Here is a 42,365-nt window from a genome sequence, read left to right on the forward strand (position 1 = left end):
TTATGATGACCCCTACACAACTACTAAAAAGGATATCAAAGGCTATACTTTCAAAGAAGTTAAGGGAAAGGAAAACGGCACGTTCTCTGATGCTACGCAAACTGTCACCTACGTTTATACCGCTAATACTACCAACAATGTCCCTACCCCACAAAAGCGACCAGATGACTCCCAGCAATCTAACGGGGAAAAACCAAAACAACCTATTGATTCATCAGTTGGATCGGAGAAAAATCAAGAAAAAAAGGATCCTGAACCACAGAAATCCAAACCAGAGCCACAATCCAAAAATCAGCCAGCTGGATCAAGTTCGAATGGATCTTCAACTAATTCGGATAAAAATAATAATAAAAAGCAATCCGATGCTAATATTGCTAAAAAAATAATCACCGCTGGCAAACAGCAAATTGATCGTCTACTGCCAAAAACCGGTAGTCAACAAACGGCCGGATTAACCATGATTGGTACGCTGCTAATCTTCATTAGTTCCATCATTTATTTTAGGAAACATAAGTAACGACTAGTTTCCAATTGAGGTACTTTTCGTAACGAATTTAATAAAACGACTGAATTCTCCCTGAACTCAGTCGTTTTATTATTACTGGCAGATCTTCTAACCAACCTCCAACAAAATAGCTATCTTTTATATTCTTGAAAATGCTATAATAAATCATTATAAATTCGGAGGTGTCTTCATGGCTGATAAAACCATGCAACCACATATTGGACCATTCACCGCCCTGGCAATCGTCATGGGAACTGTCATCGGAGGCGGTGTCTTCTTTAAAACAGCAGCCGTCGTGGCGGCCACCAATTCAGCTGGCCTCACAATCCTAGCTTGGGTGCTCGGTGGTCTACTAACTATTTGCGGTGGTTTAACTGTTTCCGAACTGAGCGCCGCTTTTCCAGAAACCGGTGGCTCCATTAAATATTTAGAACACACCTACGGCAAACTAACGGGATTTTTGCTCGGCTGGTCGGAAATGTTAATTTATTTTCCTGCCAACATTGCCGCCCTCGCCATTATTTTTGCAACTCAGGTTATTAACCTTTTTCATTTAAACCCCGGATTGCTAGTCCCAATTGCCTTACTCACAGCGGCTAGTATTACCATTATCAATCTTTTTGGAGCGCGGGCAGGTGGTATGGTACAATCCCTGACTTTTCTAGGAAAACTCATCCCCCTTGCCATTATCATTGTGGGGGGGCTCTGGATGCCCGGTCACGTGGAAACAAGCCTCTTCCCGCTAAACCCTGCTGGTCATACCAACTTCATTACCGCCTTTTCTGGTGGATTAATTGCCACCATGTTTGCTTATGAAGGCTGGATTAACGTGGGAACCATTGCTGGTGAAATCAAAAATCCTCAAAAGAATCTCCCTAGAGTCATTGGTCTAGGATTAGCTCTTATTATGGTAATTTATTTACTAGTAAACTGGGTTTTCTTGAAACAACTGCCACTAAATCAAATCGCAGGCAATGAAAACACTGCCTTTGAAGCTGCCCAACGGCTCTTTGGTGAATTTGGTGGCAAACTTGTTACCATTGGTATCTTGGTTTCAGTGTATGGAACCATCAATGGCTATACCTTAACTGGTCCCCGAGTTACCTATGCCATGGCTAAAAATGATGATTTACCCGGTAGTCACTGGCTCAAAAAACTATCGAAAAAGTATGCTGCCCCCTACTGGGCCACAATTTTAACTTTCAGCATTGCAACTATTATGGTTTTTTTAGGTTCGTTTGATGTTTTGACTGATATGCTCGTATTTGTCATGTGGATTTTTAATTGTCTGCTCTTTTTTGCGGTGCTTCTGTTACGCAAACGAGAGCCAGGATTGCCCCGTCCTTACCGTGTACCATGGTTCCCGCTCATTCCAATTGTCGCACTAGTTGGAGGACTCTTTATTCTTATTACCACTATCATCAATCAGCCCCTCTTGGCCTTGACGGGGATTGGAGTAACATTTGCTGGAATTCCATTCTTTTACATCCATAAATTGCGCCATCGAGCCGCTTAATCAACATGGTTTGCCACCATGGTGTCAAGCTAATATCATCACGGTTAACATTAATAATTTACAAAAATCAAAGTGATTAATGATTCATTTAAAAAAACTTTATCAGATCTTTCGTAATCGATAACAAACATTAAAGATGTAATCAGTTTATGGGATGGATTAGTAGCTTTTAGTCCGTGGACCTTTCCCAAACATATCAATTACTTAACTTTCCATCTCTGTAATTATATGAAACTCTAACTGATCCGCTAACTAAGGTTAGCGTTATCAAAACAAACTAAAAACAGCTTTGCGACCGATAATTTATCGGCAACAAAGCTGTTTTTTTGATTACTTTACGCTGAAGTTTGCATTTCACGCCGTTGCTCAATCTGGCGCTGTTTAACCTGCTGAAGTCCTGCGTTAATAAACACAAACACCAACACCCAGGTACAAACTGCAAGAATCACATACCGAACAAGCCCTAGTCCGTTCAATAGGTTCCAGTCCCACAACATATGCAAGATCACGACCATAAAAAAGAAACGCAGAAAGCGTCGATCAAAGAACGTTGAAAATTCCAATGAGCCGTAGCCCTTAGCAACGACTAATCCGGCAGTCGCAATTGCACACCACTCACCGTGCGTAGAAATCGAAGTTATCGAGCGAAAGAGCGCATAGGAGATGGGAGCAAACTGCCCGTGACTACCAAACATGTAGGTAATGTTTTCAAATGCTGCAAAACCACTTCCAACCGCTGCCCCAATCAGCATCCCGTTAAAAATGTTATTGGCATTGAGTTTTTTGACAAAGTACGCTGCTACAATCACCTTGCCCAACTCCTCAGCAAAACCAGTTAGCATTGCACCAACAAAGTCAATGCTACCACTATTTCCAATCAAAAGGTCAATGATGACGGCCGCTATGATCGACAAAATCCCACCAATGGAAAAAATCTGAACAACCTGATACATACTAATATTTTTGTAAATATTCATCTCAAAAAAGAGCATCAGCGCCGCTACGGGCACCGAAATCGCCATAATGGCATCCATCGAATACACGGTTCCAAAATTAGCATTTAGAAGCGCCAGGAATTGTAGTAAAAAACCTGAGAAAACAATCAAAACCAAGACCCGAGAAAAAAGCCAGGGTTGAATCTTGTCGTCCACTACATCTGCCAACGGTGGCGTGGTTTCTCTTGTTCCTACAATGAAGATTTCTTCGGCTTCTTCTTGCGTATGATTTCTAAACACCTCGCTAAGAAAGGTGCTCAATTTCAAGTGCACCGAGCCGTCGCCTCCGGCCCAATTATTTAACTCGTGAGTCGCTTCATCAATCATCCCTGAATGATGTTGTGGAGTTACTGATGATACTGGATCAACATTTTCTTGAGCTTCTGTTGTAACTTGTTGACTCGTGACAGTCGCTGGTTGTGATGCCGTGGTTGCGGTTGGTTCATTTGTCATGGTTGTCTTGTTTGTGGTAGCTGATTCACTCTGTGTCTGCAGAGCACTGCCACAGTTTATACAAAACTGTGCCATTTGTTCATTTTTAGTTCCGCATTGTTGACAATACTGAAATTCATTTTTTTCCATGGCTGCCTCCTTTTAGTTTTAGCCAAATTCACTAATAATGACATTATACATTTTTTTAGTTAATTGTGGGCTGCTAACTGGTAATGAATTAAAACGAAGCATGTAGCCTCCTCCAAAGATTTAACTGGATGAGCTAAACAGAAGGACGTATTAATCTGCTAATCTGGGCAATATCTGCCGGTGTTGTTCGACAACAACCACCGATAATATTGGCTCCAGCAGCTAACCAGTGAGGAACTTCCTTTGTAAAAGAATCAACATGGGGCACGGTCGTCCAAGTCTTCGTCAGCGGATCATACAAATCTCCCGGATTCGGATATACAATTATCGGCAACTTGGTTTGCTCACGAATTAATTTAACCAACGGCGTAATATTTTCCATTTTAGTACAATTGATTCCAATCCCACCGACACTTGGCTGCTGTCGTAACCAAGCAACCACCTGATTCAGGTCGGTTCCATCACTTAACTGACGCTGATTTCGCACACTGAGACTAATCCAGTACGGAATCCGTTGATCAAGCGTTGCCAAGATACCGACTACCGCTTGGATTTCTTGAAAATTAGGCATCGTATCAATCGACAACAAATCTGCTCCGGCATCTATCAGAGTCAAGATTTTTTCCCGATGAAATTGTTCATACTCAGCTACTGTCTTAGTATAGTTTCCTGTATATTCAGAACCGTCAGCTAGATAAGCTCCATACGGTCCAATGCAACCAGCCACTAAACCGGTCGGACGATAGCGATCTCTAGCAGCTTGAGCCAAATGAACCCCGGTCGCAAGTAAGTCCAGGGCCTGCTGATGTCCAATCCCTCGCTTAGCAAAAGCGGCTACATTAGCTTGGTAAGTATCAGTAATCGCAAGGTCTGCTCCCGCTCGAAAATAACTGGCATGTACCTGATAAATTTTTTCTTGCTGATCAATTAAAGCATTCGCTGACCAGAGCTCGTCATTAGTCGCCACTCCCAATTTTTCAAGTTCGGTACCCATAGCACCATCAAGCACCAAGGGCTGGTCTAGACTTGTCGATAAAATCTGTCGCTTCATTTTGTTGTCCTCCGTCTCTTTTGATAATGTTCCTTCATGGCATAACCGGTGTAGCAAACGATCACAAAGGGAACGGTACATTCTAAAGCAATCCGCTGCTGCGGATCAAACCAGATCAGCAAACAGGATAGCAAGCACAGACCACAAGCTAACAGCGGAACTACTGGGTATCCAGGCGTTGGACACTGTAAATCAGTATCCCGATGTCCCGTTTGTCGCCATTGTTTGCGAAACTGAAATTCTGATAACGCAATCGCCATCCACACAAAGACTACCGCCAATCCTGAAATCGAAACTAGCACTAAGTAGACGGAACTTGCAGCATAGATTGCCGACAAGAGGGCCAGGATGCCACCACCCATGCTGGCGACAAGCGCATAAATTGGAATCTGCTTTTTCGTCGTTCGCTGAAAAATAGGAGCAACCATTCCCTCGTTAGCTAATGACCATAACATCCTAGTTGCGGCATAAAGCCCCGAGTTTGCTGCCGAAATAATCGCCGTCAGCACTACAAAATTCATCAAATCCCCTGCCAAGGGGATCCCCAATCCGGAGAAAATCGTTACAAATGGACTTTGCGTTACCCCCGCCTGTTGGTAGGGCAACAAAGCGCTCATAACAACCATGCTACCCACAAAAAAGATAATGAGTCGCCATAAGGTAGCATGAATTGCCTTGGGAATCGTCTTTGCCGGATCTTTGGTTTCACCAGCGGTTACTCCAATTAATTCAGTGCCGGAAAAAGCAAAATTAACGGTGAGCATCGTGGTAAAGACTCCCGAAAAGCCATTGGGGAACCAGCCAGATCGGTAAAAATTACGTAAGCCGATGAATTGGCGTGTCCCATGATAGGGAAGCAATCCCACCATTGCACCTACTCCTAACACAATAAAGCTCACGATGGCGACCACCTTGATGCCGGCAAACAACCCCTCAGTTGTCGCAAACCATTTAACCGAAACTGCATTTAAACTAAAAATCAAAATAATTAGTAGAGCACTCCACATCCAAACGGGCGTTTGTGGAAACCAATGGCGCATAATTAATCCAGCGGCAGTGAATTCCGATCCCAATGCAATCGTCCAGGTCAACCAGTATAAAATAGCCACGACAAACCCCGCACTTTTTCCTAAGTAGCGTTGCGCGTAAACATGAAACGAACCGGTTTCTGGAAAAGCTACTGCTAACTCTCCCAAACACAGCATTACTAGATAAACAATCAACGCCCCTACTAAATATGCCAGGACAGTTCCTAATGGTCCTGCCTCATGAATCGTGTACCCGGAACTCAGAAACAAGCCGGTTCCAATCACTCCGCCTAATGAAATCATGAGAACCTGCCGGGCTGAGATGGCACGGGCTAAATGTGCTTTAGTCATTCGCTTTCTCCTCGAAAAAATAAAAAACACCCGCCCTATAAAAAGGACGAGTGTACTCGTGATACCACCTTAATTAATTCATTTCTCACAAAATGAACCTCCGCCAGTTACAACCATAACTGCGTCTTGATAACGGTGACGAATCCGGTGCTAGCTAACGATTCACTAACAAAGTTATTCAGAACTGTCCATCTTCTAAACGTTCCCCTACTTCCTTTTCACCAGCCAGGAGTTCTCTGAAAGGGTTGCGCCTATACTCAACAATTCTTCTTGGAAATAATTTTTTTAATTTTATGCCGGACAATTAAGGTTGTCAAGGTCTTTTTGGTTGAAATTACGAATTAATAATTTTACTTACAAAAAACAATTGACGCCAGCGCCACAATCCTGTTTAATATCCATAATCTAATAGAAAGGATCGTTAACGATGTCATCACTAATGCCTAGTCAAACACACCTATATTTAGCCTTTATTTGGTACAAACCTGTATCTAATTAAGGCTTTTAGTGCTTAAATCCTGGTTAGATCGGTCTTTATCGCTAACCAGGTCTGTTCATTAGTTATTGTCGTTACTTTCCTAATAACTATTAGAGTCTGGTTAGCTCCCCCTGCTAACCAGGCTTTTTATTTTAGAAAGGACTTGCTCATGAAAACACATCTCCGACAACATTTATTGAACATTTTGAATGGAATGGCGATTGGGATTATCGTCACCCTCATTCCGGGTGCAATCTTAAATTCCATCATAAAGCCACTGCTACCCACTTTTCCGGCGCTTACAGTCGTTCTGGGGTTCACAGCCATGGCAGCCATGATTCTACCCGCAGCCAGTGCTACCTGTGTTGGCATGCTGTCGCACTTTACCCCAATGCAATCGGCAGCGCTAGCATTAGCTGCTACCGTCGGCGCTGGAAATGCAAAATTCAGTAATGGAAATCTATTAATCAATGGCAGCGGGAACGTATTAAACATTGGGATTACAATTGGGATTGCCTATTGCTTAATTTTACTAATTGGAACTCGACTCAAAGACTTAAGCATCCTGTTGCTACCGACGATTGTCCTGTTAGTCGGTGGTGGAATCGGTCGACTAACCCTTGGCCCGGTCGACTTCTTTACTAAAGAAATCGGGATTGGCATTGTCCAACTAACTAGCTTACAACCGGTACTGATGGGTTGTCTGATCGCAATTTGTTTTGCCCTCATCATTGTTTCACCGATTAGTTCTGTAGGCATCGCCACCGCAATCGGCATTAGTGGTATTGCTGCTGGAGCTGCTAACCTAGGTATCGTAGCAACTGCTTTTACCTTGGCAGTTGCTGGATCCCAAGTTAACTCAATGGGAACGATCATTTCCCACATTATCGGAACTCCCAAGATTCAGATGGCAAATATCCTTGCCAAACCTAAACTAGTCGTACCAGCAGTGATTAACGCCGGTATCTTAGGTGGATTAGGAGCTATTTTTGACGTCAAAGGAACCCCTGTGAGTGCTGGATTTGGCTTGGCCGGTTTAGTGGGCCCGTTAGCTGACCTAGATGCCCATCCTCATATCTCTCTGACTCACACAATTGTCATCGTGTCCCTATTTCTAATTGTTCCTCTACTACTGGCATTTATTAGTCGCTATCTTTTTATTAATAAACTACATTTCCATGAACCTGAAGATCTCAAACTTGATTATCATTAGCTAATAAAAAAGGGACGATCATAAATGATCGCCCTTTTTTATTAGGATTAATTCAGCATTGAGGATCGGCAGGAATAATTGATAGCCGATTATAATTTGTCTTATCCGAAGAACAATGTAGATACACGTAATTTCATAAACTTTACTTTTACTCTTCAATCTGTTTTAAAGTGATTTGGTTTTTACTTCAAACCATTTAAATTCAGATAGTTGCAATAATTATAAAAAGGAAATACAATAATTGTAATACTATGGTAAACAAAAAGGAGACGGATTAAATGAGTAATACTATTATTAAAAATAAGACGATTTCAACCCGTGTAACGCCTGATATCAGTGAACGGGCTAAAAATAATTTAGCAAAACAAGGGTTAACCATTTCTGAATATATTCGCTTATCTTTGGTTAAAGCAGCTAACAATGAGGTTCGCTTAGTTAGCTTTTTAGATTCTCCAGAAGCCTTAGCAGCTAAAAAAGAAGCAGAAACCGGGCAAGTAAAAAATATTGGATCCTTGACCGACTTTGATAATTGGATTGATAAGTTAGATGCAAATTAAACAGACCAAGTCTTTTGAACGAGAGTTAAAAAAATTGGCGAAAAAGCATTTTCCAATAACCATCTTGAAACCTTGTTTGAAAGCAATTGTTGAACAAGACGTAATTGTTTTGAAACGAATTAAAGATCATGCACTACGAGGACAATGGCATGGATATCGTGAATTTCACCCTGCTAGATATGGAAACTATGGTAAAAATTATGACAGCTGGATTGTTATTTATCAGCTAGATCATACAGAATTAGTTTTGTTATTGGTTGCAACTGGCTCTCATGACATTTTGAATCAATAGCTAAATTAAGTTAACATTTCATTTAAAATCAAAATAGATAATTCTCATTAATAAATAATGAGAATTTTTTTATTTAAGAAATTAAGATTGTATAATAAACTATGCATTAGTAGTATTATTGTGTAGAGGGGTAATATAAATGAAATACATTAAACAAGAAAATTATAGTTATAAAGCAAATGATTCCAGTGCTACAAAAGAGGATACATTAAGTTTATTAGACCAAGTCACTGAGCAAAAAGAATTGCTCCAAAATATAAAAGAAGAATTCCCATTAAATGAAAATCTGAATATTGATGGAACTGAGCCTGCAATAAATTTATTCAACGAAATCGACAACAAAAAGTACGACTATGATCTATCGTTAAATGATTTAGAAAGTCTAGATTTTAAAAGGGTTGACTCTGGGAGCAATAATTTTGAGCTTCGTTTTTCAGTGGTTTCAGAGAAAGATCATAAACTTTTAATTCGGGATGTTGAAACTATCTATGATGCGAAGAAAAAATTATTGGATCTTCTTTTAGAGATAAATAAATTTTCAAATTTCATGTTAAGAAATGATAAGCGGAACGAATTGGTCGCTGAATTAGAAAAATTATCGAAAGACGAAGATATAAATAATAAAATTTTTAACTTCAGATTCATAAGTTCAGAAGGCAAAGAATTTCTGAGATCTGTAGTTACTAAAAATCGCTATAAAACATACGATAACCCAATTATATTTTATATCTCACTTATAATAATTCATAATCTTTCCAAAGACACAAATCAGAAGTTTTACTTAGACAGAATGCAAATTAGTGATTCTAAACTTAATGCCTCGTTTCTGGAAAAATCAGGAAGTGAAATTGGTGATGGTATAAAGGTTAAAACCGGTTTGCTTATTTCTAATAGTGAGCTAGGTGACGGTGCTGCTAAATTTAATGCTGAATATGAAGTGGAGAATACAGAAGGTAAAAAAGTTACGGTAATCAAAGATACGCTTGCAACTATTAATCATGGCAACAATCCTAATACAATTAAAGACAATTTGAAGAAATCAAAAAAACTTAAAGAAAATCAAAAAGAAACTATATCAGCTGTCAAAAAAATTAAATGGAACAACGATATAAAACAAAAAGATGTTTTAAAGCTAATGGCATCAATTAGCCATGTGAAGAACGCTCCCCAAAATTTAAAAGAAGCAATGAAAAAAAGTATATATCAAATTGATTTAACAAAACAAGCATATAATGTTCTTGAAATTTTTGATAAATTGGATGGTTTTTTGAAGGATGAAGATCCTGATATCGCCTTAATACTAGAATCAAAGTTTGACCAGTGGCTAACTAAATTAGAATTATAACCAGTCTAGTGGATTTAGTTAATTAAAAATTAATAATAGCACCCAACGTCTATATTGTAGATGTTGGGTGCTATTATTAATAAGATTTTCAAAGTGTTCTTTGGTGCATGATAAGACGTATTTATGATGAAACAATTTCTGACTAACTTCCGTCTTTTCATAGCGAAATGATGGATTCAAGCTCATTTGCTAAATCACTTAATTGACGTATTATCCAGTTGCTTTCATATTCTATAATAACTCTCTTTAATTTAAGTAATTATTTTTCTGAACAATCCTGTTTTATAGAAATACATTAGCAATAGACTTTTGCATTAAAATTTAAAAATAGTTTTCCTATATTCATTTATAATGTGATCATTCAATTCAATTGCATTCGAATCAATAGATTTTTTCATAACTACCCCAAATAACGCTGAAACAATTCTTTATAAATCTCAATATAGTCAAACCACATCGCCAAATCAGCTGATTCATTGCTCTGGTGCATCTTGATCGGATTTCCTGGACCAAATACGGCATAGGGGAAACCTTGCAAATGCTCTTGTAAGAGCTCCGAGCCATCTGTGCCCCCAGAGGCTCCCATCACCACGATTTCATCGGGATCAAAAGGATTAAAGCCCTGCTTCTCCTGCATGTGCTGACCCAACTTCAGCTCAGCTTCGTTATATTGACTATTTTTGAGATATGGGGTAGCAATTTGCAAAATATCTTCAATTAAGGGAGACGTTGCCTCTCCTATCACTGGCGGAATGTTCATTAAAACTTCCAATTGAAGTTCGCCGGCATGTTCAGCGTTAAATTTACTCAACAACTGTTTGAAATCAGCTAAAACAGCTTGGTTTGCATAGGCTGGTACCACTCGGAGATTTAATTCGGCTTCTGCTTGCGCCGGAATGGAGTTAATCTGAATTCCACCTCGAAAAATATCGACGGTGCTAGTCGTCTGTCCTAATACGGCATCTGGATGTGCTTTCGCCTGGGACTCTATCCGTTGCTTAGTCAGTTCCAAGAAATCCATCAGATTTTGAATTGCATTAATCCCAAAATTAGGTCGAGAACTATGAGCAGCCCGTCCCTGCGCCGTAATCCGTAAATCAACCTCGCCCTTGTTAGCATACACGACCCGATAGCCAGTTGGTTCGGCAATCAATAGCGCATCCGCTTGCTTCATTACTTGTTCACTTTGTAAATACCGCGAACCACTCATCTGACCTTCTTCATCGGCTGTCAAAACCAGACGCAACGTTCCCGCCAGAGGCACCTGAGCATCATGAAGCTCAATCATCGCGATCAGCAAAGCCGCAACGCCACCCTTCATGTCAGTAACGCCACTGCCATACACTTGCCCGTGTTTGCTAGTCAGTACAAACGGATCAGTTTCCCATTCTTCTTGAGCAATCGCAACAGTATCCAAATGTCCACTAGCAACCAGTACCGGTGCTTGACCCGTGCCAAGCTCTGCTACTAAGTTAGCATGGTCATCAGCCATCGGAATAATCTGGCTGGCAATCCCATGGGTTTGCAGTAAGGTTTGGACATAAAGAGCAGCTGGCCGTTCATGTCCGTGACTGGTATCAAATGCAACTAATTTTTCATATATTTTTAATTTTTCCGCACGCTGCATGATCATTCCTCAATCTCTGATAGTGATTTAGTCAAGATTAAATCCGTCTGTGCTTCTGCTCCCAGTTGAAAGGTGTGCTTGCCAACCGGACGAAAACCAACACGTTCATAAAACTGCTGGGCACTGGTGTTTCCTTCCCAAACACCTAACCATAAAATTTTAGCTCCCTGTTTTTTAGCAATTGTCTCAGCCGCAGCCAATGCAAATCGGCCAACTCCTTGTCGTTTATACTCAGGAAGCACGTAAAGTTTTTCCACTTCCACACTGTTTTCTGGCAAAGTCTCGGTTTGCTGCTCTCCAAAATTCAATTTTACATAGCCTGACACTGCATGATTCTGTTTTAGGAAATAAAAATGACAATCGGGATTGACCACCTGAGACCGCAACTTTGGCAAACTGTATTCTGTGTCAAGGTATTTTTCAATTTCTCGATTATCCGTTGTATCCCAATACGTATCGCGAAACGTATCCCTAATTAAGTCCTGCAACTTACCTAAGTCTGCAGTAGTGGTGACACGCTCTAACACAGGTTTCATAAAAACTACCTTTCCGACAATCGCTGGTCTTCTAATGGTTTCAAGCATTCTACCAATCAAGCTTCAACAGATTTAATTAATTACTATTCTTTAATTTTACCAGTTACTGCGTCACTTGTGCACCAAATTAATTAATCAGCGTAGCAATAATCTACTAATAAAGCCTCTACAAAAACTGATGATCATCTCGAATTCCCAGGTTCTTGACCAGATTCTGATTCAGGTAGGATTGATCACCATACCAGCTAGGTTCAACCACGTCGATCGCTGTAAATCAAAGTTGTAAGCGATAAGTTGTTTCTTGAAGAATGCCCGCACCTTGCTTTTGAAAGCATTTTCATATCGCTCCATAGATGGTTTTCAGAAAAAAACTAACTTATTACTACTTTGAGTTAGTCTAGTAATTGTTGTTTTTGATGGATTAAGCACACCAAAATCTAAAGAGCCCGCAGTAATTACTTGGCTAGATCCTAATCCGCAAAGTCAACCCTCTCGGAACACTTAGATCCCCGGGGGTTATATTTTGCTCAGCTAAATTAGCTTCTCGTTTTAAAAATTATCGCTGAAGCTCATATTCCAACCAACCATACCGCGAGGCTCCCGTTGCAACCAATGGCGCTCCTGAATTCAATTGCCAAAGATGACAAGTCGTCTTTAAATCATGTTGCTGCGTGAACTGCGCTAACTTAGTCAGTCCACGGGTGATACCAGCCAGATTATTTTCGACCATGATGGTCGCATACTGCCCAGCTGGTTTCGTAATTTGAGATATCGGTGGTTGCACCCGAGTTGTTTTTGTCTGTTTGATGACCCGAAAGGCTGCCGTCTTGTAACCCGTTGGATTGGTCACCGGCAAATCAGTTAAAAATCCGGATTGCCCGGTTTCCATAATTGCTAGTTCGTCTAGCTGATTATAAAAATCAGAAAATAGCTCAGCCACCTCAGCTTCAGAACACCCCGCCGACTGGTTAGAACACCAAAAACTGGTGTCGGTCTCCGTGGTTAGCTGTGGCTGATAAAGTTGAAAATCATGTCCAGTTGGTTGTTGTTGGAGGTGTTCATCTAAAATGTGCTGGATTTTCTCCAGTGCTTTGATCTTAGCCGCTACCCTAGTTTGCACCTGCAGCAGTTGGTCAACCGGCATCACGCTGTCCTGATTTTGCAACTGCTGAATCTCTGCCAGCGACAGCCCTAGATTACGCAATCCGAGAATCAACAATAGATCGTATAGCTGGCGATAATCGTAATAGCGGTATCCCGCATCACTTTTAGTTTGAGGGCGAAAAATCCCTTGCTGATCGTAAAAAATCAGCGTACGCCGCGTCGTATGTGCCAGCTTGGCCATCTCACTAATTTTTAACATTCTGACCACCTCCAATTGACTGTCACGTTACGTTATAGTCTAGCATTAATGGTAGGATTTGAGTTAGAAAGTCAGGTGATTTATCTATGAAACAAGCATCGTTGTTCACCAATCAACCGTCCAGGACACCACTTGCTAATCGGGTAAGGCCCCAAACCCTTAACCAATTTGTCGGACAGCAACACTTATTAGAGCCAGGGAAGATTCTCCGCGAAATCATCGAAAGCGATCAGGTTTCTTCCATGATTTTTTGGGGTCCTCCCGGCGTTGGTAAAACCACCCTGGCTGAAATCATTGCTCGCCAGACCCAAGCCAATTTTCTGAGCTTTAGTGCTGTTGACAGTAGCATTAGTAAAATCAAAAAAATCATGCATCAAGCTGAGCGGGATCGGGAAGTCGGACAACGCACGATGGTATTTATTGATGAAATTCACCGATTTAACAAAGCCCAACAAGATGCTTTTTTACCCTATGTTGAACGTGGCAGCATTACCCTCGTGGGTGCCACCACGGAAAATCCTTCGTTTGAGGTCAACTCCGCCCTGTTGTCCCGTTGCCAGGTCTTCGTCCTCAAACCACTAACCCCAGCAGACATCGTAACCCTACTCCAACATGCCCTGCACAACCCAGCAGGCTTTGGAGAGCAAGTCATCACGATTACAGATCAGGAACTACAAGCAATCGCTGATTTTGCCGATGGCGATGCGCGCACGGCGCTCAACACGCTTGAAATGGCTATTCTCAACGGAGAAAAAGTCGGCAATCACGTTACGGTAACCAACCAAACCCTAGAACAGTTGCTTTCCAACAAACAGGTTCTGTATGACAAAAATGGCGAAGAGCATTACAATCTGATCTCCGCTTTGCATAAATCCATGCGCAACAGCGACGTCGATGCCGCCATCTACTGGTTATCACGGATGTTGGCAGGTGGGGAAGATCCGCTCTACATCGCTCGCCGGCTCGTTCGCTTTGCCAGTGAAGATGTCGGACTGGCCGACACTAATGCCCTCAACGTCACCATCAATGTATTTCAAGCTTGCCAATTCATCGGCATGCCGGAGTGCGACGTCCACCTAGTCGAAGCCGTAACCTACCTGGCGCTGGCGCCTAAATCAAATGCTTTGTATCAAGCCCGACTAGCCGCGGCTAAAGATGTCAAACAGACCGCTAACGATCCGGTTCCCATGCAGATTCGCAACGCTCCCACCAAACTAATGAAAGACCTCGGTTATGGGAGCAATTACCAATTAGCTCACAATACCAAGGATAAACTAACAACTATGACCACGATGCCTCCGTCCGTCGCCGGTCATGAATATTATCTCCCAACCACACAGGGGCATGAACAGCGCTTCAAAGTACGGCTTGCCCAAATCAAAAAGTGGCATCAACAACATCAATAAAATTTCACAAGGAGTTTTAAAATGGAAAATAACCAACCAGCGGTCAAGCAAATCGAAGTCCGCGGTGCACGAGTCCATAATCTTAAAAACATTGATGTGAACATCCCGCTCAATCAATTCGTCGCAATTTCCGGTTTGTCTGGTTCTGGAAAGAGTTCACTCGCAATGGGAATCCTGTATGCCGAAGGTTCGCGTCGCTATTTAGAAGCCCTCTCGACCTATACAAGACGCCGGATCAGTCAGGATCAACAGGCGCAAGTTCAAACAGTCCGTCATATTCCGTCTGCCATCGCGCTTAAGCAACGGCCCACGGTTCCTTCCGAGCGATCGACGGTCGGCTCAATGAGCGAGCTCTTTAACGTCATTCGATTAATTTTTTCCCGGTTAGGTTCCACCGTTTGTCCGAACGGGCACCGGTTACCACCCAGCCTCAAAATTGCACAAGCCATGGATCTCCCAGCTGGGGAGCACAGCCAGATGGGCATGATTACCTGCCCTGTTTGTCACGTTGCCTTTATGGCAAAATCTGCTGAAGACTTCGCGTTTAACGGTGGCGGTGCTTGTCCAAAGTGCCACGGCAGTGGGCAAATTCGTGAACTAGACGAACGTAAACTAATTGGTGATGAAAATCTTAGTCTCGATCAGGGGGCGGTTGCTGCCTGGCATCTGCCCGGTCGTAACTTTATGCCAAATGTTGCTGCGACTCTGGGCGTACGAACCGATATTCCCTACCGTGACCTGACAAAACAAGAAAAGGACATCGTACTCCACGGTCCAAGAAAAAGTACCCCGTCGACTTTCGAACTTCCACTGGTCGGGTCTTTCACACTGATAATACCTTGTACGAAAACGCCTACGCAGCTGTCTATGATTCTTTGCAGACGGTCAAAAGTAGTCGGTCAATGGCCAAAATTAACCAGTTTTTCCATTTTTCAACTTGTCCTGTCTGCCACGGAACGAGATTAGATCCCGCATTATTAACCCAACTGGTGGGGAGCCGTAACATTGCGGAAGTTTCCAAACTAACCCTCGGAAAACTAGGTGACTGGCAACAACAAACCCTCGCTAGTTTGCCGGATGAAATGCAGCAGTTGGCTAAGACCTTATTTAAAAATCTCACTGAAACCCTGCAACCACTGCTTGAACTCGGCCTTGACTATCTTACCTTAGCCCGGGATGGTAATACCCTCTCGACCGGAGAATTACAACGGATTCAGTTAGCTAAAACCATCCGTACGGAGACTACCGGGGTGCTCTATGTGCTCGATGAACCCTCGATTGGGTTACACCCGGACAATCTCAAGGGATTGGTCAACGTGTTTCGAAAACTCATCGCGCAGGGAAATTCACTGGTGGTAGTCGACCACGATGTTGATATGATTGCAGCCGCCGACTGGGTGATCGAGATTGGCCCTGGATCGGGGGCAGCTGGAGGTCAGATAATTGCGACCGGCACACCCCGAGCACTCACAAACAACCCCAATTCTCTGATCGGGCCATTTCTAGCTGGTCGGGCCACGATTATGCATCCTAAGGTTCCCACTGCTAAAAATGGCTCTAGTCTGGATACCGAAATGAAAATTCAGGATTATTTTAATCTCAAGCAACTTAAAATCACGATCCCTGGCAATCAAATCACCGCCGTGACTGGCTTTTCGGGAGCTGGCAAGACCAGTCTCATCCTCGATAGTTTGGTTCCAGCCATTCAAGCACACGCCTCCCGTGAACGACTTCCCCAGCAGGTTACTCAACTTAAAACAAAGTTTACCAACGTCGTCAGTGTGGATGCCAAACCAGTTGGTAAAAATACCCGTTCGACCTTGGCAACTTATACAACCATCATGGATCAGCTCCGCACCCTCTTCGCTGCCCAACCTGCTGCTAAACAGCAGCAGCTAGGTCGCGCTGCTTTCTCTTATAACAATAAGCAGGGCGCCTGTCCTAATTGCGGTGGGGTCGGAACCATTACGCTCGATGTTCAATACCTACCGGATGTCGTCGAAACCTGTCCCGTTTGTCATGGCACGCAGTACAAAGACGTTGTCCAACAAATTCGCTGGCACGGTTATAGCATCGTCGATATCCTAAACATGTCCGTTAAAACGGCACTCCCAGTCTTTGCGGAACTGCCTAAGATTGAACAACAACTCCAGTTGCTAACTGATATCGGGCTAGATTATCTGCACCTGGGTGAAAGTACTCCCAGCCTGTCTGGTGGTGAAGCGCAACGTCTCAAGTTGGTAAGTCATCTAAAAAAACGCCAGACCAAAACGCTGTTTGTCTTTGACGAACCCTCGGTCGGGCTTCATCCCAAGGACGTCCAGACTCTCCTTGGGGTTTTGAATCAATTAAAGAAACGTGGTGCGACGATCATTATCATTACTCATGACCTTGACTTGATGGCCAACGTCGATTACATGATTGACCTCGGACCACGAGGAGGCGACCAAGGCGGTCAGCTAATGGCCGCCGGAAACCCACGAGAATTGGTCAAAGAGCCCACGAGCATCACTTTGCAATATTTGCGCCAGCATTTTAAGAAATTTGGGTTGCTACATGAAAATGCTGATAAAGCTTAAAAAAAATTAAGTTTTGATGTTAATTAAAAATGTTCCGTCCTCAAATTGAGAACGGAACATTTTTACTAATAACAAGCGTAAAAAGCTTATCTGATTGTGTAAAAAATTTGATTACTCAAGTCTGCAATTTCAGCAACTTTAGTAACAAAAGCTTTAATATGGTTAGCCGAAAGATTTCGTTCCAGTTCGTCACCATTAACTAACTTTTTGGGTTTCCTAAGATTAGTGAAAAATTGGCGTTTTAGAGCTACATCATTCCTTGCTATCTGATATTTAGATGGTTTATTGGTTACCAAATAATTCATAAAAGTAAACAAAAATTCTTGCCAAGAACTAATGCGATAATTCTTACCTTGAATCATAATATTTACTGGCTTTTTCCCAGTCACATTGATAGCAGTATCAATCCGATAGGTACCGGACTGCACACCATTATTTTTCACCGCAAAGGTTGGAAACGGAAAAATCTCCAATAGTTCCTGTGTCAGTTGTGCTGTCCGTTTCGCAATAGAAGTTGCATTCCAAATATCGTAGTCACTGGGAATGTTTCTCGTAATCATAATATTAGATTTTTGATATACTGCTCGCTTTTTATCGAATGGAGCATTACTCATTTCTTGATTGTATTTGGTCAAAGTAAGATTTCCTAACGTATTAACATATCTGTCATGAAATGAATCAACATTCACAACTGCTAGCCGCCAATCATTGCTCAACGTTTGCGGCATAACATGTTCAATTTGAGCATCAGTAAAATCAATGGTTTCTTTTGATCGATGTTGCTCTAATAATTCCAAGGTTAATTTAGCTAAATCTGACTCTCGATAGATATCTGTTGTTTTCAATGTTTCCGTAAAATCACGATCAGAAACAAACCGGTTGCGAAGAAGCGTTAATTCCCGTTGGTAAAACCCCGTAGTAGCTGCTGGTAAAACACATAAATTACTAATAATACTATTTAATCCTGCTGTACTTAACTGGCAAATCTTCAGTCGGAACAAATAGTTAGTTAAAGTTTGAACAATTTTAATCCAATCTGCTTTTGAGAGTCGATTTTTCACCACTTGGTCTTGCAACATTAGTAGGTAGGGATATACAACTTTACTTTTCATTCGATTAATAATTTCCAAAGAATGGTTGATTTCCGGGTTATCCGTTTGAGACTGTTGAAAATGCACATAATAATAAGCAAATCGTAGTAAATCAGTTAAGGCTTGTTGAGGATTCCAATGTTGCGCTATGAAAAATTGCTGATACCCATGATAAACATCAGATTTCTTGATTGGGTGGCTAGCATGCATGCTCATAATTAAATAACGCCAAATGAACTCAGTGAAATCAGCGCCCGCAAACAGCTGTTCTAATTTCACCCAATAATTCTGATAAAGATTGCGTTGTTCATCTGGCCCCACCTGCATTAGTAAATAATTTCTAATTAAATCAGTCGCCGATAATGATAATCCAGTAGAATTCAAACTTTCAAAAACTACCTCAGGGTTTTCTGAGTCTGGTCCTAATGTGAGCTCAATGTTAACAATGATTAATTGTCGCAAAGCATCTAACAATGTACGCGCTGAAAAAGTTGATTGACTCACCCTGTGACAAAATAATCGATAATTTGCAACTAGCTTCGAGTTCGATTCAGATTGAATTTCGGCGGAGCGCTCCTGAACAATACTCATAAAAGCCATGCGATCTCGTTCGACCGACTTCAATTTTACACGTTCATTATCTGACAATCTCGAATTAAGCAAATATTGATCACATTGATCTGACAACTGTTTATCCGAATTTCTAAGGGCACAAATCAATAGCATTAGGGTAGTTAAACGTTGCTGCCCATCAATCATCTGCTTGGTTTCTTTAACATTTATTTCTCGGTACGAAACGTACACAATCGTCCCAAAAAAATGCTCTTTTTGGCTGTCAACAATCTGCTCTAAATCTGCAAACAATGTCTCGCATTGATCCGTACTCCATTCGTAATGGCGCTGAAAAACTGGGATTTCAAGAATCACGTTGTCATTCTTTAAAAAATCAAGGACATTGATACTGCCAGCGTCAATAGGTTTACTTTTTGATTGCAATCTCCTGCTCCATCTCTTGCTTTAAAATTAAGCTTAACTATGTAAATCAGAATAATACTAAAATTAATTAACTAGTTTAATTCTATCAAGATTATGAGATTAAGATAACCCCCAAAAAACAACTAATTAATAATTCAAGCTGTTGAAAACTAGGTTAATTCGATATAATTAATTTAATTATTAATCGGAAAGATTGAGGATTCTCATGCAAACCCGTCTAAAACGAAACCAAGGAAAAAAACACCATAAAGTAACCTTCATTATGCTAATAATTAGTTTAATCTTCTTAGTCATACTAGGACTGTATTTATACCGTCAAACTCAGCAAAAAGCTACTATAAATCACCCAAAAACAAGCCAAACACGAAAACCTGATAAGAAAATAAAGACAAAACCAAAAAATAATCACGATGCTACTAACAAAAATATCCCGACTAACAGGAGTACCAGTAACCAAGCAATTCCCGAAGCAATGCAAGGTACCTGGTATCCGGCCGATGATGAAAACATTTCTGGTTTAAACGGATATCTCCAAATCAATAATGAGACGTTAACCTGGACAATCGCTGCACCACAGCAAGAACAAGGAACCTATGTTTTTAAAATCGATCGAGACGGAACTGGTTATAATCTAACTCCGCAAGGAAGTGCACCCTTTGAAAACTCAAGTTATCTCATTGAGCGGCAGGATGCTGATACGATTACTTTAGCCTTTCATGGTGGTACGGCTAGATTTTCAAAGAATCCCAATCCGGACACAGTGAATAACAATCAGGAATCAGAGCAATCTCAAGTTCCTGACGATTACTTAGTTTCGAAAAATAACCCAGGTCCATACGAGGTTGTTAGTGGAAAAGATGATAATACAGTAATTGTCAGAAACACTGAAACTGGAGAAGAAATCGAAAAACCAGTAGTACATAATCCAGATTGGGATTATGTACACGATAGGCCAATTGAATATAATTAGTATTGCACTCACTTAACATAGTAAAAGTTCAAGATCACTCAACAACTGTCTTTTTTGATAGCATGCTTCTAATGGTACGTACTATTATATGCTTGATAAAAATTTGGAAAACAATCCCCAAGCCGTTTTAAATGAAGATAAAAAACAAATTTACGCTTATTAAAAGCTACTGAGTATAAGCCTGTAACTAAATTTAAGGGAGCTAAAGCGGTTACTAACTTGCTCAATAATCCAGATGAGGAATAATGACTTAATTAATCTATACGTTATTTTCATAGAAACTAGCGGCGGCAAGTCGCGACCAGTATTAATTCGGAAAATAGCATCACAGACAATGTAAAAATTTAAAATAAATATCAAATCTCAAAAAACAATATTATCAGATAATTAGCGAATAGCTAGATTAAAAAGACTTCGTTGGTTAATCTTGGAAATGTTTTCAGTTTCCCAGCCACTGGATTAAATTTTAAAGAAATTGGTAATTTAAGTAAGTCAGACCAGATTAACCCTCATAATTTTGCCGTTACCTTAAAATCCAATAGAAAAAGTAAAAAAACAATCATCCTAATAACTATGATGATTGTTTTTTAAGTTGGCAAATTTAATAATTATTTCAAAATTTTTTAACATAAGTATTAGTATCGGAACCGTTAAATTTAATGATCGATTATTGATAAACTGCCTGTAATTTCATGTTTTGATTTCAAAAATAATAGATAAATAAACTCAACATTTTACTAATTACTAACTAATTAAATGTAAATGATATCAATATAAAAACTAAAAATTATATAAAAAATTAATTTTATTTTTATAATTTAACTTTACAAATCTTCATTATTATAATAGTCAATAAAATCATTTGGATATTTTGCTATATCGTTTTCAATAAGTCTCTTTGCACCACCAGCATCCTTCTTAGCTTTATCTATAATTTGCTTTTTTTTCGGCTTTTTGCCTGTTTTTTGTAATCTATCATTAATTATTCGTGGTGCAATAACGTTTCTAATATAATCATCTGGATTTTTTTTAAACTTTTTTTCTTCAACCATACAATTAGGTACAAGTAGTGTGAATTTACCATTGGCGTAGAAATTTTTTTCTACATTTTCTTTCTTCCATTCACAATCCTTATCAGCCCAATAGTATAAAGTTTCCGTTCTTTTATGCAAAGAATTATCACGTCCCAATCTTTTTACAGTTTCTATAGTAAAATTGTATAATTCTTTTTCAATTAATCTAGTAGTTAAATCTGAAACACTATCATATGAAAAACCAGGAACGAACATCGTTAAAGCTGATAGCCTGCACGCATTTCCATTCAGTTTAGCAAGACCAGAATATTTCTCAGTATTAAGATTCAAACTATTTAACATTTCATGAAAAAGGTCTTTGTTCGGACCATGTCCAACTGATTTATTTTTACTATATCCTAACCCAGTAGCATTTTCTTCAGGGACTGAATCTATTTTTGAAAGGTTTTCTGCCTTGTTTCCCATAACAAATTCAAAGAATGAATCAATTCTTTTCTCAGCATTTTCACTATCCTCGCCACTAAATTTTTTTTTATTTTTACATACAAGTATTGGATTTATAAATGCTTCACTATCAGTGTCTAAATATCTATCGTAATAGGTTGGGGATTCATTTTTTTTAAAATGTCAGACATTTTTGCGTTTTTTTTCAAAATCATCACCCCATATATATTAATAAAAATATTATTATAGTAACCTGTTAAAAGAGAGCTATGCTTAGTTTACAGAAACGATTAAGGGTAGTAAAGTTTACCAAATAATAAATAATCTTTATACTTCGTAGTCAATTTTACCACACTCTACCATAAAAATTTATAAAATTATTTCAATAATAAAATTTAATTTAATACTTTCTCGTACCTTTAAGTAAATTTGCTAAGTAGATAATTACTTGCAACTGTTTTTAAATTATTCTGATGTAGAGAGAGCTGCAAGGTTTATTTATTTATTTAAATAAGTCAGGATTTAATGGTCTATGGAGAGTCAATTCCAACGGACAAAACAACGTTCCCTATGGTAAACACAAAAAATTAAACTTATTTCCATCATCTTTAAGAAATGATGCATACTATTTAGAAAATAACGATGTTAAAATTATTAATTATGATTTTAGAGATGCAGTTTCAACTGCTCAAAAAAATGATTTTGTATATTTTGATCCGCCTTATATACCTCTTACACCGACTTCTTCGTTCACAAATTATACTAAAAATGGGTTTGGTATGGTTCAACAAAAAGAGCTAAGAGATCTAGCAATTTCATTGACCCATAAAAATGTAAAAGTTATGATTTCAAATTCTTCAAGTGAGATTACAAAAGAACTATATAAATCAAAAACATTTAAAATACGAACCGTTAGAGCTGGCAGAGCAATAAATTCTAACGGTAAAAAAAGAGGTAAGGTCGATGAATTTATCATAACTAATTATTAAAATTATAGACCAAACTACCAATAATCGTATTTATCAAAAAATATTTTAATTCCATCTTTACGTAAATTATCAAAGTAATCCTCATATTTTTCCTGAGCATTTACTTGCTGCGTCTTTGCATCGTTTTTGTCCTTACCTTTACCATAAATAAACCAACTACTGTTAAATAAAGCTGAAAATTGAACAGTTGGTTTTGGTTCAAATTGTAATTCGTTAAAAATCTTTTGATACAATTTTCTTTTATTAACAAATCCAAACATTTTTTCATCGACAGAACCAGAGGTTTGCTGCCATTTCTTTTCAACTATAAAAATAGTGTTTGTATCAAAATTAAAGAAAGCCTCATCTGGTTTCCATAATTTTTTGTTTACATTATTTAATTCAGTTGTTTCATGCAATGCATTGTAAAAAGCTGCTTGCTTTGTAATCAAACCAACATAATGATTATCAGATTTTTTGTAGATTTCATATGAAACAGTTTTAGATTTAATAATTTCATCTTGTTATCTAAACGTATGCTCTTTTAAATAATATTCGTTATAAAGATCCGTGTGGACTTTTGTCATTAGATCAGTAGTCTTTTCAAATTTCAAACCACTATCATTAGTTCTATATCCACTACTTCCATGCTGTTTCAAAAAATCACCCCAAAAACATATATTATTTTCCTAATCCCGTTCAAACACCGTTACACTCTCCACGTGGGGAGTCTGGGGGAACTGATCCACTGGTTGCACCGGCTGTTTAATGTTATACCCACCATCGTGCAACAAACGGGCATCCCGCACCAGCGTTGCCGGATTACACGAGACATATACTAACCGCTCCGGTTTCATCGCCAGCACGCTGTTAATCAGGCTAGCATCTAACCCTCGACGTGGTGGATCCACTACGACTACGTTGGGATGTAACCCATCTGCCTCCCACTTGGCGAGCTGGTCTTCGGCTTTATTCGTCACAAAAGTTACGTTATCAATGCCATTCAATTTTGCATTAGCCTTGGCATCCGTAATCGCTGCCGCCACCACGTCAACTCCATACACGTGTTTGACCTTCGGAGCAAGCACCAGTGAAATCGAACCAATCCCGCAGTAGGCGTCGATCACCAAATCATCCGGTTGCAACGCAGCTTTATCAAGCACCTGCTGGTATAGCCGTTCGGTTTGAACTGGATTGACTTGATAAAAAGATAGTGGAGAAATCATAAACTTAGTTCCCAAGATCTCGTCGGTGATCGTTTCCTGTCCCGCTAACAAATAAGTTTTATCACCCAGCAATCGATTGCCATGACTATGATTAACATTTACCAACAAACTGGTCAGCTGCGGTAATTTCTTTAAGATAGCCTGAGTAATGGCCTCCGCATCAACCAGCTCCTCATTAATTACTAACACCACCATCAATTCGTGACTATGATGTCCATAACGCACCATAATATTACGAATCACGCCCCGGTGGGTCTCTTCATTGTAGGCTGGTACCTGAAAATCACGCAAGACGTCTCGCACAACGAGCAATGCCTGGTCAATTGCTGGTTCTTGGATGTAGAAATCCTCAATCGGAATTAGATCGTGGCTATGGCGGCGATAAAATCCGGTTTCCAGCTGACCGTTAATCGAACGCACTGGGATCTGAGCCTTGTTACGATATTGAAACGGTTGCTCCATTCCAATCGTTGGCGCCACTGTCACGTTCAACTGCGCTTTTTGAAAAAGTAGGTCTAGCTGGTGCTGTTTAAACTCCAGTTGCTTTTCGTATTTAAGGTGTTGTAGGGGCGCGATCCCAGCTTGAGTATAGCGGGGATCCACCGACTCCACCCGATCAGCGCTGGGCGTTATAATCTTCAGTAATTTGGCAAAGGCAAAGTGTTGTTTAACTTTAACCACCTGAACCTGCACGGTTTCCGTTGGGAGTGCCTCCTCAATAAACAGCGGGAACTGGTCAACTTTTGCCACCCCGAGTCCTTCATAGGTTAGATCGGTAATGTGTACTGTCAGCATTTCATTTTTCTGAACCGGGGCCATAAATTTTTGCTTCATTAAATTCTCCTTAAAGAAACAGGTTTGTCGGACAACCGACAAACCTGTTTATGCTTGGGTAGCTGGATCTGCGACAGCTTTTAAATTCGAAAAAATCTCAATATGTTCTTTCAAGTTTTGGAAATCCATCGGTGCGTCGCCACCGTACTCACCATCCAGGTTAATTGGCATTTTATCCTGGTTATCCTTCACCGAAAAGTGAGTTGTTTCCTGATAAATAATCCGTGAATCGTGGACATGCCGCCCTCCATTCATCACTTTCATAATCAGCTGCATGATTTCGACCATGTTCCCGGTCTTCACGATGATCATCGTGAATTTACCATCACTCAAAGAGGCATTGGGAACTGCTTGTTCAAGCCCACCAACTGAATTCGTCATTGCCAAAAAAAACATCGACGCCTTGCCGGCATAGGAGCCCCCATCGTATTGAACCTTAATATCCATTGGTCGTGCCTGTGGCAGCATCTCAACTGCTTTCATCAGATAGGCCATGTACCCAAAGACGGTCTTTAAATCAGAGGGAACATCATAGGTTAGTTCGGTTAACCGCCCACCCGCCGCAATATTAATAAAGTAGTGGGTCAGTTTCTGATTAGAAGCCTTCCCGACATCCATTGCGGTCGTCTGACCGTTAGCAATCACGCGAGCCGCCTCGACAAAATCATCACGAGGAATTCCTAAAGCTCTCGCAAAATCATTGGTGGTCCCAGCTGGAATGATTCCCAGACGAGGACGCTTTTCCAACGGTGCAATGCCGTTAATGACCGCATTGATAGTCCCATCACCACCCGCTGCAACCACAAGGTCAAACCCAGCTTGCGCCACTCGCCGTGCTTCGTTTTGTGCTGAATTTTCAGCAGGAGTTGTCGCATAGATGCTGGTTTCATAACCACCTTGTTCTAACACGTTAAGAATATCAACCAGCTTATTTTTCAGAGTTTCGCGTCCTGATGTGGGATTAAAAATAATTCGTGCCCGTTTTTGCAAATCAGTCACCGCCTCCTACTTGTTTAGCGCCTGCATCAACAGTTTATTCACAATCTGCGGATTAGCCTTGCCATGGGTTTGCTTCATAATTTGACCCACCAAAAAGCCGACGGCTCGGTCTTTTCCATTATGAAAGTCAACGATTGATTGCGGATTATCAGCTAACACTTGGTCAATGATCGGCTGTAATTGGTCGGGATCAGACAGCTGAACCAGCCCATGTTCTTTGACATAAACAGCGGGATCCTCACCGTTAGTAATCGCTTTAAAGACTTTTTTCGCCATCTTTGTTGAAATTGTTTGATCGCTAATCATCTTAATCATGCTGGCCAGCGCCTCCGGTGTAATCTTGGTACGTTCCAACACCGTCTGTTGGTCATTCAGATATGCATTGACATCCCCTTGCAGGTAGTTAGAAGCCATCTTAGGATCGGCCTGCAGTTCCATCATTCGATCAAAGAAGTCAGACATTTCCTTGGTCTGCGTCAGAACCATTGCATCATAATCAGTTAGACCAAAGTCTTTGACGTAACGTGCTCGTCGGCTTTCTGGCATCTCTGGCAATTGTTCTTGTAATTCAGAAATCCACTCGTCGCTAATTGATAAGCTAGGTAGATCAGGTTCTGGGAAGTAACGGTAATCATCCTTCCCCTCTTTAACCCGCATCAAGTACGTTTTGCCCGTAAGCTCATCAAACCGACGCGTTTCTGCGCCAATCGTGCCCCCGGAACGAATTACCTGAGCTTGCCGCTCTTCCTCGTAAGCCAGAGCTTTGCGGACATAGTTAAATGAGTTTAGGTTTTTTAACTCGATTTTCTGACCAAGTGTGCTACTCCCAATCGGATGAATTGAGATATTACAATCAACTCGCATTGAACCCTCTTCCATCCGCACGTCTGAAATCCCGGTAAACTGGATCCGTTCCCGCAATCCCTCTAGATAATCATAGGCTTCTTGCGGAGAATTCATCTCTGCTTTTGACACAATTTCGATTAACGGGGTTCCTTGCCGGTTCAGGTCCACGTAAGAATACCGTTTCCCGTGGGTGTTTTTCCCGGCATCCTCTTCGACATGCAATTCTGCAATCCCGATTTTTTTCGGACCCTGATCAGTTTGTACTTCAATCCAACCGTTCGTGGCGGCTGGTCGATCGTTTTCAGTAACCTGATAGCCCTTGGGGTTATCGGGGTAAAAGTAGTTTTTACGATCAAAGTGCGGATGTTTTTCAATTTCCGCATGTAAGGCCAGTGCGGCGGTAATCCCGTTCGCAATTACCTGACGATTAATGGTTGGCAGTGTTCCCGGATACCCCCAATCAATGACATTTGTATTTTCATTTGGTTCAGCACCGTATTGCACCGGTGAGGGGCTGAAAATTTTGGATTTGGTTTTTAATTCCACGTGGACTTCTAGACCAATCGTCGTTTCAAAATTCATTACTCTTGCCCTCCCAACTGTGGCGTTGCTTGTTGAAAATCAGTGTTTTGTTCAAAGGCATAAGCTGCTTGGTAGAGCGTAGCTTCGTCAAATGGTTTTCCAACCAGCTGCATCCCGATTGGTAAGCCTTCGCTAAAACCAGCGGGAATTGACATCGCTGGTAAGCCCGCCAAATTAACCGGAATCGTAAAACTATCATTCAAGTACATCTGAGTGGGATCTTGAGATTCATGATTTAATGGGAAAGCTGTGGTTGGAGCCGTAGCTCCCATCAGTACATCATATTTTTCAAAGACCCGCTGAAAGTCATCGGTAATCATGGTACGAATCTGGGCTGCTTTTTTATAGTATTTGTCAAACGAACCTGATGAAAGCGAAAAAGTTCCCAACATAATCCGGCGCTTGACCTCATCGCCAAAACCTTCGGAACGAGTCTTAACATAAACATCGTCCAAATCTTGAGCATTTTCAGCCCGAAATCCATACCGAATCCCGTCAAATCGCTCTAAGTTAGAGGAAGCTTCGGCAGATGCTAACACATAGTAAGCCATGATACCGTATTTTGCATTTGGCAAATCAACTTCATCAACCGTTGCTCCAAGTTTCTGATACGTTGCGATGGCGTTTTGGACCGCTTGCTTAACCTCGGGCTGCACACCGGATCGTAGGTATTCTTTAGAAACGGCAATCCGCATCCCTGAAACCCCTTGCTCCAGCTGAGCCGTATAGTCTGGTACCTCAGTTTGTGAGGAGGTTGCATCGTGTTCGTCAGCTCCCGCAATTACATTTAAGAGGTAAGCATTATCTTTAACACTTCTAGTCAACGGACCAACCTGGTCAAAACTAGAACCAAAGGCAATCAATCCCCAGCGAGAAACCCGACCATACGTTGGTTTCAGACCGACTACTCCCGTAAAGGCTGCTGGTTGCCGAATCGAACCACCCGTGTCAGAACCAAGGCTCGCTAATACATCCCCAGCCGCAACCGTGGCAGCAGAGCCCCCTGAAGAACCACCAGGAGCCGTCGTCAACTTCCACGGATTATGCGTGGTTTGAAATGCTGATTTTTCAGTCGAACTCCCCATTGCGAATTCATCTAAATTGGTTTTCCCGATGATAATCGCGCCCGCTTGTTTCAACTTCTCGACCACCGTTGCTTCATAGACCGAGGTAAAGTTAGTAAGCATTTTAGAAGCGGCCGTCGTTGGTAGTTCGGTGGTTACTAAGTTATCTTTAATGGCAATCGGAATCCCAGACCAAATTGAATCTGGATCGATTCCGGTCTGATCGAGCTCTTTAGCAGTCGCCAGTGCCTCTTCATTTAGCGCCAAATACGCCTGAACCTGCTGATCATCCTGCTTGATTTTATCCAGCGTCTGCCGGGTCAATGCTTCCGCCGTCAAGCGTCCACTGACTAATTCTTGATGCAGACTCTCTAAATCGTGCTCAAAGTAGTTCATGACTAATCCTCGCTTTCATCAATAATTGTTGGTACGCGAATCAGACCATCCGCTGCTTCCGGAGCATTTTTTAATAATTTAGCGGATTGATCCCAATTGTCAGCTACATCAGCTCGCATTGCGTTTAACCGGTCGGTCACGATGTAGGTTGGTTCGACGCCGTCAGTCGGCACTTTTTCTAAATCATCAAGCATGCCCAGCATGTCATTTAACTGTTCGGTAAACCGAGGAACTTCCTCTTCGGTTAATTTTAGTTTGGCCAGACTAGCGATATGCTGTGTCCGGGCTTCGTCAACTTTCATGGTCATCTCAATTCCTCCTTGCGGGATGTTTGCTAGTAGTTAGTGAAGACGTGTGAACTAAACTTCTTTTGATCTTGCCCCCGATACAGGTAACTTTGAATTCCGTTCGTTGAGCCAACCGTGATCTCAATCGGACTATTTTGGGGTAGATATTTTTGAGCCGAAGTCTGCAGATACTGGGTAAAACTGTTGATTGCCGTGTAACTGTAGAATTGGGTCGTCACGTTCACGTGCATCCCAGTCAACGTTCCGTTGGTATACTGCGCCTGAGCTGTGACCCCACTTAGATTAGGGAAATAACTCTGAGCCTGTTGTTTAAACTGATCAAAGGCAGCTGCATCATTGTCATTTGGTGCTTTTTGCCCGTTCGCAATCGGAAAGACATAGTTTTTCTGATCGATCGTCTTCCAATTATCGACCTTGGTAGACTGGGGTGCGTTATTTGAGGAAGCAATAAAGTTTCCTCCCACCAAACTATCATCTGGGGCCGCTTTGTACAGAGCCACCACAATTGGAATGTTTTTTAAATCTGCTTGCTTGCGGAGGCGCGCCAAAATCTGATTAGCAATTTCTTTCCCATTAGACTCGATTTCAGCATCGGTTAGGTTTTTAGAATACTGCGCTCCGTATTTTTCCTTTGTGTAATAGTAAACGGAATTCAAACCAACTCCAATGGTCATCCCCTTAAGCTCGGTTTTACCATCCACCGTTTGCAGAAAATCCTGTTCTTCAATCTGTTGGAGGTACTCGGGCACAACCTTGTCTTTGGGCTGGTTAGGATTTAGCCCATCGGGATTATCATCAGTTTTGCGTCCCACCCAGTTTTGGACCGTGGTCGCAGACAATTGCTGCCCTTCTTGGAAAATATACTTATCTGGAGAAAAATTTTGTTTGGAAATCTCCAGCAATCCCCGCTGAAAACCCTGCAGGTTAAACTGGTTACTTGTCTGCTGACCATTAATGCCAGCAGCTTTGCTAACCTGGTAATGACCATCCTTAATCAAACTTTGATAGTCGTTGTTCGAATTACTGCCAGTTAACTGAGTCTTTTGTGAGCCACTGTTGGTACTGATTTTGTTGCGGTTGCCACATCCCACCAACAAAACGGTGCTCGCTGCGGCAATCGCCAAGATACTAATTCGTCGTTTCAAACCTTCACCTTCCTAATCATCCGTCGCTTGCATCTTCTGCTGAAAGCGTACCTCATCCCAAATGGGGATTTGAAGTTGTTCTGCTTGCTGACGTTTGCTACCTGCAGCCTCACCAGCGATTACCAGATCGGTTTTGGCAGAGACACTGCTCGTGACCGAACCGCCATGAGCCGTGATCCAAGCCGTGGCTTGCGGTCGCGTGAGCTGGGTCAGCTTTCCAGTTAATACTACTCTTTTTCCGTCAAAAAATGTATTGTGATTCGTTTTTGGACCGCGATACGTCATCGTCAGTCCAGCCGCCGTTAGCTCGGCTAACAACGTTTGACTATTAGGGTCAGCAAAGTAGGTTACCAAACTATCGGCAATAATCCCGCCAATTGTCGGAACTGCTTCAAGCTCATCCTTGGTGGCCTGCTGCAGTTGCGTCATGGTTTCAAACCTAGCCGCTAACAATTGCGCCGCCTTGCTGCCGACGTGCCGAATTCCTAAACCGAAAAGAACCCGCTCTAATGAGTTAGTTCGACTATTAGCAAGTGCTTGAAGTAAATTTTGTGCCGACTTCTCTCCCATTTTATCAAGCTGAACCAGTTGGTCAAATTGCAGCTGGTAGAGACTGGCCACATCGTCAATCAGATGATGGGCGAAAAGCTGGGCGACAATTTTCGGACCCAGGCCGGCAATGTCCATTGCATTTCGCGAAGCAAAATGAGTAACCTGTTCGGATAATTGGGCCGGACATTTCGGATTAATGCACCGCAAAGCCACCTCATCATCTAAATGAACTAATTTAGCTCCACAAGAAGGACAGGTCGTGGGAATTTCAGCTGGACGCGCCGTCTGGGGGCGTTGATCTGGTAGATAGCGATCCACCGATGGGATGATATCACCGGCTTTATAAATTACGACCGTATCCCCTAACCGCAAATCCTTACTTCTCAGATAGTCGGCATTGTGTAGTGAGGCGCGGGCAACCTGAGTTCCGGCAAGTTGCACCGGTGCAAAAGTGGCTGTGGGCGTTACTACTCCGGTGCGTCCGATTGTCCACTCGATTGCCTCCAATTTAACGTGGGCCTCTTCTGGCGGAAATTTAAAGGCAATCGCCCACTTGGGTACTTTCACTGTGTGACCAATCTCGGTTTGAAGCGCCAACGAATTGGTTTTAATGACAATTCCATCAATTCCATAGGCAAGCTCATCACGCCGCTGTTGGTTTTTAGCAATATAGGCATCAATGGTCGCTAGCTGACTGGCAACCTGATAATCAGGATTAATGGCGAAACCCAGTTCTTGTAATTCGGCTAACAGCTCACTTTGAGTCGTGGCCTTGACATCGTGATAGTCAGCAACATTGTACATAAAGGTGCTGAGGTGCCGAGATGCGGTTACTTGCGGATCGAGTTGCCGCAAACTCCCGGCGGCTGCATTTCTGGGGTTGGCAAAGGTCGGTTGTCCCTCCGTTTCCCGGCGCTCGTTGAGTTTTAAAAAGGCCGCTTTGCCCATGTAGCACTCTCCACGAACCTCAATGTCGATGGGACGCGTCAATTGGTGTGGAATGGAAGGAATCGTCATGATATTGGCAGTAATATCCTCGCCAATCAAGCCGTTGCCCCGCGTCGATCCCTGTACTAACCGTCCCGCTTCGTAACGCAACGAAATTGATAAACCATCAATTTTTAGTTCACAATTAAATTCCTGATCAGCTGGATATGCTTGTTGCAACCGTTCAATAAATCCATGAAGCTCATCGACTGAAAAAACATCCCCCAACGACAACAGTGGAATCCGATGTTGTACCTTGGTAAACTCACTGGCCGCGGCCCCACCAACTTGCTGTGTCGGTGAATCGGGGCTCACCAGTTCTGGGAACCGTTCCTCAATTTCAACCAATCGCCGATATTGTTGATCGTAAACGTCGTCTGGAACGGTTGGCTGATCAGCTTCATAGTACTGCTGACCCCATTCACGTAACTTTTGGCGCAGCGGTCCAATTTCTGCCCGCGCCGTCGTTAAAGTTAGGGATGATACTGCTGGCTGCTCCATATGATCCTCCTTAGTTGTTTTTTGTAATCGGAGCAAAGGCTGCAAGCAACCGTTTCACTCCTTTAGCTTCAAATGCAATATCTAATTCCTGATCCTCGCCACTGCCACTGACTTTGACAACTCTCCCGGTGCCCCACGCCTTGTGCGTCACCTGATCGCCAACCTGCCAGTTAGTGTCTGATGCACCACTGTGTTGATGCTGAGCTGGTGGCGTTTGCGGACCACGGTAGGTTGAACTCAGCGCCTGAGCCGTTCGCCGGTTCTGGGGACTGTCAAACGGTGTTCGGAGTCCAGACGCTCGAGGTGTTCCTTGACCGGGATCCGTTTGCAACAGATCAGGACTGACTTCATCCAAAAAGCGCGAGGCTGGATTATTTTGCATTCGTCCATATAAAGTGCGACCGTAAGCATTGGTCAGATACAACTTTTGCTGGGCTCGGGTAATCCCCACGTAGGCTAAGCGCCGTTCTTCTTCTAGTTCAGTTGGATCGTCTGCCGCTCGCGAAAGTGGGAAGAGGTTTTCTTCCATCCCAATCATAAACACGACGGGAAATTCGAGACCCTTAGCGGCGTGAAGCGTCATTAACGTCACCTGCTGTGCTTCCTCGTCCACATCATCTTGGGCGGAAACCAGTGCAAGGTCGGCTAAGAAATCAACCAATTGGTTCCCAGTTTCGCTTTCAGCTGGATGGTACCGCGCGTCAAAGTCCTGAGTGACTGACAGAAATTCTTCCAAGTTGGCTACCCGAGCTTCATTTTCCAGTGAATCGGTTGCTTTCAGGCTTTTCAGGTACCCGGTCTGGTCTAACACTGCCTCAGTAATTGTCGTCACGTCCCCATTTTCGGCTACTTTCTGGAGCTGGGTAATGGTGTCAGCAAAGCCAGAAATCGCATTGCGAGCCCGACTAGATAGCGCATTGGCGTTGGTTGCATTCCGTGCTGCCGCCAACAATGAGCTAGCTTGATCCGTGGCAAACTGGCGGAGTTTTTCTACACTGGTACTGCCAATCCCCCGTTTAGGAACATTAATGACCCGCTCAAAGCTCATGGAATCATTTCCATTGGCGATCAAGGTCAGGTAGGAAAACACATCCATGATTTCTTTGCGTTCATAGAACCGGTGCCCGCCTACCATGGTGTAGGGAATGCTGGCCTTCAAAAACGTTTCTTCAACGATTCGCGACTGCGCATTAGTTCGGTAGAGAACCGCAAAGTCATTGTAAGAATAATGGTGCTTGGCCATCTCGGCCTTAATCCGCGTGACCACAAACTGGATTTCATCCCGCTCACTTTGCGCCCGATAATACGTAATGGGTTCGCCGGCTTGATTCTCGGTCCATAATTTTTTTGGTTTGCGCTCTTCGTTGTTTTGGATAACATCGTTGGCTGCCTGCAGGATTTTTTTAGTTGACCGGTAGTTTTGCTCCAACAGAGTCACGTGCGCATCTGGATAATCAGTTTCAAAGTCCAGGATGTTATTCATATTGGCGCCCCGCCAACCATAAATACTTTGGTCAGCATCCCCGACCACGCAAATGTTGTGATGCTTGGCAGCTAACATGCGCACTAGACGGTACTGGGCTTCGTTGGTATCCTGATACTCATCAACGTGAATGTAGTGAAACTTGTCTTGATAGTAATGAAGCACGTCGGGAAACTGCTCAAACAGCTGGATTGGCAACATGATTAGATCGTCAAAGTCAACGGCATCATTAGCCTGTAGTTGTTTTTGGTATTCGCGATAAACTTCGCCCGTAACTTGGGCAAACGGATCATCTGAGTCATGCGCTCTTTGGTAGTCAGTTGGCGTCTGTAATTCGTTTTTAGCATTTGAAATGGCTCCCAAAATTGCGCGCGGATCATTTTTCTTGGGATCGTAATCTAAGTCATGCAAAATTCGTTTAATTAGGGTTTTCTGCTCGCTAGTTCCGGCAATCGAAAAAGCCTGATGATACCCTAATTTTTCAATGTTACGCCGTAAAATGCGGACCCCAAGGGCATGAAAAGTGGAGACCCAGACATCATTACCCCCAACTTCTAAGAGTTGATTAACCCGCTCCTTCATCTCCCGAGCGGCTTTATTGGTAAAAGTAATCGCTAAAATCTGCCATGGTAAAACATGCTTTTCCTCGATCAAATAGGCAATTCGGTGGGTCAACACTCGGGTTTTCCCACTTCCTGCTCCGGCCATGATCAGCAACGGACCAGTCACCTGTTGCACCGCTTCTTGTTGTTTGTCATTCATATTTTTTAAAAGATCGGCGTCCGCCATGATTTATTCGTCCTCTCGCTTCGCATTAGTCAGTTTAATTATAGCAAAAAAAAGACGACCACATCGTCGTCGCTTAATTTTTTCCTGCGGTTTGCGGACCGAGCCCGCTGGCTTCTAATTCGGCCATGGCTTGTTGCAAATCAGCTGTCTGAATCAGTAAACAGCCTGAATAACTGTTGGACAACGCTGCCTGGCGGTAAGAAAAAATAAATTGCCAGTCTGGATGCTGCTCCCGCAACTCCAAGACCAGGGGAACCTGACGGCGCGTGAACGTCTGCATAATCACATCACGATATTTTTTTACGGGTGAAATTGGCAACCCGGAAATGGCGCGAAGATGTTGGCGGTATTCATTAATATTCATCGCTAAATCAAACAAATATCCGGTGTTGGATACGGTTGTCTCAACCCCACAAACATACAGCGTCCCGGTGGCGGTGTAGCCAAAATTAATCTCATAGGTGCCAACATAGTCAACGTGTTGCCCGATTTCCTTTGTGATGCGCTGCATTTCTGCGACTAACTCGGCTTCAACGTCGTCCATAACAGTATAAATAGTACGCTGTCCCTGGGCAAAGGTCTTAATCACAACGGGCGGAAATTGTTGAATCTCCCCTTGCTGATCTTTCGTTGCGATTACTGCGAGAGACTGTTGAAATGGAACGACAGATTCCATTACAAAACTGCCAGCTTGAAAGTACTGCGAAGCCAACTGGATATCCGAACTTTGATGCAAGATAAAGAACGGATCCGTGCGGGTCATGCGGACGATGGGCTTCAAAACGGCCGGAAATCCCAAAGATGCCGCCGCTACTTGCATGTCATGTTCATCAACAACCGTCTCATAGGGAACACTATTAACATTCAACTGGTCAAAAAAGGCATGTTGTAGGCCTCGGTCCTGCACAATACTTAACAAATCATTCCCCTGCGGAACAATCGTAAACTGGCGCAAATAATCAACCATCGCAGCACTAAGTTCATCAGAGACGTAGGTCACCACCTGACACGCCTCACCAAAGCGGCGTAACTGGTCGCGGTCATCCCAACCACCGACCAAAGCCACATCAGCTTGACGCCGAATCTGACTATTACTCTTTGTACTGTAGGTAACGATGCGTAACCCGGCATCACGAGCACAGTTAATGAGCTGGGTACTGCTAAACTCGTCACCCAAAATTCCAATCGTATCTCCTGGTTTCAAAACCGCCGTCATCGTGTTTTCTCCTTCATCGCCATTTGATCATATTGATCCAAATGATATTTCTGAATAATGTTAATGATCTTTTGCGAATAACTAGGATCCGTCGCATAACCAGACTGGCTCAACGCCAGAGCTGCTGCTTGATAGTCATCCGTCTGGACCACATTTTTATACTGTTCCCGATTCCAATCCGTGCCGTAGGCTAACAATTTAGCGTGCGCTGCAATCGATTCATCCCAGTTTTGATAGACACGAAACCGCCCCTTCACGAGACTCGGGGTTCCATTCGTAAACTCCGTCGTTTGCAACTCAACGTTGGGTTGATCTGGCTCCGCCTTAACCCCAAATAAATTATAGTATTTAGCTGCCAGTTCACTTTGGCCCCAATCTGATTCTAAAATCGCTTGAGCCAACGTAATGCTTGGTAAAATGTTATAAGTTTGTTTAACTCGCATTGTTTCAGGCAGGAGCTTATTAATAAACTCCCGGTGCTGGCGACTCGTATTTTCATTACGATACGTTGGCACGTCTGGTTCACGCGCATAATTAAAAACAGCGAGTGCCGCCCCAATCAACAAGATGAGCAAAAAAAGCAGTCCATAACTGGTTAACTGCCCGGTTTGTACAATATTCTTTTTAGAGCTCGGTCGTCTACGCCGTTGGCGGGGACGCCTTCTTTTTTTATTTGCCACAACAAACCTCGGTTGCATTCGATATGGTTAAATTGTACTACAAAATAGTGTAGAATTAACATTAGTTAGATTCCAACCAACGGAAATGAAAGGGAGGCGTATAATTTTGCCAAAAAAGAATGATGAACTAACCGAAACTGAAAAATCGCCCTTTGGAATTGGCGACGAAGTCAGCTTTGAGCTCCAAAAGGAAACCTTTACTGGTCTGATTGAAAAAGCATATAAAAATGCCTTTCTCGTAACTTTTGAGACTGATGATGCTGATATCATTGATAGCTACCATAATAAAACGATCGTGAATTGGAAAGATCTCACCATGATCAAGGCTGCGCCACATCCAAAGCAACCAGCAACTGACGAGCATGATGCCGCCGAATAAATAATTTCAATAAGTCCTTGTCTACGAATAACGACAAGGGCTTATTTTTTATAGGTGGTCAAATCATCCTGCTAGACCGATTACCATAAACAACTAAATAATAAAATTATTTATGAAAAACACCAACGGAATCGTCACCAGGCACAAGATGGTCGAACAGCTCATTAGTGCAATTGCGGGAGCTGGGTCGTGGCGGGCTTGTAGTGAAAACAGTACGACTAATCCGGCGACGGGGCAGGCTGCCATAACTACACTAGTATTTAGTGCTGTTCCCGATAACCCCACCAATCGAAATAATCCGAGCGCTAACAAAGGATAAAGCAAATTGCGCAACAGCAAACTTAGTCCGAGGGACCAATTAAATAGCGTCCGATGCAACTTGACATGTGCCAGACTATTCCCAATCACTAGCATGGCAAGCGGCGTATTAAGGGAGCTAACGTAGCCTAGGACACTCCCCAATGGGCCGGTTATTTTAATTTGCAGAAAGAAGAAAACCAGTCCTAGCAAAATTGCTAGATTGTTGGGATTTAGACAAACTTGACGCCAGTCAATCCCGGGGTGCAGATGGTCCGCTGGCTGAAACATGGCGACCCCGTAGGTCCAGTTAAAGAGATTAAAGGCTGCCAACGCCACCACCGCATAAAACACACCAACGGGACCAAATAGCGCTTGAATTAACGGAATTCCCATAAAACCGGCATTGGAAAAGATGCTCCCATACTGGGCAATCAGTCGCAAATTCGCATTTCCCACCTTGCAAAACAGCGCGTGCGATATGATCATTTCTGCTCCATACAGGATGATAACTGCTACAAAGGCCAGGAAAAATTGCCGTAGCCGACTCGCTGAATATGGTGCTTGAAAGGCAACTATGATCAGACATGGAGAAACAATTTCAATCAAGATAGAGGTCAAGTCACGGGACGTCTGTGGCTTCATCAAATTAAGCCGCCCAATTAAGAAACCAACAAACATTAGTCCAAACAAGATGATAATTTGGTTGGCAAGCTGCGTAATGTTCACTAACATCTTCCTTTCTACACTAAAATTACATTAAGTTCATCATAGCTGATTTTGGCAAGTGGTGGCGAAAATTTTTCCAATAAAAAAAGCATGCCGAGGCATGCCTGCTAAAATCTGCAAAAACTATTTCTTTTTGGGTGCTGGCTGTTCGTGCAACAACTTACTAAAAGTTGCTAGTTGCCCATACTCAGCGTTGTCTTGATTGGGGACAATAATTAGGTTACCTTGCTGACCGGCTTGCTTGATCGCTTCAATCGACTGTGCGTTAAAGTACTTCGGATCAGCACTCGCCAAGGCTGTTTGCAACTTGTCAATCTGGTACCCCTGCGCATCGGCTTGGATCTTCGTGGCATATGCTTGCGCGTCTGCATGAATCTCCGTCTGTTGCTTATCGGCCTTAGCCGTTGCAATTTTTGCCGCATTTTTAGCTTCGGTACTTAACCGAACTTGTTCAGCATCTCCTTGGGCGGCCGAAATCGTTGCCTGCTTGTTCTTAGAAGCCGTGATCTGGTTCTCCATGGCCTCACTAACCCCTTTTGAAGGGGTAAGATCGCCGATTTGAACCCGCTCCACCATGACTCCATAGGTGTTAGTTAAATCACCGATATTTTGCATCAACTGGTTGTTAATTTTATCCGTTGAATTTAAAACTTCGTCTAAATCCATACTACCGATAATATCTCGCAATGTTCCACTTACCTGATAGGCCATTGATTGGATCGAATTACTATTTCCAAAGGTGTACCGTTCTGCATTCGTAATCCGGTAGTTTAGCGTGACCTGAATGCTGATGCTGGCATTATCACGAGTAATCCCCGTTTGTACCGGTAGGGCTAAAGGTTGTGACTGTAAACTAATGGTGCGTACCCTTTCAAAAAACGGAATGTAAAAGTGCAACCCGCTTTCGAACTGGCGCGAATATTTCCCTAAAAATGTAACCAAACCAACGTTGTTTTGTTGAACAATCTTAATTCCCAGCATGATATTCTCCTTTAGTGACAAGATAAACTTTTTGTTCGGAAACTTCAGCAACGACATAGCTCTGTTGAGCTATCCTTTTAGTGCCGACCAGTTGATAGAAATATAGTACTCCGTTTAATTTAACTAGCCCATCGGGTTGAAGCGCGCTCCCTTGCACCTCGGTGCCCACCAAATCTGGCATCCCAATGAGTGGCGGGCGGGCAAAATGCTGCGCAATGATGGACTCAATCTCAGTTGCTACCGAGATTCCCTTGGCACTGGCAAGCAAAGTCAACGTATGCATCTCTTCTGGAGCTAAATTAATAGTAACTGCTTGCTTTTTCATCATATTCCTTAACAAATTCTAAAATGTAATCATGAGTTTATCTTAACAAGTTTTGGAGCCTAACACAACTAGCAATCCAGTATCTCACGATCTTTATTTCCGATTGCGCCACCAGAGTCCAGTAACACCGACAAGCATAACTATTCCAACTAATCCTACGACGATAGTTACTGGGGCTGCCCCGGTTTGTGGTAATCGCCACCAATGTTTAGTTCGCCGGGGTGCCCGAGTCTGCTGGGGATGTTTTTTTGTTGAAACCTCCGTTAAGGAATTATCGATTGTTTCTAATAATGATTCAGGAACCTGCAAAAGCCCTGGTTTCTGATTACCAGGCTCATCTGTTGGCGTTGGCGTTGGTTCTGGTTTGAAAGGATCGCTTGCCAGTTGCTCATATTGATAAATGATGGTTTGCTCGTCACTAGTAAATTTACCCAGCTGCGAACCCTGCACCGTCCGCAATTTATAATTCGGAATCTCGCAAGCAGTTGTCTGATAGTCAGTTCCCACCTGACCAGTAAGTGTCAGTGGTGGTAATAAGTCTTGCCCGTGAGCATCCTGATACTTCACGGTAACCGTTCCCTGGTCAGCCTGCTGCTTCGTATAAACATACGTCACGGTTTGGGGTTGCTCACTAAACTGACCGGTTGTATTTCCCGCAACCTTTTTTAGTTGATAATCAGGAAATTCCTTAGCAGTCGTTTGATAATTCTGACCCACTGATCCAGTTAAAGTTTCCGCTGGAGCCAAATCATCGCCGTTTTCGTCCCGATAATACACGGTTACTGGCTGCCCGGCATCTGGTTCAATTGTAATATAATTTGCAAAAATATTATTTCCCTGCTGAAAACTATTAACGCCAGGTGGGGTCGGCAAATCAAGATTTCCGTTAAACCTAACACTCAAAGATGACAGCTGGGAAAACTGTGATTGAGTAAGCGGTTGATCAGTTTGCCAACCATCATCCGTTTCTTTAAGTTCTCCGCTAATGTCAAGACTTCCTAAATCATATGCAAGCTTGCCCATCCAAGATTTTTCTCCATTAAAAAGCGTCCCAATCCCGCGCAATTGATCAGCCGGAATAGTTAGCAGATGGGTTTGCTGATCATAATGTAAAGACGATCTGGGAATCTCATAGTAGCGACTTCCCCATTTCTGTAGACTAATATCAATATCCATCCCTTGTAGGTTCATAGTGCCCAGTGGAGAAAAATCAGAGATTTTATTTTCCGACAGATCCAGCTTGGTCAGTGGAGAACTAGCCTTGATAGCTGGAAGCGCTGCAATCGAATCAATATTGGTACCCTCGATGGTTAGCGATGTCAGATTGGGTAAACCCATCATTTTCTCAAAAATTTGATTATCGATTTTTTGATATTCGTATCCAGGTGCAGCCGTAATTAATTGGTAAAGCGCCAACGTATCTAAATTAGTTAGCTTAGAAAAGTCCGGCATGCGTTCACTAGGTACGAAAATACCTGAAATTTCTAAATTCTGTAAACTAGGAATGTCAGCTATCTTACTCAAATCAATGTCATCGGGAGCTCCGTCAGAAGCCAAAGCAGCAGCAATATTTAGTCGATTTAAATGATTTAAATACTGAATCCCTTCAAAATTTTGGGGCAATTGTTTAATTTTTCCTCCCCAAATTGGGATTTCGAGGTAGCTAATCGTGGCTAAATCACCAACCGTTACCGCTTCAACTGGTTTATCAAGACGCTCAGCTAAAATTTGTTGGAAGGTTTGATCAGGTACGACGGCTGTCATGGGAGTCTGATCGGTAATTTCACTTGCGTTTTGAGCTACAACTTGATTGGCCTGTACAACCAGTGGTTGTCCAATGATTCCCGTAACTGCTAACAAAATTCCGATAATAAGGCTCAATTTCAAATTTGGTTTGTTTTGCATAAAAAAATCTCCATTTAATCGCCTACAACTAATTTATAATTAATATCTTAAGATAATACTTTAAGTGTAAAGTAAATCAAGTTTCGAGTAAAGACTTTCATATCAACTTAGGAGCAATCCACAAGCATAGTGGTCAATTAATGGTTTCAAAGTTTTATAAATCAAACCACTTCACTTAAAAAAGCATCCGTCCACATCAAGAACGAATGCTTAAATAAAATCGATAATCTTATTTTATCTTGTCAAAAATTTTCAGATTATCTTGCTCATTTTAATACTCCTAAAAATCGATAGATAATATTCTAACAATTTATTTTAACATACTAACATGTTAGTATTTGAGTATCATCAAAACGAATTAACTTTTACATATCGATCACTTAAAGGAAGTTGAACCATGTCACAAACACCAAAGCAAACCATTTCAATTAAAACCAGCAACGATTCACCCCAAAAGCAATATTCCACCAAACAAGTTTCACTAGAAACGATTTTAAAGGGAGGAAACTTTGAAGTTACTCCGGAAGAATATCAAGAAATCAAGCAAATTGCCGAACAAAACCCTGATTTCAACGTAAAAATGATCAATGACCAACCTACGCCAGATACTACTAATCAGCAAGAAAGTACCAATAGAGCGACTAATAACACAACTAAATTAGAAGAACCATCCCCCCAAAAAAAGAAGAAAAACTTGAAAGAGATCCTTTGGATTGGATATTTAGTATTATTTCTCTATTCCGTGATCTCTAGAATAGACTTCGGTAAATTTTTCAATATTATTTCCGGTGGTCCCAACGGTGAATATTACGTGATGGCGATAAAATTTATCAAAAATCACATGTTAGGAATGAATTTTAAAATCTTTCCGTTCGTCATCTTTGGAATTTGGTTCTTGCATTCAAAATATAATCCTTGGCGAACGTCAGCAACCATCAGATTACTCAATAATCTAGTGACCATTGGACTCCTCATATGGTCACTACCCTTTGTCCTTTACTATGGTGGTTGGCTCGTTTTAATTTGCTTGTTTATCTTATTCCAAGGACTCTTTGCTTGGGCAACTCCTTGGTTTGGATATTGGATTGGTGACCATCGCTATCATGGCTATTATTACAATCGGTTTGATGATTATAATCCTTACGATGATTACGATGATCATGATTACTATTAATCTATAATACAAAAGCAGTAGCTACATTCGTTATGAATGT

Annotated in this window: 34 protein-coding genes and 1 pseudogene; 12 read left to right on the top strand and 23 right to left on the bottom strand. The window is 42.1% G+C overall.

Annotated features, from left to right (window positions below):
- Positions 1 to 517: MucBP domain-containing protein (locus B808_RS00485; protein WP_035421277.1), on the top strand; the 517-nt coding region annotated here is incomplete at its 5' end.
- Positions 518 to 695: 178 nt separating this feature from the next.
- Positions 696 to 2,021: an APC family permease gene (locus B808_RS00490; protein WP_035421279.1), complete on the top strand. Its 1,326-nt coding sequence runs from the start codon at positions 696 to 698 to the stop codon at positions 2,019 to 2,021.
- Positions 2,022 to 2,356: 335 nt separating this feature from the next.
- On the opposite strand, the gene B808_RS00495 is transcribed toward B808_RS00490, so the two are convergent.
- The 3 genes from B808_RS00495 to B808_RS00505 form a co-directional block, all read right to left on the bottom strand.
- Positions 2,357 to 3,598, bottom strand: a complete 1,242-nt coding sequence (locus B808_RS00495) for a PrsW family glutamic-type intramembrane protease (RefSeq protein WP_051393772.1) — start codon at positions 3,596 to 3,598, stop codon at positions 2,357 to 2,359.
- A gap of 133 nt (positions 3,599 to 3,731) precedes the next feature.
- Positions 3,732 to 4,649 (bottom strand): homocysteine S-methyltransferase, encoded by a 918-nt coding sequence (mmuM, locus tag B808_RS00500; RefSeq protein ID WP_035421281.1) that lies wholly within the window; start codon positions 4,647 to 4,649, stop codon positions 3,732 to 3,734.
- A complete protein-coding gene (locus B808_RS00505; protein ID WP_035421283.1) occupies positions 4,646 to 6,028 on the bottom strand; it encodes an amino acid permease in 1,383 nt (460 codons plus the stop codon). Before B808_RS00505 ends, mmuM begins: the two co-directional genes overlap by 4 nt.
- A 647-nt stretch (positions 6,029 to 6,675) precedes the next feature.
- Here B808_RS00505 and B808_RS00510 point away from each other — a divergent pair.
- The 4 genes from B808_RS00510 to B808_RS00525 all read left to right on the top strand — a co-directional run bounded on the left by B808_RS00510 (position 6,676) and on the right by B808_RS00525 (position 9,913).
- Positions 6,676 to 7,719, top strand: a complete 1,044-nt coding sequence (locus tag B808_RS00510) for a PTS transporter subunit IIC (protein ID WP_009166647.1) — start codon at positions 6,676 to 6,678, stop codon at positions 7,717 to 7,719.
- A gap of 278 nt (positions 7,720 to 7,997) precedes the next feature.
- Entirely contained in the window at positions 7,998 to 8,276 is a 279-nt protein-coding gene (locus tag B808_RS00515; RefSeq protein ID WP_009166648.1) for a plasmid mobilization protein, read from the top strand.
- A complete protein-coding gene (locus B808_RS00520; RefSeq protein WP_009166649.1) occupies positions 8,266 to 8,568 on the top strand; it encodes a type II toxin-antitoxin system YafQ family toxin in 303 nt (100 codons plus the stop codon). The genes B808_RS00515 and B808_RS00520 overlap by 11 nt, the downstream gene beginning before the upstream one ends.
- A 139-nt stretch (positions 8,569 to 8,707) precedes the next feature.
- Positions 8,708 to 9,913: a hypothetical protein gene (locus B808_RS00525; RefSeq protein WP_009166650.1), complete on the top strand. Its 1,206-nt coding sequence runs from the start codon at positions 8,708 to 8,710 to the stop codon at positions 9,911 to 9,913.
- 400 nt (positions 9,914 to 10,313) lie between these two features.
- Here the strand turns inward: B808_RS00525 and B808_RS00530 are convergent, their stop codons facing one another.
- From B808_RS00530 to B808_RS00540, 3 genes are all read right to left on the bottom strand, one after another.
- Positions 10,314 to 11,540 carry an ArgE/DapE family deacylase gene (locus B808_RS00530; RefSeq protein ID WP_009166651.1) on the bottom strand — a complete coding sequence of 409 codons (1,227 nt, stop codon included), beginning with the start codon at positions 11,538 to 11,540 and terminating at the stop codon, positions 10,314 to 10,316.
- A 2-nt stretch (positions 11,541 to 11,542) separates the two neighbouring features.
- Positions 11,543 to 12,124: a GNAT family N-acetyltransferase gene (locus B808_RS00535; protein ID WP_009166652.1), complete on the bottom strand. Its 582-nt coding sequence runs from the start codon at positions 12,122 to 12,124 to the stop codon at positions 11,543 to 11,545.
- Positions 12,125 to 12,632: 508 nt separating this feature from the next.
- Positions 12,633 to 13,439 (bottom strand): MerR family transcriptional regulator, encoded by an 807-nt coding sequence (locus B808_RS00540; protein ID WP_009166654.1) that lies wholly within the window; start codon positions 13,437 to 13,439, stop codon positions 12,633 to 12,635.
- Between the two features lie 86 nt (positions 13,440 to 13,525).
- On the opposite strand from B808_RS00540, the gene B808_RS00545 reads away from it, so the two are divergent.
- Together B808_RS00545 and B808_RS00550 are read left to right on the top strand one after the other, a co-directional pair.
- Entirely contained in the window at positions 13,526 to 14,845 is a 1,320-nt protein-coding gene (locus B808_RS00545; RefSeq protein ID WP_035421285.1) for a replication-associated recombination protein A, read from the top strand.
- A 21-nt stretch (positions 14,846 to 14,866) separates the two neighbouring features.
- A pseudogene (locus tag B808_RS00550) lies at positions 14,867 to 17,424 on the top strand (AAA family ATPase).
- An 86-nt stretch (positions 17,425 to 17,510) separates the two neighbouring features.
- Here B808_RS00550 and B808_RS00555 read toward each other — a convergent pair.
- Positions 17,511 to 19,511, bottom strand: a complete 2,001-nt coding sequence (locus tag B808_RS00555; RefSeq protein ID WP_009166656.1) for a DUF262 domain-containing protein — start codon at positions 19,509 to 19,511, stop codon at positions 17,511 to 17,513.
- Between the two features lie 205 nt (positions 19,512 to 19,716).
- Between B808_RS00555 and B808_RS00560 the strand changes: the two genes are divergently transcribed.
- A complete protein-coding gene (locus B808_RS00560; RefSeq protein WP_009166657.1) occupies positions 19,717 to 20,481 on the top strand; it encodes a hypothetical protein in 765 nt (254 codons plus the stop codon).
- A gap of 824 nt (positions 20,482 to 21,305) precedes the next feature.
- Here B808_RS00560 and B808_RS00565 read toward each other — a convergent pair.
- Positions 21,306 to 21,980, bottom strand: coding sequence for a hypothetical protein (locus B808_RS00565; RefSeq protein WP_009166660.1), 675 nt, complete (start codon positions 21,978 to 21,980; stop codon positions 21,306 to 21,308).
- Between the two features lie 479 nt (positions 21,981 to 22,459).
- On the opposite strand from B808_RS00565, the gene B808_RS00570 reads away from it, so the two are divergent.
- Positions 22,460 to 22,948, top strand: a complete 489-nt coding sequence (locus tag B808_RS00570; RefSeq protein ID WP_225349208.1) for a DNA adenine methylase — start codon at positions 22,460 to 22,462, stop codon at positions 22,946 to 22,948.
- Positions 22,949 to 22,962: 14 nt separating this feature from the next.
- On the opposite strand, the gene B808_RS00575 is transcribed toward B808_RS00570, so the two are convergent.
- From B808_RS00575 to B808_RS00625, 11 genes are all read right to left on the bottom strand, one after another.
- Positions 22,963 to 23,379 (bottom strand): PD-(D/E)XK nuclease superfamily protein, encoded by a 417-nt coding sequence (locus tag B808_RS00575; protein ID WP_009166661.1) that lies wholly within the window; start codon positions 23,377 to 23,379, stop codon positions 22,963 to 22,965.
- 237 nt (positions 23,380 to 23,616) lie between these two features.
- Positions 23,617 to 24,987, bottom strand: coding sequence for a 23S rRNA (uracil(1939)-C(5))-methyltransferase RlmD (rlmD, locus tag B808_RS00580; RefSeq protein WP_035421289.1), 1,371 nt, complete (start codon positions 24,985 to 24,987; stop codon positions 23,617 to 23,619).
- 48 nt (positions 24,988 to 25,035) lie between these two features.
- Entirely contained in the window at positions 25,036 to 25,977 is a 942-nt protein-coding gene (locus tag B808_RS00585; RefSeq protein ID WP_035421306.1) for a diacylglycerol kinase, read from the bottom strand.
- A 15-nt stretch (positions 25,978 to 25,992) separates the two neighbouring features.
- A complete protein-coding gene (gatB, locus tag B808_RS00590) occupies positions 25,993 to 27,414 on the bottom strand; it encodes an Asp-tRNA(Asn)/Glu-tRNA(Gln) amidotransferase subunit GatB (protein ID WP_035421291.1) in 1,422 nt (473 codons plus the stop codon).
- Positions 27,414 to 28,874, bottom strand: coding sequence for an Asp-tRNA(Asn)/Glu-tRNA(Gln) amidotransferase subunit GatA (gatA, locus tag B808_RS00595; protein WP_009166665.1), 1,461 nt, complete (start codon positions 28,872 to 28,874; stop codon positions 27,414 to 27,416). The genes gatB and gatA overlap by 1 nt, the downstream gene beginning before the upstream one ends.
- Positions 28,875 to 28,876: 2 nt before the next feature.
- Positions 28,877 to 29,182 (bottom strand): Asp-tRNA(Asn)/Glu-tRNA(Gln) amidotransferase subunit GatC, encoded by a 306-nt coding sequence (gatC, locus tag B808_RS00600; protein WP_009166666.1) that lies wholly within the window; start codon positions 29,180 to 29,182, stop codon positions 28,877 to 28,879.
- A 26-nt stretch (positions 29,183 to 29,208) separates the two neighbouring features.
- Positions 29,209 to 30,327: a CamS family sex pheromone protein gene (locus tag B808_RS00605; RefSeq protein ID WP_009166667.1), complete on the bottom strand. Its 1,119-nt coding sequence runs from the start codon at positions 30,325 to 30,327 to the stop codon at positions 29,209 to 29,211.
- Between the two features lie 12 nt (positions 30,328 to 30,339).
- Positions 30,340 to 32,367, bottom strand: coding sequence for an NAD-dependent DNA ligase LigA (gene ligA / locus B808_RS00610; protein WP_009166668.1), 2,028 nt, complete (start codon positions 32,365 to 32,367; stop codon positions 30,340 to 30,342).
- Positions 32,368 to 32,377: 10 nt separating this feature from the next.
- A complete protein-coding gene (gene pcrA / locus B808_RS00615) occupies positions 32,378 to 34,639 on the bottom strand; it encodes a DNA helicase PcrA (RefSeq protein WP_035421295.1) in 2,262 nt (753 codons plus the stop codon).
- A 73-nt stretch (positions 34,640 to 34,712) separates the two neighbouring features.
- Positions 34,713 to 35,855 (bottom strand): ATP-grasp domain-containing protein, encoded by a 1,143-nt coding sequence (locus tag B808_RS00620; protein WP_009166670.1) that lies wholly within the window; start codon positions 35,853 to 35,855, stop codon positions 34,713 to 34,715.
- On the bottom strand, positions 35,852 to 36,535 hold the full coding sequence (locus B808_RS00625) for a glycoside hydrolase family 73 protein (RefSeq protein ID WP_009166671.1): 684 nt from the start codon (positions 36,533 to 36,535) through the stop codon (positions 35,852 to 35,854). The genes B808_RS00620 and B808_RS00625 overlap by 4 nt, the downstream gene beginning before the upstream one ends.
- 106 nt (positions 36,536 to 36,641) lie before the next feature.
- Between B808_RS00625 and B808_RS00630 the strand changes: the two genes are divergently transcribed.
- Positions 36,642 to 36,914 carry a hypothetical protein gene (locus B808_RS00630; protein WP_009166672.1) on the top strand — a complete coding sequence of 91 codons (273 nt, stop codon included), beginning with the start codon at positions 36,642 to 36,644 and terminating at the stop codon, positions 36,912 to 36,914.
- A 93-nt stretch (positions 36,915 to 37,007) separates the two neighbouring features.
- On the opposite strand, the gene B808_RS00635 is transcribed toward B808_RS00630, so the two are convergent.
- The 4 genes from B808_RS00635 to B808_RS00650 all read right to left on the bottom strand — a co-directional run bounded on the left by B808_RS00635 (position 37,008) and on the right by B808_RS00650 (position 41,151).
- The gene (locus B808_RS00635; protein ID WP_009166673.1) at positions 37,008 to 37,940 is read right to left on the bottom strand and encodes an AEC family transporter; all 933 of its coding nucleotides are present in this window, start codon (positions 37,938 to 37,940) and stop codon (positions 37,008 to 37,010) included.
- A gap of 123 nt (positions 37,941 to 38,063) precedes the next feature.
- Positions 38,064 to 38,921, bottom strand: coding sequence for an SPFH domain-containing protein (locus tag B808_RS00640; protein ID WP_009166674.1), 858 nt, complete (start codon positions 38,919 to 38,921; stop codon positions 38,064 to 38,066).
- Positions 38,908 to 39,249 (bottom strand): hypothetical protein, encoded by a 342-nt coding sequence (locus tag B808_RS00645; protein WP_225349207.1) that lies wholly within the window; start codon positions 39,247 to 39,249, stop codon positions 38,908 to 38,910. The genes B808_RS00640 and B808_RS00645 overlap by 14 nt, the downstream gene beginning before the upstream one ends.
- A 90-nt stretch (positions 39,250 to 39,339) precedes the next feature.
- A complete protein-coding gene (locus tag B808_RS00650) occupies positions 39,340 to 41,151 on the bottom strand; it encodes a MucBP domain-containing protein (protein ID WP_009166676.1) in 1,812 nt (603 codons plus the stop codon).
- Positions 41,152 to 41,548: 397 nt separating this feature from the next.
- Here B808_RS00650 and B808_RS00655 point away from each other — a divergent pair, with 397 nt between their 5' ends.
- Complete coding sequence (locus B808_RS00655) at positions 41,549 to 42,325, top strand: hypothetical protein (RefSeq protein WP_009166677.1); 777 nt, start codon at positions 41,549 to 41,551, stop codon at positions 42,323 to 42,325.
- The last annotated feature ends 40 nt before the right edge of the window (positions 42,326 to 42,365 follow it).

It is taken from the genome of Fructilactobacillus florum 8D, assembly GCF_000512295.1.
GTDB classification, from domain to species: domain Bacteria; phylum Bacillota; class Bacilli; order Lactobacillales; family Lactobacillaceae; genus Fructilactobacillus; species Fructilactobacillus florum.

Coding starts and splice junctions, on each gene's coding strand:
- B808_RS00650 (WP_009166676.1), bottom strand. CDS start 41,151: ATGCAAAACAAACCAAATTTGAAATTGAGCCTTATTATCGGAATTTTG.
- rlmD (WP_035421289.1), bottom strand. CDS start 24,987: ATGAAGCAAAAATTTATGGCCCCGGTTCAGAAAAATGAAATGCTGACA.
- B808_RS00535 (WP_009166652.1), bottom strand. CDS start 12,124: ATGCTTGAAACCATTAGAAGACCAGCGATTGTCGGAAAGGTAGTTTTT.
- B808_RS00540 (WP_009166654.1), bottom strand. CDS start 13,439: ATGTTAAAAATTAGTGAGATGGCCAAGCTGGCACATACGACGCGGCGT.
- B808_RS00620 (WP_009166670.1), bottom strand. CDS start 35,855: ATGACGGCGGTTTTGAAACCAGGAGATACGATTGGAATTTTGGGTGAC.
- B808_RS00510 (WP_009166647.1), top strand. CDS start 6,676: ATGAAAACACATCTCCGACAACATTTATTGAACATTTTGAATGGAATG.
- B808_RS00640 (WP_009166674.1), bottom strand. CDS start 38,921: ATGCTGGGAATTAAGATTGTTCAACAAAACAACGTTGGTTTGGTTACA.
- B808_RS00525 (WP_009166650.1), top strand. CDS start 8,708: ATGAAATACATTAAACAAGAAAATTATAGTTATAAAGCAAATGATTCC.
- gatA (WP_009166665.1), bottom strand. CDS start 28,874: ATGAACTACTTTGAGCACGATTTAGAGAGTCTGCATCAAGAATTAGTC.
- B808_RS00515 (WP_009166648.1), top strand. CDS start 7,998: ATGAGTAATACTATTATTAAAAATAAGACGATTTCAACCCGTGTAACG.
- B808_RS00560 (WP_009166657.1), top strand. CDS start 19,717: ATGCAAACCCGTCTAAAACGAAACCAAGGAAAAAAACACCATAAAGTA.
- B808_RS00490 (WP_035421279.1), top strand. CDS start 696: ATGGCTGATAAAACCATGCAACCACATATTGGACCATTCACCGCCCTG.
- B808_RS00655 (WP_009166677.1), top strand. CDS start 41,549: ATGTCACAAACACCAAAGCAAACCATTTCAATTAAAACCAGCAACGAT.
- B808_RS00505 (WP_035421283.1), bottom strand. CDS start 6,028: ATGACTAAAGCACATTTAGCCCGTGCCATCTCAGCCCGGCAGGTTCTC.
- B808_RS00530 (WP_009166651.1), bottom strand. CDS start 11,540: ATGCAGCGTGCGGAAAAATTAAAAATATATGAAAAATTAGTTGCATTT.
- B808_RS00520 (WP_009166649.1), top strand. CDS start 8,266: ATGCAAATTAAACAGACCAAGTCTTTTGAACGAGAGTTAAAAAAATTG.
- B808_RS00645 (WP_225349207.1), bottom strand. CDS start 39,249: ATGATGAAAAAGCAAGCAGTTACTATTAATTTAGCTCCAGAAGAGATG.
- B808_RS00565 (WP_009166660.1), bottom strand. CDS start 21,980: ATGGGAAACAAGGCAGAAAACCTTTCAAAAATAGATTCAGTCCCTGAA.
- gatC (WP_009166666.1), bottom strand. CDS start 29,182: ATGACCATGAAAGTTGACGAAGCCCGGACACAGCATATCGCTAGTCTG.
- gatB (WP_035421291.1), bottom strand. CDS start 27,414: ATGAATTTTGAAACGACGATTGGTCTAGAAGTCCACGTGGAATTAAAA.
- ligA (WP_009166668.1), bottom strand. CDS start 32,367: ATGGAGCAGCCAGCAGTATCATCCCTAACTTTAACGACGGCGCGGGCA.
- pcrA (WP_035421295.1), bottom strand. CDS start 34,639: ATGGCGGACGCCGATCTTTTAAAAAATATGAATGACAAACAACAAGAA.
- mmuM (WP_035421281.1), bottom strand. CDS start 4,649: ATGAAGCGACAGATTTTATCGACAAGTCTAGACCAGCCCTTGGTGCTT.
- B808_RS00545 (WP_035421285.1), top strand. CDS start 13,526: ATGAAACAAGCATCGTTGTTCACCAATCAACCGTCCAGGACACCACTT.
- B808_RS00495 (WP_051393772.1), bottom strand. CDS start 3,598: ATGGAAAAAAATGAATTTCAGTATTGTCAACAATGCGGAACTAAAAAT.